Origin of the sequence: Paenibacillus sp. CCS19 (assembly GCF_033239625.1) — a bacterium.
In the GTDB taxonomy this organism is placed as follows: domain Bacteria; phylum Bacillota; class Bacilli; order Paenibacillales; family Paenibacillaceae; genus Paenibacillus_T.
Genome location: NZ_BTCK01000057.1, coordinates 1 through 40,796, shown reverse-complemented (window position 1 = coordinate 40,796; position 40,796 = coordinate 1). Strand labels below are relative to the sequence as shown.

Genomic DNA, 40,796 nt, shown 5'->3' with positions numbered 1-40,796 from the left:
GGCGAATAAGGTGGAACCAGAAGAGTCCGGTACCAAACAAGTTCGAAGTGGAGCATGTCCTGGCAAGGACGAAAGCGGGCAGACGATCCAACGTACCTAGAACAGTCCTTCGGGAGTCCAGAGGGTACAGGTTTCCGTCAGGAAACCACATCGGAAGCATATGCTCGCCCTTTGGGGCCCTCCCTAGAGGGAGGGTTTGGGTGGGTGAGAGAAGTGAGGGTTTGGGTGGGTGAAAGATCCGCCTTGAGGGGACAGGGGTGAAAGCACGAGAGTTTGCGCGGGTGAAAATATCCCCCTCGAGGGGGCAGGGGGTGAAGTTGACGAACGAATAAAAATGGGGGTTTAAGGGGCACCCCCTTATAGGCTATCGCATATGATGCTCTATATCTCATGAGCGCAGAAAGGAGTGAAGCCTTCATGCTCACCGGCGTTCAAGTCCTGCTGATCGGCGGCGATGCCCGTCAACTCGAAGTGATTCGCAAGCTGACGGAGCTAGACGCTGCTGTAACGGTAGTCGGGTTCGAAGGGCTGCATACGTCATTGGATGGCGCTATACATGCAGAACTGCGCGACGATCTGTTCGACTCAGCGGACGTGCTTCTGCTTCCGGCTGTCGGAACAGATGATTCCGGTCTTGTAACCGCCGTATTTAGTGATCGGGAGCTGAAGCTGACATCAGCGCAAATCGGACGTTTGCCGAAGCATGCGGTCGTATATGCAGGGATGGCTAAGCCTTATCTGGTGAACATATGCGCGGAGCACGGCATTGGACTCGTCGAGTTGTTTGAACGGGACGATGTGGCGATATACAACTCAATCCCGACCGCTGAAGGTGCCGTTATGATGGCGATTCAGAATACGGATATTACGATTCACGGGTCGAATTGCATGGTGCTCGGAATCGGTAGAACAGGGCTGACACTAGCAAGAACATTGCAAGGTCTAGGCGCTAAAGTTAAGGTTGGCGTACGGCGTGAAGAGCACTACGCACGCGCGTGGGAGATGGGTTTTCTGCCTTTTTACATGGGCCGTCTTATGCATGAAGTTGGTAACATTGACTTGCTTTTTAATACAATTCCGACTATGATAGTCACAGCGCAAATTATTGCGAATTTGCCCTCCAGGGCGGTCATTATCGACCTTGCCTCGAAGCCCGGCGGTACCGATTTTCGGTTCGCTGAGAAGCGTGGTATGAAGGCGATGCTGGCTCCCGGTCTCCCGGGTATCGTCGCGCCGAAGACGGCTGGACGAATCATAGCGGATTGCTTATGTCAGTTAATTATGGACAATGCGAAGCTGTGGGGGGAGAGACCATGAACTGGTCGGGGATAACGGTCGGGTACGCTTTGACAGGATCACACTGCACATTTGCTGAAGTAATGCCGCATATTCAACGGTTCGTCGATTTGGGAGCGAATGTAGTTCCAATCGCGTCTCATACGTTGATGACTACCGATACGCGGTTCGGTACTTCAGAGCACTGGCAGTCGGAGCTGAAACGGATTACAGGGAATGAAATTATATCGACGATCGTTCAAGCTGAGCCGCTCGGACCGTCGAAGCTGATTGATGTATTGCTGATTGCGCCACTCACAGGCAACTCGACGAGCCGGTTAGCGAATGCTTTGACGGATAGCGCTCCATTAATGGCAGCGAAAGCACAGATGCGTAACGGACGTCCTGTCGTTCTTGCAATTTCTACGAATGATGGTCTCGGTTTGAATGCAGCCAATATTGCGAAGCTTCTCGTTGCGAAGAATATTTATTTCGTCCCGTTTGGTCAAGACAATCCGGAACAGAAACCGAATTCCTTGGTTGCACGTATGGATCTTGTAGTCGAAGCGTGTGAAGCTGCTCTTCAAGGCAAACAGCTCCAACCGATGCTAGTCGAGCGATTTCTGTACTAGATGGAATTGTAATACGTTATCTCATTGTTCATAGATACACGCCTAATGCAGGGAGACCAATGGCTTTATGCCATTGTCCCCTTCGCAACTTAGGGCTGCTGTCTTCCGTGCGTTCTCTCTGACGCTGTTCGGAACGCTGTTCACCCGTACATTCTCTTGCATATCGAAACATACCTTATACGAATAGCTGCTCCCGGCGTCCGTTGTCTTCATTGACCAATTTGGAGGACTGACATCATGCGAATACTTGTACAAAAGTTCGGGGGCACCTCGCTTGCTACAGAGCAGGCGAGGGAATTTGTCATTCGTCATATCGCGAGAGAGCGGGACCGCGGCTATGCGCTGGTCGTTGTCGTCTCAGCCATGGGTCGCGAAGGCGATCCGTATGCGACTGATTCGCTGCTACGGATGATTGCGAGCAATGGCGACGCACTGCCTGCAAGAGAGAAGGACCTTCTGCTCGGCTGCGGCGAGATCATATCGACAGCTGTGCTGGTGAGTAAGCTTCGCTCTGAAGGCATTAACGCTTCCGGCTTAACCGGCGGGGCTGCTGGCATTGTGACAGATTCGACTTTTGGCTCTGCGCGCATTCTTGAAGTGCGTACAGAAGCACTCATTGAGACGCTGCAGCGAGGAGAAGTTGCGATCGTAGCAGGATTTCAAGGCCGAACAGAGAATAGTGAACTAACGACACTCGGAAGAGGCGGCAGCGATACGTCTGCAACAGCGCTTGGCGCCGCGCTTCGTGCTGAACGGGTTGATATTTATACCGACGTTAACGGTATTCTAACAGCCGATCCTCGAATTGTGTCTGAGGCTAAACCGCTCACAGTGGTCGGCTATGCAGAAATTTGCAATATGGCAAGACAAGGCGCGAAGGTCATTCATCCTCGAGCAGTTGAGATTGCTCAACAAGCGCGTATTCCGCTGCGAGTGAGATCGACGTTCTCTGAAGACGAAGGCACGCTAGTAACAGATGACCGGACATTTACAGGCAGCGCTGTTCGCGATAAGCATGTAACGGGCATTGCCCACGTTGCAGGCGTTACACAAATTTCGGTCTACGCCCGCGAAGGGCAGGTCGATGTGCAGTTGCAAGTGTTTCAATCGATGGCTCGCCACGGTATAAGCGTTGATTTCATTAATGTTACACCTGGCGGAGCGGTATATACGGTATTCGATCGTGATGCGGAGAAGGCTGTTCAGGTGCTGGAGAAGCTCGGCTTCGTGCCGAATGCGGTCAGCGGCTGCGCCAAAGTATCGGTTATCGGCGGTGGCATGAACGGAGTCCCAGGCATCATGGCAAGAATCGTCGAAGCGCTGAGCGAGGCGGGCATTCCGATCCTCCAATCGGCGGATTCCAATACGACGATATGGGTACTCGTACGGCAGGAGAACATGGCAGATGCGCTGCGCGCACTGCATGCGAAGTTCGAACTGCATTTATAACGACAACGACGGAGCAGGCGGCGCAAGCCGCTTGCACCGATCTATACATTTTAAGCAGTCTACGGTTTCAACTAAGCGGGAGGAATCGTCATGGATTTCGGCAGATTAATTACAGCAATGGCAACACCGTTCGATGCAGAAGGTGCAATTGATTGGGAAACAACCGGTAGATTAATTGATTATTTGATTGAAGAACAGCAGTCCGACAGCCTGGTGATCTCAGGTACAACCGGCGAGTCGCCAACGCTGACAGAAGCAGAGAAAGAAAAGCTTTTCCGGTTTGCAGTAGAACGTGCTGGCGGACGAGTTAAGATTATCGCGGGTACAGGAAGCAATGATACAGCTCATACTATTCATTTGACTAGAATTGCAGAGGCTAGCGGTGCCGATGGCATTCTGCTTGTAGCGCCGTATTACAACAAGCCAAGCCAAGAAGGTCTTTACCAGCATTTCAAAGCAGTTGCAGAAGCGACCAAGCTTCCAATCATGCTGTACAACGTTCCTTCGCGTACCGGTATTTGCATGACGACGGCTACAACACTGCGATTAGCGGAAATCCCGAACATCGTTGCTACGAAAGATTGTGCACCGCTTGATCAATTGACTGAAATTGCCGCAGCGGCACCTGACCATTTCCGTGTTTACAGTGGGGATGACAGCGTAGCTTTGCCTGCGATTGCAGTTGGCGCCTATGGTATTGTTAGCGTTGCCAGTCATATTATTGGCGGCAGCATGAAGAAAATGATCAATGCTTATTTGGAAGGCGATGTACGTACAGCGGCAGAGCTTCACGCCCAAAGTATGCCGATCTTCAAAGGTTTGTTCAACCACCCAAGCCCAGCTCCACTCAAATATGCATTGGCGCTTAAAGGCCTGTCGGTCGGCGGCGTCCGCCTGCCGCTCGTCGCATTGACTGAAGCAGAGGGTGAATACTTGCGCCAACTTGTTTAATCGGTAGCTAAAGCTTATATGCCGATCTGAAGCGGGAATGTAACCGGTGCATCAGCCGCAAGCGCAGCTTGTCGGCGAAGCATCGGTTTTTTATTTATGGGAATCCTAACATTAGCGAGCATTATATCTTCACATGAAATATAAGTTCTCTGTAAGCATTTTGCTTATTACAAGGCTTACATTTCTCTGGAATGAAACGTACTGTTGTCGGTTACGGACGACGACAGCCGTTTCACCTTGTATTCCATCTTTTGTATCATGTATAATGATGTACAAGTGACTCGGTGCGGCAATCTTTGAAGAAGAACCGGTTAACGTAGAGCGGCGATTTGAAGAGAAGACCCTTACATTTTCAAAAATAACAAATAATGCTTACGAAGCTGATGACGCTTACGCAGAGCTTTATAGGAGGTATAGATTCAGTTGTCCAAGAAGAATAATCAAGATAAACTGCTCATTTTCGCCCTAGGTGGCGTAGGTGAGATCGGTAAAAACATGTATGCCATTCAATATGGCAGCGATATTGTCATTGTTGACGCGGGTTTGAAATTCCCGGAAGAAGATATGCTCGGAATCGACATTGTTATTCCTGACATTTCGTACTTGCTCGAAAATCGCGACAAAGTTCGCGGTATTCTCGTTACCCACGGTCACGAAGACCACATCGGTGGTCTGCCATTCGTTCTGAAGAGCCTGAACGTTCCGGTATTCGGCACGAAGCTGACGCTCGGTCTGATCGAAGGCAAACTTAAAGAAGCAGGATTGCTTGGCGAGACGAAGCGTATCCTGATTAACGCAGATTCTGAAGTGCAGCTCGGCTCGATTACAGCTACGTTCTTCAAGACGAACCACAGTATCCCGGATTCGCTTGGCGTTTGCTTGGATACGCCAGAAGGCCGCGTTGTACATACAGGCGACTTTAAATTCGATCATACGCCGGTTAACGGCGAATTTGCGGATCTGCAGCGTATCGCTGAGATCGGCAGCAAAGGCGTACTCGCCCTGCTGTCGGACAGCACGAACGCGGAACGCCCAGGCTTTACGCCTTCTGAGAGCGTTGTAGGTCATAATTTGGAAGAGATTTTCCGCAAAGCGACTCAACGCGTTGTTGTTGCAACGTTCGCATCGAACGTGCATCGCATTCAACAAGTTGTGAACGCAGCAGCGGCTACGCGCCGTAAAATAGCAGTCGTGGGTCGTTCGATGGTCAACGTCGTATCGATCGCTGGCGAACTCGGCTACTTGAACATTCCGGAAGGAATGATCATTGAGCCGGAAGAAGTGAACAAGATGGCAGCGGATCGCGTCGTTATTTTGTGCACAGGCAGCCAAGGCGAGCCGATGTCCGCTCTGACGCGCATGGCGCGTTCGACGCACCGCAAGATCGACATTTTGCCAGGTGATACGGTTATCATCGCAGCAACGCCGATCCCAGGCAACGAACGTCATGTCGGCCGTACGGTTGACGAGCTGTTCCGTCTCGGTGCTAATGTTATCTATGGTCCAGGTTCGGTATCCGGCGTTCACGTTTCCGGTCACGGCAGCCAAGAAGAACTGAAACTGATGCTTAACCTGATCCGTCCGAAGTTCTTTATTCCGATTCACGGTGAATACCGTATGCTCCGTCTGCACGCGCAGCTCGGCGAAGCGGTAGGCATTGAACGCGAGAACATCTTCATCATCGATAACGGCGATACGGTTGAATTCCAAGGCGGAAGCGCACGCAAAGGCTCGAAGGTACAAGCCGGCAACGTGCTTATCGACGGACTTGGCGTAGGCGACGTAGGCAACATCGTTCTCCGCGACCGCAAGCTGTTGTCGCAGGACGGCATTCTTGTCGTTGTCGTTACGCTGAGCAAGCAGGACGGAACGATTCTATCCGGTCCAGACATTATCTCGCGCGGCTTCGTGTATGTTCGCGAGTCCGAAGGACTGCTCGATGAAGCGAATCGCATTGTAACTTCGACGCTGAATAAACTCATGAACGACAATGTGAATGAGTGGGCATCGCTGAAGACGAATGTGAAGGACGCTCTCGGCCGCTTCTTGTATGAGCAAACGCGCCGTCGTCCAATGATCCTGCCGATCATTATGGAAGTATAATCAATCACTTGTCATATAGGATGCAGCAGAAGCGCTGGAAGCAGGCGTGGTGCTGCATCCTTTTTTGTCCCCATTCTCGCGATCGTCTGCATAATCATTCACTCGAATCCCATACTATGATGAGCTACATTCCGTTATACAAAGGAGCATACCGCCATGAATGATGAGCTCGTCTATATGAAGTCGGAGCAGCCAGAGCCTGTTCCGCCGGCAGACGATAAACGCAAGTCTTCTGTGGTCGATACGATCACGCAATTGGGACAAACCTCTACACCGGCTCCAGCAGAATCCAATATTTATTGCATGACGATCATCGGCCAAGTGGAAGGGCACCTCGTTCTGCCCCCGCAGAACAAAACGACCAAATACGAGCATCTCATTCCGCAGCTTGTTGCCGCCGAGCAGAATCCGAAGATTGAAGGCATACTCATTGTACTTAATACCGTTGGCGGAGATGTGGAAGCGGGTCTTGCGATCGCGGAGATGATTGCGTCCTTGTCGAAGCCGACAGTGACACTTGTGCTGGGTGGAGGCCATTCAATCGGCGTACCGATCGCAGTGTCTGCGAATCAATCGTTCATAGCGGAATCAGCGACGATGACGATTCATCCGATTCGAATGAACGGTCTGGTCATCGGGGTACCGCAAACATTCGAATATTTGGATAAAATGCAGGAGCGAGTCGTTCGGTTCGTCACGACCCACTCCAAGGTAAGCGAACAGCAGTTCAAAGAGCTAATGTTCAAAACAGGCGAGCTTACGCGCGATATCGGTACAACGGTTATCGGCTCAGATGCAGTGAAGTATGGCCTCATCGATGCGATCGGCGGCATCGGCGAAGCTTTGGCTTCACTTAATACGCTCATAAGCCAGCGCCGTGCAGTGCCTGCGGGAGTGCTGCCTTCATGACGCTGTACACTTCGATGCCTTTAGAGCTGGTGCTCGCTGGTATGAACGACGATCGTGAACCGCTGATTGAGCTGGAGCAGGACGGCGCTTTAATGCAGCTGGCCCCGCTTGCTCCCGGCATCGGGAAGCTCGTACGTCTCGTTCATGCACCGCTCGAACATTACTTGGATCCGCGTTATCAGCCTGGCGCTTATATCGTTTACAGCTCGCCCACAAATTGATTGTGGACGGGCTTTTCCCGTTTGTTTAATTCGTTCGTGCACGATTATGCTTCTTGTGATTCTACATGATCGAAAGCGGACTTTTTGAGCGACCTCTAATAGGAACATTTGTCCTCCTATGGTATAATCGTATATTAGAGGTGAGCAGAATGGCGAAGCGAAGACGTAAGGCGCGCAAATCGATAGGCGAGAGCCTGAAGTATGAAATATACGGAATTTTGCTCATAACATTATCGGTTATTGCCCTATCAGGCGAGGCGGCGGTAGGCCGTTCCTTGTCCAAGCTGTTTGGATTGGTATTAGGAAAATATTACTTTGTAATCGCGTTAGTCGGTGTCTATGTCGGCTTGACGGTTATGGTGAAACGGGCGTGGCCTAAAGGATGGTCGAGTCGTAAGACAGGGATGCTTGTGCTCATCCTTGCGTTAACCTTATGGAGCTCGATAGCAGAAATTGATCGCAAATTCGATCCCGTTGATTCTGCAATAGAGATGAGTGCGAGCAACATATTGCATCAGCTTGGCAGCGATTTGCAAGGCCAGCTGTTGTCGCCGGAAGCACCGTCGGGGTCGGTTATGTCGCGCGACATTGCTGGCGGATATGCAGGTGCCGTGCAGTATACGATTTTGTATGCGCTTTTCGGCGTGTACGGAACGAAATTTCTTCTGCTTGTCATGTTCGCGATTTCGATCATGCTGATTACGGGCAAGTCTTACGTCGATATTCTGAAAGGCGTAAGGAAGCGGATCGGAAGATTGATTATTTTATTAAGGGCCAAATACGCAAGTCGTCAACCTCGCACAGTTGCAGTGTCGAACGCGAGAGCTGCAGGGCAGGGAACGAGTGTGCCGCTGTCGCGGCGAACGATGGACGATTTTGATGATGACGCAGATGAAGATGGCGATGATAACGAAATGACAGCAGCATCGAGTCGAAGAAGTTCGCTTCTATTCCCTTGGATGAGGAGTCGTCAACCGGTAGCGGAGCCGCATGGCACCGAGCAGCGGGAATGGACGATGGATCACGACGATGATGATGATGATACGATGCAGGAAGAAGAGTCACCACGTCAGCAGCGGACGCCAATCGTACGCATACATACGGATCGTAATCGCAGCAGCAGTACAGAGGACCAGCAGCAAACGGAGGATCGATCATCGGAGTCGATCCTGAGCCGAATGCTTCGACGTGCAGGAAGCCCGGATACACGGGTTCCTCAGCAAACTGAGGCAGCACCGGAATCGAACCAAATGGAGGATGACAATGCGCCGCCTTGGGTGAACTCGCAGCATGAGTTCGACGAGGATGCGGAGGACAACACTCCGTTCGATATGTCGGAAGGTTATTCGCAGCGAGTATCGCCTTCATCACTCTCGCCAGCTTTCGAAGATGGTCAGGATGAGGCGGTCGATGGATTACGGAATACGGACTCAGATAGGGATGACGAATTCAACGATGAGCCGGACTCGGATTACGAGCAAAGCGAAGAAGATCGGTCCGAGGCTCTCCAGACAGATATAACTGAGCAGATGAATGAGACTCCGCGTCCTGTCGTACCGAAGGTGAAGCCGTACAAATTACCTTCCCTGACGTTGCTCGCGAAGCCGGCAGGTGGGGGCAAAGGATCGGACGGCATCGGAATGCTGGAGTCGCAGCGCAAGCTCGAGGCTACACTTGAGAGCTTCGGCGTTCGAGCGAAAGTACTTGATGTTGTACAAGGTCCAGCAGTAACTCGCTACGAAGTTCAGCCGGCAACAGGGGTGAAAGTAAGTCGGATCGTTGGACTTCAGGATGATATCGCCCTAGCGCTGGCTGCCAAGGATATTCGGATGGAAGCGCCGATCCCGGGTAAATCCGCGATCGGTATTGAAGTGCCGAATTCCGAGGTCTCAGTCGTTACGATGCGTGAGGTGATGGAATCCGGTGCGTTCCAGAATGCTGGCTCCAAGCTGTCGATAGCATTCGGCCGTGATATTAGTGGTCAGTCGATCGTCGGTAACTTGGCGAAGATGCCCCACTTGCTCGTTGCAGGCGCGACTGGCTCGGGTAAGTCGGTATGCATTAACGGCATTATCACCAGTATTCTGTACAAAGCGAAGCCGGATGAAGTAAAGTTCATGATGATCGACCCGAAGATGGTCGAGCTGAATATGTACAACGGCATTCCGCATCTGTTGGCGCCGGTTGTAACGGATCCACGCCGCGCATCGCTGGCATTGAAGAAAATTGTCGTCGAGATGGAGAAACGGTACGAGCTGTTCTCCAAATCGGGTACTCGCAATATCGAGGGCTATAATACGCTGATGGAGTCTAATCCAGCAGCTGTACTGCCATACATCGTCGTCATCGTCGATGAGCTTGCCGACCTGATGATGGTTGCAGCGAACGACGTCGAGGACGCGATTACCCGTCTGGCGCAGATGGCACGTGCGGCTGGTATTCACTTGATTATTGCAACGCAGCGCCCTTCGGTGGACGTCATTACCGGTGTCATCAAGGCGAACATCCCTTCACGTATCGCATTCGGTGTGTCGTCGCAGGTAGACTCTCGTACGATCCTCGATATGGCTGGCGCAGAGAAGCTGCTCGGCCGCGGGGACATGCTGTTCCTGCCGGTCGGCATGTCGAAGCCGATTCGGGTACAGGGGGCATTCCTCTCCGATCCAGAGGTGGAGTCGATCGTTGAATACGTGAGATCGCAAGGCGAAGCCGAGTATAAGCCGGAGCTGGTTCCGGAAATCGATGATTCCGCTAACGGTCAGGATGAAGAAATGCTGGACGAGCTGTTCGACCAAGCCGTCAACATCGTCGTGGATGCGAAGCAGGCTTCCGTATCGCTGCTCCAGCGCAGAATGCGCGTTGGCTATACACGGGCTGCGCGTCTCATTGACCAGATGGAAGCCAAAGGCGTTGTCGGTCCATACGAGGGCAGTAAACCTCGCGAGGTGCTGTGGTCGTCGGATCATGCCAATGCGCGTACTGGCGGGCAGCAGCAATAACCATGTAATATTTATTAGAGGCTTGAAGCTGCATGTGCGGCTTCAAGCCTTTTTGTATAAAAGACAACCAACACAACCAACGAAACATAGGGCATACACGCATGCAGCTAACAATAGACGGAGATTGAAACCAGACAATGGACGTTGAGGGCTGATGCCTCCAGCGTATGAATAGAAAAGATAGCCGTTTCTCATACTACCGACAGGATGCGCTTCAAATAACTTACCATCTTGCATGAGAAAGGCAGATCCGAACCATGAGAAATCGCCTGATAGTGATGACAGTTGTCATCGTGCTGCTGTTGTTCGGCGCGTATTCGCTCCACTATGCGGACAAAGGCCGGTCTGCAGAGACGTTCAGCAGCGCGATCATTAAGCTGGGCTCCTCCGGCAAAGACGTAACTGAGTTGCAAGGCAGGTTAAAGTTTCTTGGCTACTATAGCAGTGCAATTGATGGTCAATTCGGCTATACGACGTTGAATGCCGTGAAGTGGTTCCAGTGGAAGTTCGGCATGAAGGCGGACGGCGTCGTTGGCGCTCAGACGAAGCTGAAGCTGTGGAATGCAACGAAGAACTGGGCACCGTCAGCCAGCGATCAACCATCCTCCTCATCGGGCAGCTCTGGCGGCAGCGAGAAATCGACTTCGACGGGCAATGCTTCGACCATCAGCCAGTCCAATCGTCTAGGTCTATCGGCTAACGATATCAAAATCATGGCGAATGCCGTTTACGGTGAATCGCGTGGCGAGCCGTATGAAGGACAAGTTGCCGTAGCTGCTGTCATTCTGAATCGTCTGAAGTCGCCTAGCTTCCCGAACACGATCTCGGGCGTTATTTATCAGGCAGGAGCTTTCACTGCTGTTGCCGACGGTCAGATCAATTTGACCCCGAATGATACAGCGAAGAGAGCCGTACAAGATGCCATTAACGGCTGGGACCCTAGCGGTGGTTGCATCTACTACTTCAATCCATCTACCGCAACATCGAAGTGGATCTGGTCGCGGCCACAGGTGAAGACGATCGGCAAGCATATTTTTTGCATGTAAGAGGACGAATACCAAGCGATGCAGACAGAAGCAGCCCGCCCATTCAGGCGCAGGTTGCTTCTGCCATTTCCAATCCGTTAGAATGGTAATTGAACAACATGGACTGGAATAGATTTACTATGGATGAATTAGCGATCAAGCTGGGATATGGAAGGGGCTGTAGGTATGAGTTCTAACACTTTTGAACGAGGCCGGGTGAACCGGATCAGACTGCATGTATTGCCAACGACCCGGTTTAAGACGTTTGCAATTACGTTATATGCAGGCATTCCGCTGGAAGAGGATCAAGTTACGTCTACCGCACTGCTGCCATTTGTGTTCCGCCGGGGGACGAATCAAACACCAGAGACGATCGCGCTGCGAGAGCAGCTCGACGACTTGTACGGTGCAGGGTTTGGCTTCGACGTGTTCAAGCGCGGCAACAATCAGTTCATCCAATTTCGGATGGATGTCATCAATGATGCCTTCGTTCAATCGAAGGAATCGCTGCTGGCAGCATCGCTGCGTTACTTAGGCGAAGTTGTGACAGATCCATTGCTTGAGAATGGACATTTTGCATCCAAATATGTGCAGGCTGAGCGTGATACGCTGCGCAAGCGGCTAGAGGCTATTATCAATGATAAGATTCGTTATGCTGCCGAGCGCTGCACCGAAGTGATGTGCGAAGGTGATCCTTACCGGCTGCATGCGCTGGGCAATCGCGCCGATCTGCCGAACATTTCGGCTGAATCGCTGTATGAACGTTATCATCAATGGATCAACGAAGCTGTGTTCGATCTGTACATAGCTGGCGATACGACACTTGCCGAGGTCGAACCAATCGTTGCAGAGGCATTCAAGCTGCCGGACGGCGATATCGGCACCTTCGCATCAACAGACGTTCGTACCACTGCTCGCGATGTGAAGACGGTCGTCGAGAAAATGGAAGTGAAGCAGGGCAAGCTGAATCTTGGTTTCCGCACGGGAATCAGCTACGGCGACGATCAATATCCTGCGCTGCTCGTATATAATGGCGTATTAGGTGCTTATCCGCATTCGAAACTGTTTATAAACGTAAGGGAGAAAGCAAGTCTCGCTTATTATGCATCTTCTCGTATCGACGGTCACAAGGGGCTCCTTACGATTCAGTCTGGTATTGAGATTGATAAGTACGAACGAGCACTGGCGATCATTCAAGAGCAAATTGCCGATATTCAGGCTGGCAAAATCAGCGAGCTGGAGATCAATCAGACGAAAGCAATGCTCGTCAATCATGTTCGCGAAATGCAGGATTCGGCTTACGAGCTGATTGCCTATGATTTTAACGCGTTGTTCTCGGGCAGTGCTCGTACGGGCGAAGAGCTGATCGAACAGATTCAATCGGTTACAGCCGACGATATTGTTCGGGTAGCGGGCGGCGTACAGCTCGACACCGTTTACTTCTTACGTGACAGGAAGGAGGCGTAGCCAATGGAAACATTAGCTTACCCTGGCGTTCAGGAAACGCTTTATCGCGAAGTGATGCCCAATGGCCTTGAAGTGTTTGTTCTTCCGAAGGAAGGGTTTCAGAAAACCTATGCGACCTTCTCGACCAAATACGGTTCTGTCGACAATCGATTCGGCGTAGAAGGAAAACCTCTCGTCCGCGTACCAGACGGCATTGCCCATTTTCTGGAGCACAAAATGTTCGAGGAGCCGACGGGCGATATCTTCGCTACGTTCTCCAATCAAGGCGCATCGGCTAATGCTTATACGAGCTTCGACCGTACGGTTTATTTGTTCTCGGCAACGGAACAGATTCCAGCCAACCTTGAGACGCTCATCGACTTTGTTCAGCATCCGTACTTCACAGATGAGAATGTAAACAAAGAGAAGGGCATCATCGAACAGGAAATTCAAATGTATCAAGATAATCCGGACTGGCGTGTCTACTTCGGCTTATTCGATGCGATGTACCATGTTCACCCGATTCATATCGATATTGCAGGTACAGTGGAATCGATCTACAAGATCGATAAGGAAACGCTGTACAGCTGCTACGAGACGTTCTATCATCCCTCGAATATGATTTTGTTCGTTGTTGGCGGCGTAGATGCGAAGGAAGTGTTCGACCTCGTTCGACGCAACCAAGAGCGCAAGTCGTTCCCGCAGCAGGGCCGCATTATCCGGTCGTTCGATGCAGAACCGACATCGGTCAAAGAGCCAAGAAAGCTGTTGAACTTGCCTGTATCGCTGCCGAAATGCATGTTCGGCTTTAAAGAAACTAAGGTAGGGTTCACAGGAGAAGAATTGCAGAAGCGGGAAGTGGCAACGCGGATCATGCTGGATATCGTATTTGGTGCCAGCTCGCAGTTGTATCAATCGCTTTATGATGAAGGGCTGATCTCGGATTCGTTCTCGCACGAGTATAACGCTTCGCCTGAATACAGCTTCTCTGTCATCGGCGGCGAGATGAAGGATCCTGATGCGCTGCTTGCTCGTGTACGCGAAGCTGTCGACAAGCTGCTTGTAACTGGCATTAGCAGTGAAGCTTTCGAACGATCCCGTCGCAAAAAAGTAGGCGGTTACTTGCGTATGCTCAATTCCCCTGAAGCAATCGCTGGCGAATTCACTCGCTATCGTTTCCGCGGCGGCGATCTGTTCGCGCTGCTGTCGCAATACGAGCAGGTTACGCTGCAGGAAATAAACGATCGTCTGCGCGAACATTTTGATTGGAATCAACTCGCCGTTTCAATCGTTGAATCTGGAGAAGCAACGAATTGAGCAAACCGCTTCACGAAATGACGGTGCTCATCACCGGGGGAAGCCGCGGCATCGGCGCTGCGATTGCGCAGCGCTTCGCCGCGGAGCGGATGAACATCATCATTCATTATTTGCAATCGCATGAAGCAGCCAATGAGACGGCCCGCCGCTGTATGCGGCTTGGGTCGAACGTAATGACGATCTCGGCTGATTTGCGCTCGAAGGAACAGCTTGTTCGTATGCGGGACAAGCTGGAGGATCGCGGTTTTGTGCCGGACATTCTGGTCAACAATGCAGGTGTTGCTCACTATGGCATGCTGTCGGATGTATCGGAGCAGGAATGGGACGACGTCATGTCCGTCAACTTGAAGAGCATGTTTCTAACGACGCAGCTGTTCATGGCGCCTATGATCCGTCAAAGGTTCGGCCGCATCATTAACGTTTCTTCGGTATGGGGGCAGTCCGGCGCTTCGTGTGAAGTGCTGTATTCTACGACTAAAGGCGGCATGAACGCTTTCACTAAAGCGTTGGCTAAGGAGCTTGCTCCATCAGGGGTTACGGTTAACGCAGTAGCGCCTGGTGCTGTTGATACGGTTATGTTGGACAATCTGGACAGTTCCGAGAAGCAGGCGCTCGAACAGGAAATTCCGCTTGGTCGTTTTGCACAACCAGATGAAATTGCATCTTTGGTTTATTTCTTGTCTTTGCCTGAGTCGGCGTACATAACGGGACAGATTATCAGCCCGAATGGCGGCTGGATTACTTGATCAAGAATATGTTCGAATAGACTTGCGGTTACTCGCGCACACTACAATCGTTGCTCACTCAGCTATTATGGCTGCAGGACGCACCAGACCCATGTAGGAGGCGATACCTAGTGTCCACGGTCCTTTCGAATTTTGATTCTTGGAAGCAATTTTTGGCTGAACGTCTAGAGCAAGGTAAGAAATTAGGACTTACTGATGATACCATTGCGAATCTTGCGTACGAAATCGGCTCTTTCCTCGACGAACGTGTCGATCCGAAAAATGAAGAGCAGCGGGTACTCAAAGAAATTTGGGATGCCGGCGATGAAGACGAACGCAAAACGCTCGCAAGACTTATGTGCAAGCTTGTGCAGCATTAAGGTCAGATGTGTACAAAGGCTCCCGTCATCGGGGGCTTTTTACCCGTAATAAAATATAAATATGGATTTAGATTAAAATACTTAAATTTTTGAGTGATAATCTCTAATTTTGAGCATGGACAATAAGCCTCATTGAGCGTTAATTGCAGGGTTCTCAAGCGATTTGGCGGTCTTGGGAGAGGCTGATAAGTCATTGGAACATTATTGCATTCGCTTGCAGGAAAGTGACGAAAATTGTAGAATTAATTTTTGTAGATTGAACGGCAAATGGGGACGGTGGAACAATGGAAAAGCGGCAGTGGTACATGGAATACAAAATACATAAAAATCGTCCTGGTTTGCTTGGCAATATTGCTTCCTTACTCGGGATGATGAGCGTTAACATCTTGACGATCAACGGCGTCGAAGATCGTACGCGAGGCATGCTTCTCGAGACCGATGACGATGGCAAGATCGATCTGCTTGGACAGATGCTTGCGAAGATGGATTATATTACGGTAAACAAGCTTCGCCCGCCTACACTGCTGGATATTCTGGCTGTGCGTCACGGGCGTTATATCGAACGCGATTCGGATGATAAGAAGACGTTTCGTTTTACAAGGGATGAACTAGGTGTTCTGGTTGATTTTCTAGGCGAAATTTTCAAACGCGAAGGCAATCAAGTTATCGGACTGCGGGGAATGCCTCGCGTAGGGAAGACGGAGTCCATTATCGCAGGCAGTGTCTGCTCGAACAAACGCTGGACCTTCGTTTCGTCTACGCTTCTGCGTCAAACCGTGCGCAGCCAATTGTCCGAGGAAGAGATGAATCCGAACAGCATCTTTATCATTGACGGAATCGTCAGCACCATGCGTTCCAATGAGCGCCATTACGCACTTATCCAAGAACTAATGGCCATGCCTGCTACGAAGATAATCGAACATCCCGATATCTTCATTAAAGAATCACACTATGATTACAGCACTTTTGATACGATTATAGAGCTGCGTAATACGCCGGATGAAGAGATTTCGTATGAAGCGATTACGAACGGCTTTCATGATTTCTAGACCAAAGCATGTAGACCAGAGACATCAGGAGGTGAAGATATGTCAGATTTAGGAGAACTGCTTAAGAAAGCAAGAGAGCAGAGCGGATTATCGCTTGATGATATTCAAGAATCGACTAAGATCCGTAAACGGTACCTAGAAGCGATTGAAGCAGGCGATTATAAAGTGCTGCCTGGGACCTTCTATGTTCGCGCATTCGTAAAGACGTACGCAGAGACGCTTGGATTGAATGCGGATGACGTACTTCGCTTATACAAACACGAAATCCCTGCAGCGCCCATTGAACCAACGGTAGAGCCTGTCATCAAACAGCCGCGCAGAGCTTCGCAGTCTTCATCCGATCGCTGGAGCAAATTCGGCTTCACGGGCATTATGTTGTCGTTCGTTATTGTTATTGCGGTAGTCGTATGGATCTACGCAATCAACAATAACGATACGAATGATAATGCGCCTAAGACGGACGATAAGACGAAGATTACTGAGTCGACAGATCTTCCGAAGGAAACGGAGCAGACGCCGTCGACCGATTCGCAGACTGGCACGGATCCGAATGGTTCTGGCACGACGGTTCAACAGCCTGAGCCGCCGCCTGTTCCGGAAACGACGGTTACGTTATCGGGCAAATCGGGCCGCGTGGATCTCTATGATGTAGGACCAAGCAGCAAGCAGCATGAAGTTAAGATTACGATTAAAGGCGGAACAAGCTGGCTTGAGGTGCGCGAAGGCGGCACGAAAGGCAAGGAACTGTACTACACGAATGCAACAGACGGTACAGTACAAACTTTCACAATGACGGATTCCATCTACGTAAGCGTTGGCCGTGCGGACTTGGTAGAAATTTCGGTCGACGACATCTTAGTTGAAGATGGCAACCGAACAAGCACGAAGAGAATGCAGTTCAACCCTGTTCAAGGAGATGCTGGAACAGGCGCTGGAACAGGCGCTGGAACAGATAATGCAACAGGTGCGAACACAGGTATAGGTACGAATGCTGGCACGGACACAGGCGCTGGCACTGGTGCTGCAGACCAAGAGGGCGAAGTTCAGAACGTTCGATAACATTTCGCTGACATGAAAGGCATTCGCCTCAGTGCGAATGCCTTTTCTTGTGAGCGCTTTTCGGTTATAATACGGCACAAGCAAATGTATGCGTAATGTACTTATTTAAAGGAGCGATCGAATTCATGAGTGCAGAAAGTTCATTTGACATCGTATCGAAGGTCGATATGCAGGAGCTAAACAACGCCATTACCCAAGCGGAACGCGAGCTTGAAACTCGCTTCGACTTCAAGGGCAGCAAGAGCAGCATTAAACTGGAGAAAGAAGAGCTCATTATCGCATCGGATGACGAGTTCAAACTTAGCAATGTCATCGACATTCTCGTTGCGAAGATGGTTAAGCGTGGCGTCCCGGTCAAAAACCTTGATTATGGCAAAGTTGAGCCGGCAAGCGGTTCTACTGTACGTCAGCACATAAAGCTGCGGACAGGTATCGAACAGGATATATCCAAAAAAATCAATATTCTGATCCGCGACTCGAAGCTGAAGGTGAAAAGCCAGATTCAAGGCGATCAAATCCGGGTAACAGGAAAAAGCAGAGATGACCTGCAAGCTGTTATTGCACTGCTTCGTGGTGCTGATCTGCCAATCGAGCTGCAGTTCATTAACTATCGTTAATCGAATGCAATTCGCAGACGCTGCTCTTTTGTGATGTCGATTTTGTTCGTTTTGACACGCTTTAGGGCATGTATTATACTTTAAATTATGTGGATAGACAGGTTTACGGAGTCAGATCTGGGGGATTGCACGACATGACAGAACGACAATTCGCAATGCATTGGCTGCGCGACGTATGTGAATATGACAGTACGCGTAGTGCTTGTCAGATGGCAGTAGACGGCGGCTTGAAAGGTTTGCCATTGGCAGCCTGTGGCGGGGAGGAGATGCTGTGAACTTAGCTAACAAGATCACAATCGCCCGCATTTTTCTCGTTCCGGTCATCATGATTTTTCTGCTGATCAAGTTGGACTTGGAACCGATTCACTTTGATGATTTCTCGATTACATACAATCAGATTGTAGCCGCTCTTATCTTCATTATCGCCGCGAGCACAGACGGATTGGACGGCTATATCGCACGCAAGAACAAGATTGTAACGAATCTTGGCAAGCTGCTTGATCCACTCGCGGACAAGGTGCTTGTTGCTGCCGTACTGATCTCGCTCGTCGAGATGGATAAGCTCGATGCATGGATTGCGGTAGTCATTATTTGCCGCGAGTTCGCAGTGACGGGCTTAAGACAAATCGCATTGCTTGAGAATAAAGTCATTGCGGCCAGCAAGTGGGGCAAGTGGAAGACGGCTGTTCAGATCACGATGATCATCGCGCTGTTGCTGAACAATTTCCCATTTACCTTCATCGACATTCGTTTCGATATCTTCGCAAGCTGGGTAGCAGCGGTCATTACCGTTTACTCTGGCATCGATTACTTTGTGAAGAACAAAAACCTGATACCTATTGCCTAAACGACGGACATCCTCCATTTCTGGGGGGTGTCCTTCCTTTACCGCATAACAAATGAATTCCATGTTTACTGGAAAAAGAATAAATTGCTATTGGCGCTACATATGAAGGAGAGGTTCATACGATGAAAGCTGAAATTATCGCGGTTGGTACGGAGCTTCTGCTCGGGCAGATTGTGAATACGAATGCTCAATATTTATCCCGTCGTTTGGCTGACCTTGGTATCGATGTTTATTATCAGACGGTTGTCGGCGACAACCCGAAACGGATCCGCAACGCGATTGAAACGGCACGGAGCCGGGCGGATCTGCTTCTATTTACAGGCGGTCTAGGGCCTACACAGGACGATTTGACGAAGGACGTGCTGGCGGATTACCTTGGCCGTGAGTTGACGTATGATCAGCCTTCTATGGACAAAATCGTAGCGTTCTTCCAAGATCGCGGCATTCATATGGTGGACAGCAACAAAAGGCAGGCGACTTCCATTGTAGGCGCTGTGCCGCTGTTTAATGAAGCAGGGCTCGCGGTAGGCAATGCGCTGCATGTAGACGGTACCCGTTATTTGCTGCTGCCTGGCCCGCCGCGCGAGATGAAGCCGATGTTCGAGGGGCCGGCTTTGACATGGCTCCTGGGCGAACTGGGTACGGCGATTCCGCTTTATTCGAGGCTGCTTAAATTCGCTGGGATTGGGGAATCCAAGCTGGAGCATGAGCTGCTGCCATTAATCGAAGGGCAGACGGATCCGACGATTGCGCCATATGCCAAGGAAGGCGAGGTCGCGATTCGTGTATCAACGAAAGCGGCGACGGCAATGGAAGCCCAGACTAAGCTTGATGATACGGTGGACAAAATCAAACAGCTTGTAGGGGCTCACCTGTTCGCGCAGGAGGACATCCCATTGGAGGAGGCGGTCGTTCGGCTGCTGCGTCTCACAGGCCGCACGATGGTCTCTGCGGAGAGCTGTTCAGGGGGGATGTTCGCTGAGTTGATCACGAACATTCCGGGCAGCAGCGGGGAGTATGCGGGCGGGGTAGTCACTTATACGAACATGATGAAACATCAGCTGCTCGGTATTCCGATGTCGCAGCTGGAAGGCGACGGTGCGCCTGGGGCGATCAGCGAGTCAACTGCAGCGATGATGGCGGAACGCGTCAGAGAGATCGCTGATGCGGACTACGGCATCTCGATAACAGGCGTTGCTGGCCCAGCGGAGTCAGAGGGTAAGCCGGTAGGGCTCGTCTATTACGCCCTTGCGCAGCGTTCTAAGCCTACAGACGTTCATACGATGCATCTAAGCGGCACTAGGGATATCATCCGTGTGCGCGCCGTCAAGGCTGTGCTGTACCGTCTCTGGCAGGCACTCGGAGGTGCAGAGCAGCAGTAAGCGGGAATCTCCGATATACAGTGCTGTGGTTGTCTATAATTTCTCTTGCCGAGGCTTTGAGACTCGTGCTATATTATCAGTAGTTAACGGAGGAACCGTAGCGAATGGATCATTTGCTGCGGTTCTTTTTGTTCTTTAGGGCATCGTTCGACTGTCGGAAGAAAAAAAGCGAATGTATGTTCGAAAAAATGCTTGGCAACCAGAACGAAATAAGCTATGATAACACTATAAAGAGTAAAGGGATGTGAGTTACTTGTCAGATCGTCGCGCAGCGTTAGAAATGGCACTCCGCCAGATTGAGAAGCAGTTCGGTAAAGGCTCCATCATGAAACTAGGCGAATCGACGCACATGCAAGTTGAGACCGTATCCAGCGGCGCACTTGCTTTAGATATTGCCCTTGGAATCGGAGGATTCCCACGCGGTCGTATTATTGAAGTGTACGGACCAGAATCTTCCGGTAAGACGACGGTTGCACTGCATGCAATCGCAGAAGTACAGAAGATCGGTGGACAAGCTGCATTTATCGATGCCGAGCATGCACTCGATCCTTTGTATGCTAGCAAACTCGGCATTAACATTGACGAACTGTTGCTGTCGCAGCCTGATACAGGCGAGCAAGCGCTCGAGATCGCTGAAGCGCTCGTACGCAGCGGCGCAGTTGATATCATCGTTATCGACTCCGTAGCGGCACTCGTGCCGAAGGCCGAGATCGAAGGCGACATGGGTGATTCCCACGTTGGTCTGCAAGCACGTCTGATGTCGCAGGCTCTCCGCAAGCTGTCTGGCGCGATTAACAAGTCAAAAGTTATTGCGATCTTTATTAACCAGCTGCGTGAGAAGGTCGGCGTTATGTTCGGCAACCCAGAGACGACGCCAGGCGGACGCGCGCTTAAGTTCTACTCCAGCGTACGTCTTGATGTTCGCCGTATTGAATCGATCAAACAAGGCAACGATGTGGTCGGTAACCGTACGCGTATCAAAGTGGTTAAGAACAAGGTTGCGCCTCCGTTCAAGCAAGCTGAGCTGGACATTATGTACGGCGAAGGCATCTCGCGTGAAGGCAGCATTATTGATATTGGTACGGAACTTGATATTGTACAGAAGAGCGGTGCATGGTTCTCGTACAACGGCGATCGTTTGGGTCAAGGCCGTGAGAATGCGAAGCAATTCTTGAAAGACAATAAGGAAGTTGCTGCAGTTATCGAGAAGCAAATTCGTCAAGCGACGCAATTGTCTGATTCGGCTATTCAAGCAGCTCAACTTGCTGCTGAGAAGGAAGAAGAAGAAGAACCGACATTTGAAGATTTGGTTTAAGATTGATTTAGCAATGACATAGCAAGAACAGAACGGCACCTTGAGCGAGGTGTCTTTCTTCGTTCATGAGGAGGTTACAATTGGTTAATGATCTACACGATTACTTCCGTTGAACAGGACGCGAAGCAGCACCGTCGTTATCATATTTATATGAACAATGGTTCAGAGCCGCTGTTATCTGTTCATGAAGACCTCCTAATACGCCATCGGCTGTTCAAAAGTCTGGAATTGACGGAAGCAGCAATTAAAAACATCCAAGCCGAGGACAATCAATATAAAGCGTATGCGATGGCAATCAATTATTTGGGATTTCGACCGCGGACGAGCAAAGAGATCGAGCGGTATTTGCAGCGTAAGGAGATTGAGCCTGAACCGATTGCTTATGCCATTGAACGGCTGGAACAGGAGCGGCTTATTGATGATGAAGATTATGCGCGGCGTTTTGCTGAAAGTCGTCTTCGTTCAGGCGGTAAAGGCCGGCTGATGATTAAGCAGGAACTGCAAATGCGCGGGGTTGATAAGCAGACTGCAGATGCTGCATCACGGGATTTGGGACGAGAGGCAGAGCAGGCGGTTGCTGATCAGGCCGCTGTTAAGAAATGGCGTTCGATGACTGGCGAAATCTATGATAAACGACGTAAGCTTGCCCAATTTCTGCTTCGCAGAGGCTTTCCGATGGACGTAGCGATGCAGGCTGTGAAGCATGCATCTGCTGATAATGGCAATGCTCCTGACGATGAAGAGCTAGGATGGCTTGACAATTGATTTTGTCAAAAGATAAAATGATTTTGTATTCTTTCTTTTTGAATCGATTTTCCTTCCAAAAATTGATTCGAAACAGACTATTTTCACTAAGTTTAGTCGATTATTCGGTATGGAACCGGCTAAGACAAGGTGAAACGACTGTTGTTGTTCATTTAACGGCGTACAGTTCGTTTCATTCCGGAGAAATCCAAGGGATAGTATATGGTGGAAACTAATACTTTCTTGGATTTAACAAAATATCATCCCAAGCGTTGAAACTTGGTGTGCAACGGGGAGGTGAACAAGATGCCCACGGCTGTATGGATCTTGATCGTTCTCGTTGTTGGTGCGATTTTCTTTGGGATAGGTTATTTCATTCGCAAATCGATCGCCGAAGCCAAAATTCAAAGCGCTGAGCAAGCCGCTACTGTCATCGTAGAGAATGCGAAGAAAGAAGCGGAAGCGCTGAAGAAAGAAACTGTGCTTGAGGCGAAAGATGAAGTCCACAAGCTCCGCTCTGAAGCTGAACGCGATATCCGCGAGCGGCGCAATGAAACGTCTCGTCAAGAGCGTCGTCTTCAGCAGAAAGAAGAGACTCTGGATAAAAAATTAGAAGCGCTTGAGCGCAAAGAAGAACAAGTTGCCAACAAGGAGAAACGAATCGAGGAAACGCAATCGCAGATCGATGTTCTCTACAAGCAGCAAGTCACGGAGCTGGAACGAATTTCGAATCTTTCGATGGAGGATGCTCGCAGTATCATCTTGTCCAACGTAGAACAGGAAGTTCGTCATGAAACGGCTCAAATGATCAAGGAAATCGAGCAGCAAGCGAAGGAAGAAGCGGATAAAAAAGCGCGCGACATTATTTCGTTGGCTATTCAACGTTGTGCAGCTGATCACGTTGCAGAGACGACTGTCTCTGTCGTAGCTCTTCCGAATGAGGAAATGAAAGGCCGCATCATCGGACGTGAAGGCCGCAATATTCGCGCCTTGGAAACTTTGACCGGTATCGATCTCATTATCGACGATACACCGGAAGCGGTCATACTGTCGGGCTTCGACCCGATTCGCCGGGAAATTGCTCGGACTTCCTTGGAGAAGCTTGTGGCAGATGGACGGATTCACCCAGCACGCATCGAAGAAATGGTCGAGAAATCCCGCAAAGAAGTGGACGAGCGTATCCGCGAATACGGGGAACAGGCTACTTTCGAGGTTGGTGTGCATGGTCTGCATCCAGACTTGATCAAAATTTTGGGCCGCTTGAAATATCGTACGAGCTACGGCCAAAACGTTCTCAAGCATTCGATGGAGGTCGCGTACCTTACAGGTCTTATGGCTGCCGAGCTTGGCGAGGATGTTACGCTTGCTAAGCGTGCAGGCTTGCTGCATGATATCGGTAAAGCACTTGACCACGAAGTCGAAGGCTCGCACGTTGAGATCGGCGTAGAGCTTGCTAAGAAGTACAAAGAGCATCCAGTCGTTATTAACAGTATCGCATCCCACCATGGTGATTGCGAGGCGACGTCGGTTATCGCAATGCTCGTAGGCGCAGCTGACGCATTGTCGGCAGCACGTCCGGGAGCACGCCGCGAGACGCTGGAAACGTACATTAAGCGTCTGGAGAAGCTCGAAGAAATTTCCGAATCGTTCGACGGCGTCGAGAAATCGTATGCCATTCAAGCTGGACGCGAGGTTCGCGTCATGGTACAGCCCGAGAAGATCGACGACACGGAGGCGTTCCGCCTAGCACGCGATATCACGAAGAAAATCGAGAACGAACTCGATTATCCGGGCCATATCAAGGTCACGGTTATCCGCGAAACGCGCGCTGTCGAGTATGCCAAGTAATTAAATCAAAGCATCGACGAAAGTGGCTGCTAGTCAGCCACTTTTGTTTTTGTTTGTCGGGATCTCTTCGGACTTAAACGAAATAGGAGTCACGACATTTCAAAAAATGAATGGCCGTCGTTAATGCTGCGGTTAACGGTACATAATGTACATATAGGCATCGAGCCAAGGCATGAACACCCGTTTCCATATAGGGCTGCTGGATTAGGCATCTGATCCTTATACTTCAACACGCTCAAGATACATACAGTTGTATTTCGTGCAACAGAAAACTTCTATGTTCTTGATCCATAGTCGTTTGATTGCATTCTGTACAACAGAATCATTCGGCAGAGGCAGCTTTGTTTGTCTAGTCCAACAAACAGAAGATTCCTATTGTACGAAATACAACACTGCATTCCAGCATGGGCAAATCAGCCGTTCCCATTGTATGAAATACAACGGACGTCTCTTCAAAGCAAAAGGTGTAGAAGGGCGCAACCGATTAATGTGCTCTATCCTCGCTTGGGGGGCTCGTAGGACGCTTAGGATACTTTAATGTGCTCTATCCACCACGTGGTGGGTACAACGGACGCTTAGGATACATTAATGTGCTCTATTCATAGCTAGGTGGGTTCGCAGGACACTTAGGATACATTAATGTGCTCTATCCATCGCTAGGTGGGCTCGTCGGTCACTTAGGATACTTAAATGTGCTCTATCGTCGTTTGGTGGGCACGCCGGACACCTGGATACATTAATGTGCTCTATCCGCCCCTTGGCGGGTACAACGGACGCTTAGAATACTTAAATGTGCTCTATCCATCAATTGATAGGTAAGTCGGACATTTTAGATACTTTAAAGTACTCTATCGAGGCTCGAACAAAAGCTGTACCCAAAGGGGTACGCGACCCCCAAATACGCATTAGCTGATACGCACCGTAGTCCTGCAGCAGACCCCTTCCGGGGTCCCGGGGTTGGAAACCCCGGGGGTCCTCCCTAGCAGGGAGGATTTAGGTGGGTAGAAGAAGGTTATAGAAGGGGCGAAGCCCCTTAGTCAAGTTAGCGGGGGGTCACAAGGGGCGAAGCCCCTATAAGCACGCTCGAAAGAAAGCTGTACCCCTAAGGGGTACGCGACCCCAGAGCACGCATTAACTTCTACGCACGGTAGTCCTGCAGCAGACCCATTCCGGGGTCCCGGGGTAGGAAACCCCGGGGGTCCTCCCTAGCAGGGAGGATTTAGGCGGGTAGAGAAATTGGGTTACAATAAGGGGCGCCAGCCCCTAATCAATAACTTGGGGTCGTCGAGGGGCGTTAGCCCCTAATAATTTTAATAGGGGTGCGTCGAGGGGCTACCGCCCCTGACATCCTAAATTTAAGGTTCTAAGGGGCGAAGCCCCTTAAAAACAAAACGTAGGGTCCAAGGGGCAACTGCCCCTTTGATGTGATTGAAAGAAAACCGGAGGTTTTATTATGAGAATTCTTTTTATCGGCGATATTGTCGGTAGTGTCGGAAGAGCAGCAGTGAAGAAAGTGCTCCCGGCTCTTAAGTCCAAATATAATCCGCACATTATAATTGCGAATGGCGAGAACTCCGCAGCGGGCCGAGGCATTACGGCAACGATCGCGAAGGAATTGTTCGATGCGGGCGTGCACGGCATTACAATGGGCAATCACACGTGGGATAACCGCGATATCTTCGAGTGGATCGATGACGAGCAGCGCATCGTTCGTCCTGCCAATTATGCGCCAGAGGCGCCAGGCAGAGGAGCCGCAATCATTAAAGCGAACGGGAAGAGCCTTGCGATCATTAACATTCAAGGACGCACCTTCCTGCCGCCAATCGATTGCCCGTTCCGCACGGCGGATGCGCTGATCGAAGAGGTGAGCGACAAGACCAATCAGATTCTGGTCGACTTCCACGCAGAGGCGACGTCCGAGAAAATCGCAATGGGCTGGCATCTGGATGGCCGAGCATCGCTCGTTGTCGGTACGCATACGCATGTGCAGACGAATGACGATCGCATTTTGCCGCAAGGAACGGCTTATCTGACGGATGTAGGGATGGTTGGACCACGTGACGGCGTGCTTGGGATGGAGCGCACAGCGGTTCTACACAAGTTCCTCACGCAGCTGCCGACCCGGTTCGTCGTGGATGAAGGCGATTGGCACTTCCACGCTGTGTTAGTGGATACGGATGACGCGACGGGTAAAGCGACTTCCATTCAGAAAATTCGTCAAACGGAAGAGACGTTAATGTTCTTCTAGCCGACAATTTTAACCGAAATCGATACAGCGATGTCCTATTTCAAAAATAAATTGTCCTAAATGTCAAACAATTCGGAATAGTGAACAAAGTACAAGCAAGAAAAGAAGGAATCTTTCTGCCTGCCTCGAATAGTTATAACTAGTGGAATTAACCCATCATTCCCGAGGAGGTACTTTTTCATGGAAGTATTAAAAGTTTCAGCAAAGTCCAATCCAAACTCTGTTGCTGGCGCGCTAGCGGGTGTTTTGAGAGAACGTGGCGGCGCAGAACTTCAGGCTATCGGGGCTGGTGCGTTAAACCAAGCGATTAAAGCAGTAGCGATTGCCAGAGGGTTCGTTGCGCCAAGCGGCGTCGATCTCATCTGCATTCCTGCTTTCACGGACATTGTTATCGATGGTGAGGACCGCACTGCGATCAAGCTGATCGTTGAGCCTAGATGATATGCATCGGGATCGTTTCAGCCCAATAGTTACGAAATGGATAAACCTGTTTACATATTTGTAGGCAGGTTTTTTGCATGCTGCATAACAATATAGGAAGGAATGACGTAGCAATGCGTGAATCCGCCACTCCAGCGTTTCCAATAGCGGACTTTCATTGTGATGTACTGTGGAAGCTTCTGAAGCATGATGAGCTTTTATTCGATGATCAATCGGAGAGCTTAATCGATGTGACGCCAGGACGACTTCAAGCTTCGCAAGCGCTGCTGCAGACGTTTGCTGTGTATGTGTCACCGCGTATGACGAGCCAAGCTGCTATTTGGAAGAGCATTGATTTATTTTATGAACATGTGCTGAAGCATCCAAGGATGCATCATATACGTACAGCTGCTGATCTTGATTATGCGACCCGTCATGATCGGACCGGCGCGCTGTTATCGCTTGAAGGTGTGGACGGCCTGCAGGGCGATTTTACGATGCTCCGGCTGCTGTTTCATCTCGGTGTGCGCGCGGTTGGATTGACGTGGAACCATGCGAACTGGGCGGCAGATGGTGTCATGGAACCAAGACAGGGTGGACTGACCGTGAGAGGCGGTCAATTTGTCGACGAATGTGAACGACTGGGCATCCTATTGGATGTATCGCATTTGACCGAACGAGGCTTCTGGGAGCTGGCGGATCGGGTGAAGCGGCCGTTTATTGCTTCCCATTCGAATGCGAAGGCTCTTTGTTCGCATGCACGAAACTTGACCGACGATCAGCTTAAGGCGCTCATTGCGATCGATGGCCGGATCGGGATTACGTACGTGCCTTATTTTGTGACAGAGGACGGTAACGCCACGATTACAGACGTATTGCGGCATATCGAGCATGTGGCGGCATTGGGTGGAGCGGAGCATCTGATGCTAGGGTCTGATTTTGACGGAATCGAGCAATATGTTCAGTCGCTGCGCCATCCAGCAGACGTTCCGAAATTAGTAGATGCCATGCTGAGGACATTTCCAGAAAAAGTTGTAACCGATATCACATCGGGTAACGCCATTCGGTTCCTGAAAGAACATTTGCCTGCACAATAAGCGGGAAAACGACACTATATTCTCTAATAGGCACGAATGTCATCGTAAAGTGAGATCATTTATTCAGGCCGCTAGTCTTGCATTTTGATGCTACCTCCCATAAAATTTATATGATTATAATTATCATTTACTAATCGCACACATATATCCGAATGCTGTTGCGTTCTATAAAAGAGGAGATGGACGTTTTGATCAGTCAATTGTCATGGAAGATCGGGGGACAGCAGGGGGAAGGCGTAGAAAGTACGGACCGCATTTTCTCCACTGCGCTTAACCGCCTCGGTTACTATTTGTACGGATACCGCCATTTCTCTTCTCGCATCAAAGGTGGACATACGAATAATAAAATTCGGATCAGCACGAGCCCTATTCGCGCAATTTCCGATGATTTAGATATTCTTGTTGCATTCGATCAGGAGAGCATCGATCTTAATGCGCATGAGCTCCGGGCTGGCGGCGTTGTTGTCGCGGATGCGAAGTTCAACCCTGTCGTGCCTGAAGGAATTGATGCTAGACTATTTGCTGTTCCGATCACTGCAATCGCAGAAGGTCTGGGTACATCACTGATGAAGAACATGGTCGCTTCGGGCGCATCGTGGGCGCTGCTTGGCCTGCCGATCGAAGTGTTCAATAAAGCGGTCGAAGAAGAGTTCGGACGCAAAGGCGCTGCAGTCGTAGAGAAGAACATCGAGGCTGTAAGACAAGGCGCCGTGTTCGTATTGGACCAAGCAGGCGGTCCGATTGAAGCCTTCAAGCTGGAGCCGGCGGACGGCAAGCAGAAGATGTTCATTATCGGTAACGAAGCGATTGGTCTTGGTACGATCGCGGCAGGCTGCCGCCTCATGTCGGCTTATCCGATTACGCCAGCGTCCGAGATCATGGAATACCTGATCAAGAAGCTGCCGAAGTTCGGCGGTACGGTTGTCCAAACAGAAGACGAGATTGCAGCGGTTACGATGGCTATCGGCGCGAACTATGCAGGTGTTCGCACGATGACGGCATCGGCTGGCCCTGGCTTGTCACTCATGATGGAGGCCATCGGCCTAGCGGGCATGACGGAACAGCCGCTCGTAATCGTGGATACGCAGCGCGGCGGTCCTTCGACGGGTCTGCCAACGAAGCAGGAGCAATCCGACTTGAACGCGATGGTGTACGGTACGCACGGCGAGATTCCGAAGGTAGTAGTTGCACCGGCATCGATCGAAGACTGCTTCTATGACATGATCGAAGCCTTCAACGTGTCTGAGCAGTACCAAGTGCCGGTCATCGTCATGACGGACCTTCAGCTGTCGCTGGGCAAGCAATCATGCGAAATGCTCGATTACGATCAGATCGTCATTAAACGCGGCAAACTGGTTGAAGAAGTGCCAGCCCATGAAGACAATGAACTGTTCAAACGCTACGAGCTTACGGAAGACGGCGTATCGCCGCGCGTGCTGCCAGGCGTCAAGGGCGGCATCCACCACGTAACAGGCGTTGAGCATGATGAGACGGGACGACCATCGGAGAGCACAATGAATCGGAAGAATATGATGGATAAACGTCTGAAGAAGCTTCAAACGCTGCAATTCCGTGACGCGATTCGCGTGGACGCTCCGTATGAGCAAGCGGATCTGCTAATTATCGGTATGGGCTCGACAGGCGGAACCATCGATGAAGCTCGCCGTAGATTAGAAGCAGACGGCTTGAAGACGAATCACGTGACGATTCGTTTGATCGCGCCGTTCCCGACAGATCTGCTGACGCCGTATTTGAACACTGCAAAACGAGTAGTCGTACTGGAGAATAACGCAACAGCACAGCTCGCGTCGCAGATCAAGATGCACGCAGGCTACGCTGACAAAATTCATAACGTATTGAAATATGACGGCAGTCCGTTCCTGCCATCCGAAGTGTACAAAGCATGCAAGGAGTTGAGCTAAGTGGCTACATTTAAAGAGTTTCGCAATAACGTTAAGCCGAACTGGTGCCCAGGCTGCGGTGATTTCTCGATCCAGGCAGCGATCCAGCGGGCAGCGGCAAACGTAGGCCTGGAGCCAGAAGAGCTTGCTGTCATTTCGGGTATCGGCTGTTCGGGACGGATTTCGGGCTATATCAATGCTTACGGCTTGCACGGCATTCACGGCCGCGCACTGCCGATCGCGCAAGGCGTTAAGCTCGCTAACCGCGAGCTGACGGTTATCGCTTCCGGCGGTGACGGCGACGGGTTCGCAATCGGTATGGGCCATACGGTGCATGCGATCCGCCGTAACTTGGACATTACGTATATCGTCATGGATAACCAAATCTACGGTCTGACCAAAGGCCAGACGTCGCCTCGCAGCGCGGAAGGCTTCAAGACGAAGTCGACGCCAGAGGGTTCGATCGAGACTACGCTGTCGCCGCTGGAGATTGCACTGTCCGCAGGCGCAACGTTTGTTGCACAGTCGTTCTCCAGCGATCTGAAGCAGCTGACGTCGCTCATTGAGCAGGGCATGGCGCACAAGGGCTTCTCTTTCATCAACGTATTCAGCCCTTGCGTGACGTTCAATAAGGTGAATACGTACGACTGGTTCAAGGAGAATATCGTCAACCTGGCGGAGTTCCCTGATTACGATCCAACGAACCGGATCCAAGCGATGACGAAGATCATGGAGACGGGCGGCTTGCTGACGGGTCTGATCTATCAGAACAAAGAACGCAAGTCGTACGAAGATATGATCGTCGGCTTCAAGGAAGAGGCGCTCAGCTCGCAATCGCTCGACATTAGCCGAGAGGCATTCGACAAGTTGGTTGCCGAGTTCCAATAAGAACAGGTATAATAAGGCATACGGCTAGCACCTTAGTCGTATGCCTTATGTTGTTTTTACTCTAGTGATCGTGTTAAAGGACGGCGATGAAACGATGGCGAAGATAGTACCAGTGGGCGTATCCGCCCGGCACATACATTTGACTGCGGAGCATGTGCAGATCTTGTTCGGCCTCGGCTATGAACTGACAGAGATGAAACCATTGTCTCAGCCTGGGCAGTATGCAGCGAATGAGACAGTAGCTGTTGTCGGTCCTAAGGGCAGTTTCCAGAAGGTTCGTATTCTCGGTCCTGTACGTCCAGCTACTCAGCTTGAAATTTCTCGTACGGATGCATTCGCGATTGGCGTGAAGCCGCCAGTTCGTGAGTCCGGTGATATTAAGGGCTCTGCAGGCATTACGATTCAAGGTCCTGCTGGAGAAGTTACCATTGAAGAGGGCGTTATTGTTGCTGCACGCCATATTCATTTCCATACAAGCGACGCTGAGCGCTGGGGCATCGAGGACAAGCAGAAGCTGCGCGTCCGCGTAGGCGGCGATCGTGGCGTTGTATTCGAGAATGTCGTTGCACGCGTCTCCCCGAATTTCGCATTGGACATGCACATCGACACGGACGAGGCGAATGCGGCGGGTGTTGATAACGGACAAGAGGCCGAGATTATCGATTAGGACTATTTGGCACACAGCTGCTATACAGAACAAGAAGCGGTCATCGCTGGAGCTTTCCAGTAATGACCGCTTCTTTATGTTCAATAAATAAGGTGAGCGAAGGCAGGTATGGCGATGATTGCAAGCAGCGCTGCGATGATCATCGAGACGCTGGCAATCGCGCCGGCGAGCGGAGCTAACTCGAATGCTTTGGAGGTGCCTGCGCCATGCGCCGACGTGCCGAGCATCACGCCTCGCGTAACGTCGCTCTCGACGTGCAGCATACGAATGACGGCAGGTCCGAACAGGCTGCCAGTCAGTCCGGTTACCATGACGAGCGCAGCGGTGAAGGCGGGATTGCCGCCAAGCGTTGCTGACAAATTCATGGCGATCGGCGTAGTCACCGAACGCGGAATCAAGCTTTCCGTAAGCGTTGCGTTCAAGTGGAACAGGCCGCCGGCCGCTGCGGCACAGATGACGGATGCTGCAGAGCCTGCACTGACGCCGCAGATGATTTCGAGCGCATGCTTCTTCAGAATATCGTAATGCCGATACAACGGTACGGCCAATGCAACCGTTGCAGGCTTCAGCAGATCGGACAGCCAATGAGCCCCTTGGTCGAAGTCGTTGTATGAAATGCCAGTAAGCAGCAGCAGGCCGATTAGCAGCAATGGCGTGATTAGTACAGGCGATAGGAGAAACAGCGGGTATCGGGCGTACAGCGCGCGTGAAGCGATATAGATACCGATCGTTACAAGCAGACAAATGATCGAGATCATGAACGGCCCACCACATTCCGATGTGCGAGACGATGTCTCGTTCTGCGAGCATCCATTATTGCTGATGGAACAGCGATTGCGGCCATTACGACAATTGTTCCGCCGACTACCGCGGCCAGCAGCGTCAAGCCGTTCGAGCGGACGATATCCTCATATTGGACGATGCCGACACACGGCGGAATAAAGAATAACAGCATTTGCGCGAGCAGCCAGTTGGCTCCGCGTTCGATCCATCCGAGGCGGACGATGCCGCTCTTCAGCAGAGCGAACAAAATTATAGCGCCAATGATGCTTCCGGGAACGGGCAAATGCAGCCAATGCGCCGTCCGATCTGATCCGAGCGCGAGCGCTGTGAGCAAGGCGATCTGCGCAGCGGTGAGCGACAAGTTACGAAGTGCAGCCATGTTGATGCATTCTCCTTTCTGTCATGACAAGTATACGAGCGAACCTTGTATAGGTAAAATGAATAATAAGAATGGCTTTCATGAATCAAATCTATGGGCAGGAGGGGAAACACGATCGACATCAAGCATTTGCAATATGTCATCGAAGTTGCGCGGGCAGGGAGCTTTACGAAGGCAGCGCAGACGATGTTCGTCAGTCAGCCTACGATCAGCAAAATGATCAAGTCGGTCGAGGAGGAGCTCGGCGCCCAGCTGTTTGATCGTTCAGGTCCGCGAATCGTACCGACGGATGTCGGTCAATTAATCGTGGATCAGGCGAACGTCATTACGCATGCTTTCGACAATTTGACGACAGGAATAGACGAGCTTGCATCTCTTCGCAGAGGGAAGCTGCGCATCGGATTGCCGCCGATGGCTGGGGCTAGTTATTTTGCAGAGCCGATTGGACGGTTTCATGCGATGTATCCGGGCGTTACGATCGAGTTGGCGGAAGACGGCGCCAAGCGGATTGAAGCGGATATCGAGAATGGCACGCTCGATTTTGGCGTGGTGCTGCTTCCGACGAAGTCGGAGCTGTTCGAATCGATTCTGGTTGCCGATGAACAGCTAATGGTTCTGCTCCATCCATCGCATCGATGTGCGAACAAAGCAACTATTGCACTAGCTGAGCTCGCTGAGGAGCCCTTCATCTCGTTCAGCGAAGGGTTTGCGCTCCATGATCGAATACCGGCGGCGTGTCTAGCAGCGGGTTTTCGTCCGAATATCGTGTGCGAAAGCTCGCAGTGGGATCTCATTGTGCGGTTAGTCGCAGCCAATCTAGGCGCAGCGCTGCTGCCGGAGTCGATCGGCAGAGAAGCGGGAGACGGCGTAGCGGCTGTTTCATTGGAACAACCGGCCATTCCATGGCGTCTAGCATTCGTATGGAGGAAGGATCGATACTTGTCTTACGCGGCGAAGGAATGGATTCGGTACTTGCGGACATGGTTTTTTCATGAATAGTTGAATGGAAATTGCGTTCTCCTAATGGTATAATTTCTTGATGGAACGATGAAATCATAGGTTTGTAGAGATAGACGCATTCATGAGGGGATGTGAGACAACAGTGAACAAGAATGAGACGAAGGACTACTCCAAATATTTCGATTTTAGCGGTGCGAAAGTGTTGAGCGAAGAAGAAGGCAGTACGACTTATCGCATCAACGGCAGAAACATTCAGATACATGCTGCGCCCGACTATAAAGCAGAGAAGCGCAGAGGCAAGGAAGATGTTCAGGTTCATGCCTTCGGCAGTGCGGAGACCGAGCATATCATGGACAGCTTCAGAGCCATGAACCAAGCCAAGCAGCATTATTATCTGATTCAGACGTATGGCTGTCAGATGAACGAGCATGACACGGAAGTCATGAAAGGCATGTTCGAGCAAATGGGCTACGCACCGACTGACAATCGACTTGAAGCGGACGTTATTTTACTCAATACTTGTGCAATTCGGGAAAATGCAGAGGATAAGGTGTTCGGCGAGCTCGGCCATCTGAAAACCTTAAAGCGCGAACGTCCGAATCTGCTGCTCGGCGTATGCGGCTGTATGTCACAGGAAGAATCCGTCGTCGGCCGTATAATGGAGAAGCAGCATCACGTGGATATCGTATTCGGTACGCACAACATCCACCGGCTTCCGAATTTGCTGCAGAATGCGTACTACAACAAAGAGATGGTCGTCGAAGTATGGTCCAAGGAAGGCGACATCATTGAGAACTTGCCGAAGAAGCGCGAAGGCATGCGGGCTTGGGTCAATATTATGTATGGCTGCGACAAGTTCTGCACCTATTGCATCGTACCTTACACCCGTGGCAAGGAGCGCAGCCGTCGTCCAGAGGATGTCATCGCCGAGGTGCGTGAACTGGCTCGTCAAGGTTATAAAGAAATAACGCTGCTCGGTCAGAATGTCAATGCGTATGGCAAAGACTTCGAAGACAGCTCCTATCGGTTCGGCGATCTGATGGCGGATATAGCCAAGGTCGACATTCCGCGAATCCGGTTCACCACGAGCCATCCGCGTGATTTTGACGATCATCTGATCGAAGTGCTGGCAGGCAAGGGCAATCTGGTCGAGCATATTCATCTGCCCGTGCAGTCTGGAAGCACGGAAGTGTTGAAGCAGATGAGCCGCAAATATACGCGTGAGCGATTCCTCGAATTGGCGAACAAAATCAAGAAAGCGATTCCCGATGTCGTGCTGACGACCGACATTATTGTCGGTTTCCCTGGCGAAACTGAAGAACAGTTCGAAGAGACGTTGTCGCTTGTCCGCGAAGTAGGCTTCGAGATGGCCTACACCTTCATTTATTCGCCGCGCGAAGGTACGCCCGCCGCAGGCATGGAGGACAATGTGCCGTTCGAAGAGAAGCGGGAGCGGCTCGCGCGATTGAATGAGCTGATGGCGGAGCTGGGACGCGTTGGCAACGAGAAGCTGCGCGGGCAGATTGTCGAGGTATTAGTCGAAGGCGAGAGCAAGAACAAAGCGAACGTTCTGGCAGGCCGAACGCGGACGAACAAGCTTGTTCACTTTGAAGGACCGAAGGAATGGATTGGCCAGTTTATTCAAGTACGTGTGACGGAGCCTCTTACTTGGCATATTAAGGGAGAAGTCGTTCTACACACCGAAGAAGCTGTTTCATAATAGATAAGAAGCATACGTATCGATAGGAGAGATAACAATGGCTGAACAGCACGTACATACTTGCAGCGGGCACGACCACGATCATGACCACGAGAACGGACGGTGTGTTCCTACCGTACATTCGCGCGACCTGATCGTTCGTAAGGATGTTATGGAGAAAGCGAAGGAATTGGCAGACTTGATCTATGCATCCGAAGAGGTGCAACGTTACCGTCAAGCGGAGAAGCAGATTCAAGGACATGAGCGCGTTCAATCGGTCATGGCGCTGCTGAAGAAGAAGCAGAAGGAAGTTGTCGCATTCGAGAAAACATTCAAGAATGAAACGATGGCGAAGAAGATCGAGCAGGAAATGGCGGATCTTCAGGATGAACTGGACGGCATGCCGATCGTCTCGCAGTTCCAGCAAAGCCAATCCGACATCAATTATATGCTGCAGCTTGTTATCGGTGTTGTGCGCGACACGGTTGCACAGAAACTTGAAGTCGAAGGTGCGACGGAGCAGGATGAGCCTGCGGATTGCAGCAACTAATCTTTACAAGAATGAAACAGGAAGCGCATTTGCGGCTCTTCCTGTTTTTTTGTTACCATTAAAGGGAAGAATACAGCACGGAATTGAATCTGATTTATCACAGATGGTAAAGCCGAGAATACAAAGTGGTCAACTAAGATTGACCTTATTAACGGTTTTTATCATAATGGAGTAGTGAAGTTGTACATATCCGGGAGGAGAGATTAAGCAATGCGTCCTTTTGTCTATCGCAATCCGACTAAACTTTATTTTGGCGACCAGTCGCTTCGTCACATTACAGCTGAAGCTGAGAAATACGGTAAAAAGGTGCTGCTTGTATACGGCGGCGGCAGCATTAAACGCAATGGACTGTACGACGAGGTGCTTGAGCTGCTCGGCCAAGCAGGCGTTACGGTATTCGAGCTTGCAGGCGTTGAGCCGAACCCGCGTATATCGACTGTTCACCGCGGCGCGGATATCATTCGTCAGGAAGGCATCGACTGGGTGCTTGCGGTTGGCGGCGGCAGCACGCTCGACTGTGCGAAGGCAATCGCCGCGGCGGCGAAGTATGACGGGAACTTCTGGGATGTCGTAACGAAGAAAGCGTCGGTGCAGTCTGCACTGCCGCTGGGCACGATTCTGACACTTGCGGCGACCGGTTCGGAGATGAACTCGAACTCCGTTATTACGAACGAGGAAACGGAAGAGAAGCACGGCTGGGCAAGCCCGCACGTGTATCCGGCTTTCTCGATTCTTGATGCCAAATGGACAGCTTCCGCACCGAAGGATCATACGGTGTACGGCATTGTCGATATGATGGCGCACGTATTCGAGCAATATTTTCACCATGACAGCCGTACGCCTGTGCAAGATGGTTTCAGCGAATCGATTATGCGTGCCGTCGTAGAGACAGCGCCGCATCTGGTCAATGACCTGACGAATGTTCAGCACCGCGAGACGATTCTGTACTGCGGAACGATGGCGCTCAATGGAACGCTGTCGATGGGCATCCTCGGCGACTGGGCAAACCATGACATGGAGCATGCGGTATCGGCTGTGTATGATATTCCGCACGGCGGCGGCCTTGCGATTTTGTTCCCGAACTGGATGACGTATGTGCTCGACGATAACGTTGCTCGCTTCCGCCAATTCGCGGTTAATGTGTTCGGCATTCGTGAAGACGGCCGTTCGGATCGTGAGATTGCCGAAGCGGGAATTAAAGCGCTGCGCGAATTCTGGAATTCGATCGGCGCGCCTTCGCGTCTGTCCGATTACAACATCGACGACAGCCGTCTGGAGGAAATGGCGGAGAAAACTGTTGGCAACGGCACACGCGGCAACTTCCGCAAATTAACGAAGGAAGATGTTATTAACATCTACCGTCTGTCGCTGTAAGATTCACTTCTGCGAGACTAACCCATAGGCACTTTCGTGCATCCAAAAAAACAGGGAGAGCCTAGTGGCTCATCCCTGTTTTGTGTGCTGCGGACGTATAGTCGTTCGACTGCTTCGTATGGCGCGACGCGATGAACGGATACAGTGACATGGTAACTGCCGTTGCAACGACAGCTTTGAATGCATCGCCTGCCAGGTAAGGGTAGCAGCCTTTGATCATCGCTTTCTGGAACGAGTAATCAACCGTATGCATCAGCCAAGGTACGCCGAACACGTAGCTGAGCAGCGAGCCGAATACTTCGAAGATAAGGAAGAGCAGGACGATCGTATATTTGCGGTTCGAAGACAACCGACTGTTCATCAGCTTCGCGACGAACAAGCCAACGAAGAACGCATTGAATGGGAAAGCTGCGATGAAGCCGCCTGTCGGGCCGGTCATATAGGAGAGACCGCCTTCACCGTGCAGGAGAGGAAGACCTGTCGCGGTTAGCAGAAGCACGATGAATATGCTCGAGAAGCCGAGCCTTGCACCAAGAAATGCGCCTGCAAGCATGACGGCGAGATTTTGCAGCGTCAATGGGATTTCGGAAAAGCCTAGCGGGATCTTGACTGCGCTGAGCGCGATGAAGAGCGCGCCGAATAGTGCGGTGAATACAATACTGCGGATTGATGATGCTTTCATAATTGCACCTTCCTATGTCGTTTGATATATGTTAACCTGTATGTAGTGAATCTTGGTTAACGAAAAGAATCATAGCACACGTTTACCGATATAGGAAGAGGTTGGGTGAATTTTGTTGCAGCGAGAACGTTGGAGGCTCCAATCGGTCGACTTGTTCGTAAGGTCAACCGTTGCACAGAAGCCTGGTGAGGATAAAGAGCGCATTGCGCCAGTACATACAATGGAGCATCAATTGCTCCATCAGATAGATCTGACCATTCGAGACGGCGAGTGGGTGTTCATCGTTGGAACGAACGGCAGCGGCAAAAGCACGCTGGCACGACTGCTTGCAGGTCTCGGCCAGCCCCGTATTACAGGGGAGATAACACGAACCTCCTCATCTAATGCGGGCGCTTCATTCGCGCCGCTCGTTACGCAAAATCCGGAAGCGGCGCTCGTCGGCATGACGCCGGCGGAGGATGCAACGCTGCTGCTGGAGCAGCTAGCCGTACCTGCAGACGAGATGCCAAGCCGAATTGAAGCTGCGATGCTTGTGACAGGGCTCACCGAATGGATGAACCAGCCGATCGCGCAGCTATCCGGCGGACAGAAGCAGCTTGCTGCGATAGCAGGCTGCATTGCCAGCGGGGCCGATGCTCTTATTGTCGATGAGCCAACGGCGATGCTCGATCCGCAGGCGTCGGCCGCCGTTATGGCTTCACTGAGAGAGCTTCATCGAAGCGGGACGACAGTCGTATGGGTCACGCAGCGACTGGAGGAGCTGCAGGAAGGCGATCGAGTTGTTGCGATGAAGGAGGGATGCGTGACGTTCGATGGACGCGCAGAGTCATTTTATCAACGGGACATAGGGGCAACGGAATCAAGCAGCCCATGTGAAGAAGCGGGACTTCATGCTCCATATGTGGTGCAGACGGTATGGGAACTGCAGCAGGCGGGAATTACGCTTGATCCGTCTATGCCGCTCACGGGATCATCATTAGCGAAGGCGGTGAGCAGCTATGCCAAACAGCAGCAGCTTGCATGTCAATGATCTCACGGTAATAGTCGACGGGAAGACGATCGTGAATGCGATAACCGCACATTTTCAACCCGGTCAAGTTACACTTGTTGTCGGACATAACGGGGCAGGCAAATCCACGCTGCTGGAAGCAGTGGCAGGGCTTCGCGAACCGGCGTCAGGCGTAATTAAGCTGGCTGATCCGGATCAACCGCTGTGGATGAAGCGCAAGCTAAACCATTCATACCTGATGCAGATTGGGGTATCTTTGCAGCAGTCCGCCGCACAATGGTTTCTGCCGACAGTCGCGGATGAGTTCCGATACTCTATGCGGCCCTACAAACTGAGCAATGAAGAGATGGATGCGCGAATGGCGGATGCGCTCGCAGCAGTAGGGTTGGATTCGGACCGCTTCCTCGAGCGTGATCCGAAGACGCTAAGTGGCGGGCAGCAGCGACGGTTGTCGTTGGCTATGCTGGCTGCATGTCAACCGCAATGGCTGCTATTGGATGAACCAACGGCAGGGCTGGATGCGGAAGGTACTCAGCAATTGAGTACGTTTCTTCAGAAGCATCGTGCGGCAGGCGGAAGTGCCATTATCGTTGCGCATGACTTGGAGGCTCTGCTGCCAATTGCAGATGCAGTGCTTGAGATGAATATGGGGGAATCTTCAGCAGGGATTAGGCCAGCACCAGCATACGCCGCAGCTCTCGCCGTATCTTCAGCCGTATCCTCAGATGATGAGAGACTGCCTCAGCCGCTTGAGATTGCTGCATTATTGCAGCAAAGCGGTGTTAAGGTGCCCGTATCGGATACGGTATGGCTGGAGCCTAAAGCGCTCGCTAGCGCGCTTGCAGCTGAGCTTCATGACCGCAGTAGCATCGGCATCGGCATTGGTGACATTAACGAAGATCGGGATGAGAAGCCGCTTTATACTATTTGGACGAATGACGCTGCATCAGCCGAAGCTGCAAGTTCGCATGCAGTACCATCAACCTTGCAAGCACAAGTAAAGAGCCGATCTTCTAACAGTAAGAAGTCCGCAGCGGTACAATCAGACCGTTTCGACCCGCGGGCGGTTGTGCTTAGCTACTTGCTGTTCGCCACAGGCATTCTGCTGCAGCAGAGCTGGTGGGGTCTGCTCATTGCGACGATATGCGCATCGGTATTCGTCTGGTTGCCGCTTCGATATGCCATCACGCCTTGGCGCACTGCAATTATTCTATACGCACGTATGGTGATCGTGTTCATACTCTTCGCAGGTCTGAAGCTGACCTCGGTCGGATACGATTGGCAGCCTGCGATGGAGACGGGGTTTCGACTGGTCAGACTGTTCGTTGTTATGGTGACGGGATTGCCGGTCGCAGCTCTAATCACGCCGATTCGGCTGCAGCGGGCGATTGAACAGACATTAGGCTGGCTTCGTCCACTTAAGGTGCCTGTTCAAGCATTGGCACTTACGGTTGCGCTTATTTTTCGTTTCTTGCCGATGATCAAACAGGAGTGGGATCGCTTCGTCCGTATCACTCATGCAAGGGGCAAGTCAACGACGAGACCAGACAAACTGCCGGCTCGAATGCTGTATGCGATTACGGCGCCTTTCATGCTCGCGATGATGCGTGGAGCGGATGAAATGACGGAAGCGCTGGAAGCGCGGGGATATGGCAGAGAGGAAGGCAGGAAGCCGACGCGCGGCATCGTGCTAAGGTGGTCGAGAACCGACAGCAAGCTGGTAGCGGTGTTTGGACTTTTATTCTTCGTTCTATATTGGTTGTAAAAAAAATCCGCATGCTCACTGGAGTGCACCCCTTAGAATGGACATTGGATAAAACCCCTGGTTTATCCGATGAAATTCTAG

Annotated in this window: 37 protein-coding genes; 34 read left to right on the top strand and 3 right to left on the bottom strand. The window is 51.2% G+C overall.

Annotated elements, in window-relative coordinates; all coding sequences use genetic code 11:
- Positions 1-417 precede the first annotated feature (417 nt).
- The 28 genes from dpsA (at position 418) to pduL (ending at position 31,514) form a co-directional block, all read left to right on the top strand.
- Positions 418-1,317, top strand: coding sequence for a dipicolinate synthase subunit DpsA (dpsA, locus tag SBI19_RS26370; protein WP_317972507.1), 900 nt, complete (start codon positions 418-420; stop codon positions 1,315-1,317).
- On the top strand, positions 1,314-1,907 hold the full coding sequence (locus SBI19_RS26365; RefSeq protein WP_317972506.1) for a dipicolinate synthase subunit B: 594 nt from the start codon (positions 1,314-1,316) through the stop codon (positions 1,905-1,907). The genes dpsA and SBI19_RS26365 overlap by 4 nt, the downstream gene beginning before the upstream one ends.
- 237 nt (positions 1,908-2,144) lie before the next feature.
- Positions 2,145-3,356: an aspartate kinase gene (dapG, locus tag SBI19_RS26360; protein ID WP_317972505.1), complete on the top strand. Its 1,212-nt coding sequence runs from the start codon at positions 2,145-2,147 to the stop codon at positions 3,354-3,356.
- Positions 3,357-3,446: 90 nt separating this feature from the next.
- Positions 3,447-4,307 carry a 4-hydroxy-tetrahydrodipicolinate synthase gene (gene dapA, locus SBI19_RS26355; protein ID WP_317972504.1) on the top strand — a complete coding sequence of 287 codons (861 nt, stop codon included), beginning with the start codon at positions 3,447-3,449 and terminating at the stop codon, positions 4,305-4,307.
- A gap of 423 nt (positions 4,308-4,730) precedes the next feature.
- Positions 4,731-6,410: a ribonuclease J gene (locus SBI19_RS26350; protein WP_317972503.1), complete on the top strand. Its 1,680-nt coding sequence runs from the start codon at positions 4,731-4,733 to the stop codon at positions 6,408-6,410.
- Positions 6,411-6,587: 177 nt separating this feature from the next.
- On the top strand, positions 6,588-7,319 hold the full coding sequence (locus SBI19_RS26345) for a ClpP family protease (RefSeq protein ID WP_317972509.1): 732 nt from the start codon (positions 6,588-6,590) through the stop codon (positions 7,317-7,319).
- Entirely contained in the window at positions 7,316-7,540 is a 225-nt protein-coding gene (locus SBI19_RS26340) for a YlzJ-like family protein (RefSeq protein WP_317972502.1), read from the top strand. The genes SBI19_RS26345 and SBI19_RS26340 overlap by 4 nt, the downstream gene beginning before the upstream one ends.
- A 149-nt stretch (positions 7,541-7,689) precedes the next feature.
- Complete coding sequence (locus tag SBI19_RS26335) at positions 7,690-10,539, top strand: FtsK/SpoIIIE family DNA translocase (RefSeq protein ID WP_317972501.1); 2,850 nt, start codon at positions 7,690-7,692, stop codon at positions 10,537-10,539.
- 257 nt (positions 10,540-10,796) lie between these two features.
- On the top strand, positions 10,797-11,585 hold the full coding sequence (gene sleB / locus SBI19_RS26330) for a spore cortex-lytic enzyme (RefSeq protein ID WP_317972500.1): 789 nt from the start codon (positions 10,797-10,799) through the stop codon (positions 11,583-11,585).
- Between the two features lie 165 nt (positions 11,586-11,750).
- Positions 11,751-13,031 carry an EF-P 5-aminopentanol modification-associated protein YfmF gene (gene yfmF / locus SBI19_RS26325; RefSeq protein ID WP_317972499.1) on the top strand — a complete coding sequence of 427 codons (1,281 nt, stop codon included), beginning with the start codon at positions 11,751-11,753 and terminating at the stop codon, positions 13,029-13,031.
- A 3-nt stretch (positions 13,032-13,034) separates the two neighbouring features.
- Positions 13,035-14,327, top strand: a complete 1,293-nt coding sequence (gene yfmH, locus SBI19_RS26320) for an EF-P 5-aminopentanol modification-associated protein YfmH (protein WP_317972498.1) — start codon at positions 13,035-13,037, stop codon at positions 14,325-14,327.
- Positions 14,328-14,344: 17 nt separating this feature from the next.
- Positions 14,345-15,073 (top strand): elongation factor P 5-aminopentanone reductase, encoded by a 729-nt coding sequence (gene ymfI, locus SBI19_RS26315; RefSeq protein WP_317972508.1) that lies wholly within the window; start codon positions 14,345-14,347, stop codon positions 15,071-15,073.
- A gap of 110 nt (positions 15,074-15,183) precedes the next feature.
- Positions 15,184-15,432 carry a DUF3243 domain-containing protein gene (locus tag SBI19_RS26310; RefSeq protein WP_317972497.1) on the top strand — a complete coding sequence of 83 codons (249 nt, stop codon included), beginning with the start codon at positions 15,184-15,186 and terminating at the stop codon, positions 15,430-15,432.
- 284 nt (positions 15,433-15,716) lie between these two features.
- Positions 15,717-16,481: a DUF3388 domain-containing protein gene (locus SBI19_RS26305; protein ID WP_191202510.1), complete on the top strand. Its 765-nt coding sequence runs from the start codon at positions 15,717-15,719 to the stop codon at positions 16,479-16,481.
- Between the two features lie 39 nt (positions 16,482-16,520).
- Positions 16,521-17,540 (top strand): helix-turn-helix domain-containing protein, encoded by a 1,020-nt coding sequence (locus tag SBI19_RS26300; RefSeq protein ID WP_317972496.1) that lies wholly within the window; start codon positions 16,521-16,523, stop codon positions 17,538-17,540.
- Between the two features lie 125 nt (positions 17,541-17,665).
- On the top strand, positions 17,666-18,157 hold the full coding sequence (locus SBI19_RS26295) for a YajQ family cyclic di-GMP-binding protein (RefSeq protein WP_317972495.1): 492 nt from the start codon (positions 17,666-17,668) through the stop codon (positions 18,155-18,157).
- A gap of 134 nt (positions 18,158-18,291) precedes the next feature.
- Complete coding sequence (locus SBI19_RS26290; RefSeq protein WP_317972494.1) at positions 18,292-18,432, top strand: hypothetical protein; 141 nt, start codon at positions 18,292-18,294, stop codon at positions 18,430-18,432.
- The gene (gene pgsA, locus SBI19_RS26285; RefSeq protein WP_317972493.1) at positions 18,429-19,004 is read left to right on the top strand and encodes a CDP-diacylglycerol--glycerol-3-phosphate 3-phosphatidyltransferase; all 576 of its coding nucleotides are present in this window, start codon (positions 18,429-18,431) and stop codon (positions 19,002-19,004) included. The genes SBI19_RS26290 and pgsA overlap by 4 nt, the downstream gene beginning before the upstream one ends.
- 122 nt (positions 19,005-19,126) lie before the next feature.
- Positions 19,127-20,386 carry a competence/damage-inducible protein A gene (locus SBI19_RS26280; protein ID WP_317972492.1) on the top strand — a complete coding sequence of 420 codons (1,260 nt, stop codon included), beginning with the start codon at positions 19,127-19,129 and terminating at the stop codon, positions 20,384-20,386.
- A gap of 253 nt (positions 20,387-20,639) precedes the next feature.
- Positions 20,640-21,701: a recombinase RecA gene (gene recA, locus SBI19_RS26275; protein ID WP_317972491.1), complete on the top strand. Its 1,062-nt coding sequence runs from the start codon at positions 20,640-20,642 to the stop codon at positions 21,699-21,701.
- Positions 21,702-21,788: 87 nt separating this feature from the next.
- On the top strand, positions 21,789-22,466 hold the full coding sequence (locus SBI19_RS26270; RefSeq protein WP_317972490.1) for a regulatory protein RecX: 678 nt from the start codon (positions 21,789-21,791) through the stop codon (positions 22,464-22,466).
- A gap of 285 nt (positions 22,467-22,751) precedes the next feature.
- A complete protein-coding gene (gene rny / locus SBI19_RS26265) occupies positions 22,752-24,293 on the top strand; it encodes a ribonuclease Y (RefSeq protein ID WP_317972489.1) in 1,542 nt (513 codons plus the stop codon).
- 1,453 nt (positions 24,294-25,746) lie between these two features.
- Positions 25,747-26,541: a TIGR00282 family metallophosphoesterase gene (locus SBI19_RS26260; RefSeq protein ID WP_317972488.1), complete on the top strand. Its 795-nt coding sequence runs from the start codon at positions 25,747-25,749 to the stop codon at positions 26,539-26,541.
- A 180-nt stretch (positions 26,542-26,721) separates the two neighbouring features.
- Positions 26,722-26,982, top strand: a complete 261-nt coding sequence (locus SBI19_RS26255) for a stage V sporulation protein S (protein WP_006211249.1) — start codon at positions 26,722-26,724, stop codon at positions 26,980-26,982.
- A gap of 113 nt (positions 26,983-27,095) precedes the next feature.
- Positions 27,096-28,058, top strand: coding sequence for a dipeptidase (locus SBI19_RS26250; RefSeq protein WP_317972487.1), 963 nt, complete (start codon positions 27,096-27,098; stop codon positions 28,056-28,058).
- 188 nt (positions 28,059-28,246) lie between these two features.
- Positions 28,247-29,980: a 2-oxoacid:acceptor oxidoreductase subunit alpha gene (locus tag SBI19_RS26245; RefSeq protein ID WP_317972486.1), complete on the top strand. Its 1,734-nt coding sequence runs from the start codon at positions 28,247-28,249 to the stop codon at positions 29,978-29,980.
- The gene (locus SBI19_RS26240; protein WP_317972485.1) at positions 29,981-30,847 is read left to right on the top strand and encodes a 2-oxoacid:ferredoxin oxidoreductase subunit beta; all 867 of its coding nucleotides are present in this window, start codon (positions 29,981-29,983) and stop codon (positions 30,845-30,847) included.
- A 94-nt stretch (positions 30,848-30,941) separates the two neighbouring features.
- Positions 30,942-31,514: a phosphate propanoyltransferase gene (gene pduL / locus SBI19_RS26235; RefSeq protein ID WP_317972484.1), complete on the top strand. Its 573-nt coding sequence runs from the start codon at positions 30,942-30,944 to the stop codon at positions 31,512-31,514.
- An 80-nt stretch (positions 31,515-31,594) separates the two neighbouring features.
- Here pduL and SBI19_RS26230 read toward each other — a convergent pair whose 3' ends face one another.
- Together SBI19_RS26230 and SBI19_RS26225 are read right to left on the bottom strand one after the other, a co-directional pair.
- Positions 31,595-32,272, bottom strand: coding sequence for an LrgB family protein (locus SBI19_RS26230; RefSeq protein WP_317972483.1), 678 nt, complete (start codon positions 32,270-32,272; stop codon positions 31,595-31,597).
- A complete protein-coding gene (locus tag SBI19_RS26225) occupies positions 32,269-32,676 on the bottom strand; it encodes a CidA/LrgA family protein (protein ID WP_317972482.1) in 408 nt (135 codons plus the stop codon). The genes SBI19_RS26230 and SBI19_RS26225 overlap by 4 nt, the downstream gene beginning before the upstream one ends.
- A gap of 114 nt (positions 32,677-32,790) precedes the next feature.
- On the opposite strand from SBI19_RS26225, the gene SBI19_RS26220 reads away from it, so the two are divergent.
- The 4 genes from SBI19_RS26220 (at position 32,791) to SBI19_RS26205 (ending at position 37,259) form a co-directional block, all read left to right on the top strand.
- Positions 32,791-33,675, top strand: coding sequence for a LysR family transcriptional regulator (locus SBI19_RS26220; RefSeq protein ID WP_348538019.1), 885 nt, complete (start codon positions 32,791-32,793; stop codon positions 33,673-33,675).
- Positions 33,676-33,757: 82 nt separating this feature from the next.
- Positions 33,758-35,356: a tRNA (N6-isopentenyl adenosine(37)-C2)-methylthiotransferase MiaB gene (gene miaB, locus SBI19_RS26215; RefSeq protein ID WP_483312341.1), complete on the top strand. Its 1,599-nt coding sequence runs from the start codon at positions 33,758-33,760 to the stop codon at positions 35,354-35,356.
- Positions 35,357-35,393: 37 nt separating this feature from the next.
- The gene (locus tag SBI19_RS26210; RefSeq protein WP_317972479.1) at positions 35,394-35,885 is read left to right on the top strand and encodes a YlbF/YmcA family competence regulator; all 492 of its coding nucleotides are present in this window, start codon (positions 35,394-35,396) and stop codon (positions 35,883-35,885) included.
- 210 nt (positions 35,886-36,095) lie between these two features.
- Positions 36,096-37,259 carry an iron-containing alcohol dehydrogenase gene (locus SBI19_RS26205; RefSeq protein ID WP_317972478.1) on the top strand — a complete coding sequence of 388 codons (1,164 nt, stop codon included), beginning with the start codon at positions 36,096-36,098 and terminating at the stop codon, positions 37,257-37,259.
- Between the two features lie 61 nt (positions 37,260-37,320).
- Here SBI19_RS26205 and SBI19_RS26200 read toward each other — a convergent pair whose 3' ends face one another.
- Complete coding sequence (locus SBI19_RS26200; RefSeq protein ID WP_317972477.1) at positions 37,321-37,941, bottom strand: biotin transporter BioY; 621 nt, start codon at positions 37,939-37,941, stop codon at positions 37,321-37,323.
- A gap of 112 nt (positions 37,942-38,053) precedes the next feature.
- Between SBI19_RS26200 and SBI19_RS26195 the strand changes: the two genes are divergently transcribed.
- On the top strand, positions 38,054-38,971 hold the full coding sequence (locus SBI19_RS26195) for an ATP-binding cassette domain-containing protein (RefSeq protein WP_317972476.1): 918 nt from the start codon (positions 38,054-38,056) through the stop codon (positions 38,969-38,971).
- Positions 38,940-40,715: an ATP-binding cassette domain-containing protein gene (locus SBI19_RS26190; protein ID WP_317972475.1), complete on the top strand. Its 1,776-nt coding sequence runs from the start codon at positions 38,940-38,942 to the stop codon at positions 40,713-40,715. Before SBI19_RS26195 ends, SBI19_RS26190 begins: the two co-directional genes overlap by 32 nt.
- Positions 40,716-40,796: the final 81 nt, after the last annotated feature.

Coding starts and splice junctions, on each gene's coding strand:
- miaB (WP_483312341.1), top strand. CDS start 33,758: ATGAGGGGATGTGAGACAACAGTGAACAAGAATGAGACGAAGGACTAC.
- dapG (WP_317972505.1), top strand. CDS start 2,145: ATGCGAATACTTGTACAAAAGTTCGGGGGCACCTCGCTTGCTACAGAG.
- SBI19_RS26290 (WP_317972494.1), top strand. CDS start 18,292: ATGACAGAACGACAATTCGCAATGCATTGGCTGCGCGACGTATGTGAA.
- rny (WP_317972489.1), top strand. CDS start 22,752: ATGCCCACGGCTGTATGGATCTTGATCGTTCTCGTTGTTGGTGCGATT.
- SBI19_RS26295 (WP_317972495.1), top strand. CDS start 17,666: ATGAGTGCAGAAAGTTCATTTGACATCGTATCGAAGGTCGATATGCAG.
- SBI19_RS26190 (WP_317972475.1), top strand. CDS start 38,940: ATGCCAAACAGCAGCAGCTTGCATGTCAATGATCTCACGGTAATAGTC.
- SBI19_RS26205 (WP_317972478.1), top strand. CDS start 36,096: ATGCGTCCTTTTGTCTATCGCAATCCGACTAAACTTTATTTTGGCGAC.
- SBI19_RS26300 (WP_317972496.1), top strand. CDS start 16,521: ATGTCAGATTTAGGAGAACTGCTTAAGAAAGCAAGAGAGCAGAGCGGA.
- ymfI (WP_317972508.1), top strand. CDS start 14,345: ATGACGGTGCTCATCACCGGGGGAAGCCGCGGCATCGGCGCTGCGATT.
- pduL (WP_317972484.1), top strand. CDS start 30,942: ATGGCGAAGATAGTACCAGTGGGCGTATCCGCCCGGCACATACATTTG.
- SBI19_RS26280 (WP_317972492.1), top strand. CDS start 19,127: ATGAAAGCTGAAATTATCGCGGTTGGTACGGAGCTTCTGCTCGGGCAG.
- sleB (WP_317972500.1), top strand. CDS start 10,797: ATGAGAAATCGCCTGATAGTGATGACAGTTGTCATCGTGCTGCTGTTG.
- SBI19_RS26340 (WP_317972502.1), top strand. CDS start 7,316: ATGACGCTGTACACTTCGATGCCTTTAGAGCTGGTGCTCGCTGGTATG.
- dapA (WP_317972504.1), top strand. CDS start 3,447: ATGGATTTCGGCAGATTAATTACAGCAATGGCAACACCGTTCGATGCA.
- SBI19_RS26365 (WP_317972506.1), top strand. CDS start 1,314: ATGAACTGGTCGGGGATAACGGTCGGGTACGCTTTGACAGGATCACAC.
- SBI19_RS26200 (WP_317972477.1), bottom strand. CDS start 37,941: ATGAAAGCATCATCAATCCGCAGTATTGTATTCACCGCACTATTCGGC.
- SBI19_RS26305 (WP_191202510.1), top strand. CDS start 15,717: ATGGAAAAGCGGCAGTGGTACATGGAATACAAAATACATAAAAATCGT.
- SBI19_RS26250 (WP_317972487.1), top strand. CDS start 27,096: ATGCGTGAATCCGCCACTCCAGCGTTTCCAATAGCGGACTTTCATTGT.
- dpsA (WP_317972507.1), top strand. CDS start 418: ATGCTCACCGGCGTTCAAGTCCTGCTGATCGGCGGCGATGCCCGTCAA.
- SBI19_RS26255 (WP_006211249.1), top strand. CDS start 26,722: ATGGAAGTATTAAAAGTTTCAGCAAAGTCCAATCCAAACTCTGTTGCT.
- yfmH (WP_317972498.1), top strand. CDS start 13,035: ATGGAAACATTAGCTTACCCTGGCGTTCAGGAAACGCTTTATCGCGAA.
- SBI19_RS26210 (WP_317972479.1), top strand. CDS start 35,394: ATGGCTGAACAGCACGTACATACTTGCAGCGGGCACGACCACGATCAT.
- SBI19_RS26230 (WP_317972483.1), bottom strand. CDS start 32,272: ATGATCTCGATCATTTGTCTGCTTGTAACGATCGGTATCTATATCGCT.
- yfmF (WP_317972499.1), top strand. CDS start 11,751: ATGAGTTCTAACACTTTTGAACGAGGCCGGGTGAACCGGATCAGACTG.
- SBI19_RS26270 (WP_317972490.1), top strand. CDS start 21,789: ATGATCTACACGATTACTTCCGTTGAACAGGACGCGAAGCAGCACCGT.
- SBI19_RS26260 (WP_317972488.1), top strand. CDS start 25,747: ATGAGAATTCTTTTTATCGGCGATATTGTCGGTAGTGTCGGAAGAGCA.
- SBI19_RS26345 (WP_317972509.1), top strand. CDS start 6,588: ATGAAGTCGGAGCAGCCAGAGCCTGTTCCGCCGGCAGACGATAAACGC.
- SBI19_RS26335 (WP_317972501.1), top strand. CDS start 7,690: ATGGCGAAGCGAAGACGTAAGGCGCGCAAATCGATAGGCGAGAGCCTG.
- SBI19_RS26225 (WP_317972482.1), bottom strand. CDS start 32,676: ATGGCTGCACTTCGTAACTTGTCGCTCACCGCTGCGCAGATCGCCTTG.